Below are 57,671 nucleotides of genomic sequence, written 5' to 3' on the forward strand. Positions count from 1 at the left end.
GGCGGCCGGTACTGCGGCTGCGCGCCCTGCGGCACCAGGTGCAGCAGCGGGCCGGTGATGGCGTCCCCCAGCCGCACCTGCACCGGCCGGTCGATGGTCAGCGGCTGACCGATCCGCCGCGCGTCCACGAAAACACCATTGGTACTGCCGTTGTCGGCGAGCACCCACCCGTTCCCCCGCCAGGACAGTGTGGCGTGCACTCGCGACACGAGCGGGCTGTCCACGAATAGCGTGACCTCGGGCGCCCGCCCCATGGTGATCTGCTGACTTGCGTCGAAGACCCGATCGGTTCCTTCATGACGCACGGTGATCTGCTGCGCCCCCGGTGAAGACATGGCCCGGATACTACCGGCTACCTCGCCGGGAGCCAGATGAGTCTCGAGGCGGTCAAGGGCGCATCACGGATTGCCCGCCGAGCGGCCGCGCCGGCGGCGAATCACCGCCGGTCCGATGACCGATCGGACAGCTGACCCGGGCCGCGGGCCACGAGCCGGATAATATGCGTGGGGCCGGCCGGTGGGGCGGAACAGGGTCGGACCGTGAGGGAGTGGACGTGGGGAAGCGTCGGGCGACGGTGATGCTGCTCCTGCTCACCTGTATCGCGGTGGTCGTCTGCGGATGCACCCGCAATGTGCCGGGTCGCGCCGTCTCGATCTACGACGATCCGTTCAAGGTCGCGGGCCTGCCCACCACGAGCGGCCCCAGCGGCCCGCGCGGCGGGGTGCCCGACAGCCCGTTACGCGCGGAGAACACCGACAACGGCGATATCGACCGGCTCGTCATGAACGCGATCGAAGACATCGAGGCGTACTGGGGCGGTGAGTTCAGCAAGGACTTCGAGGGCGATTTCGTGCGGGTCACCAAGCTGGTGTCCTGGAGCGCGAAAGCCCCACGCTCGCAACAGGTGCAGTTCTGCGAGGAGAGCACCTACCGGCTGGTCAACGCCGCGTACTGCAGTCTCGACCACACCATCGGCTGGGATCGCACCGTGCTGTTGCCCGCGGTGCAGGAGAGCTTCGGGAAGATGTCGGTGGTCACCGTCATCGCCCACGAATACGGGCACGCCATCCAGAGCATCGCCAAGATCGTGAGCCGCAAGACCCCGACCATCGTGAAGGAACAGCAGGCCGACTGCTTCGCCGGCGCGTTCATTCGCCATGTGGCCGAGGGCAAGTCGAAGCACTTCACGATCAACACCTCGGATGGGCTGAACGCGGTGCTGGCCGCGACTGTCGCCATCCGCGACGACAATCCCGAGGATCCCGAGAGCGTGCACGGCTCGGCCTTCGAGCGCGTGACCGCGGTGCAGATCGGCTTCACCGACGGCGCCAAGGGCTGCAAGGCCATCGACACCGACGAGATCGAGCGCCGCCGCGGCAACCTGCCGCAGACCTTCGGCAACGACACCACCATGGGCGAATCCGAGGTGGCGCGAAGCAACCTCGACGAGATGGCCAAGGCCATGGCCGCGATCATGCCGATCGACGAGGCCCCCGAGTACACCTACGACGGCGCGACCCTGAAGTGCCGCAACGGCAAGGACACCGCACCGGTGACCTACTGCCCCGCCACCAATACCATCGGCACCGATCTGCCCGCGCTCCGTGATCGCGGCGAGGCCAACACCGATGAACAGGACGGTCTTCCGGTCAAGGTGACCGGCGATTTCACCGCGTACGTGGTGTTCATCTCGCGGTACGCGCTGGCGGTGCAGCAGAGCGAGGGGCAGAAACTCAAGGGCGCCAAGACCGCGTTGCGCGCGGCCTGTCTGGCCGGGGTGATCACCGGAAAACTGGCCGATCCCAACAGATCCAAGGCCGACGGGGATATCAGCCTGTCGCCGGGCGATCTGGACGAGGCGGTCTCGGGCCTGCTCACCGACGGGCTGGCGGCCAGTGACACCGACGGCAACACGGTGCCCAGCGGGTTCTCGCGGGTGGACGCCTTCCGCGCCGGTGTCCTGGGCAACCAGAACACCTGCACGTCGCGGTATTCGTAATACTTTTCCCGAGAGCGCGATACCGCACCCCGCGGCCCGGATATCGCTTTTCACAGCGGGATACCACGCGTTCGCAGCGGGATACCAGGCGTTCGCAGCGGGATACCAGGCGCCGCGCGGGAATACCGCGTACCGCCGGGCAATCCCGCGCTCAGCCGAAGGGCGGGGGCGCGACCGGTTCCAGGCGCAGCATGCGGTTGCCCAGCATGATCTCCGCGCCGGGAATCAGCGTCATGGGCTGCCCGGGCTGGAGCCGCACCCAATCCCGGTATCCCGGCAGGCGCACCCGCGTGCCGTTGGTGGACCCCCGATCCAGCACCGTGACATCCCAATTCACCAGCCGGATCTCCGCGTGCGCACGGGACATGCCGCCGGAATTGTCGTCGATCTTCAGGGGCACCAGCCCGCCGCGGGCGGCGTCGGAGAACTCCGGATCGCGGCCGGCCACCGCGTCGGCGGCCAGCATGTAGGTCATGCCGTCGTCGAGCACCAGCATGCCCAGGGGCGGCCGGATCACCTCGCTCACCTGCTGCGTCTGATCCACCGGCATGCCGCATACCGAACAGAACGCGGCGCGCGGATCGCTGGGATGCGCACGCGCGCACTTGAACCCGAGCACCTTGGTGGTCAGCGCGGCGGCCTTGGCCGTGGCCTCCAGGCGGCGCTGGAGTCCCGGGTCCGGTTTCGGCGCGGGGTTGGTGCCGCCGGTCTCGGTGGGCGCGTGATGCGGATCGAATCCGCCGGGCACGCTGGGTGATTCGGCGGCCGGGTCGAAACCCGCCGTGGCGGGCAGTGCATCGGTGCGCGGATCGAATTCGGCGGTGGCGGGCGGTGCACCCAGCTCGGTATCGGATTCGGTCGGAATGCGATTGGAGGTCCGGGTGGGCGTGAGATTCGGGTCCGCTTCCGAATACGGTTCCCGCGCGGCCGTTTCCGGCTCCGGGTCATAGGAGGCGGTGGGCGGCAACGGCCGGCTCGGCCGGGCGGCGTTCGGGGCCGCGGCACTCCGCGCGCCGTCGCCGCGCACGGGCAGCCACGGGGTGACCGGGTCGCCCTCGAACCAGACGACCGCGCCCGCCGCGACCGCCACGCCCTCGATGAGCGAACCGATTCCGCGTTCGGGCAGCTCGGGCGCCCGGCGCTTGCCCGCGTCGATCAGCAGCGCCGCGGCGCGCGCGGGATGCGCGGCCACCCGGTCCACGGTGAACGCGGCGTCGCTGCCGCGGTAGTACTCGAGCTGCGCACCGGCCAGCACCGCGGTCACCGAACCGTGCAGGAAGATCGCCACCCCGCCCGTCTCGGCGGCGGACAGGATCCCGAATTCGATCGGTTCGCCCGGGGAGATGCGCTCGGCGTCCTTCATCAGCCAGCGGGTGGCCTGGCGCGCGACCTGCCTGCCCGGTCCGTCCGGGGCCAGGCGGGTGGCCTCGGCCACCAGTTCGGAGAGCGCGGTCGCGGCGACGGCCGCCCGCGAGCGCGCGGTCGGCGCACCCGGTTCGCGGTGTGCGACCAGGATGACCGCACCGGCCACCCGGGCGACGATGTGATTGCCCGCGACTACCTCGACCTGCCGATCCATCAATGGAACCGGCCCCCGGTGTTCGCGCGGCACGGGATGTTCAGCACACGCACCAGATTACGTGGCCCGGATCCGTTACGTCCGGGCCGCCATCGGACGATGAGGGGTAGGGAGCGCGACGATGCGCGACGGCCCACCGGCCGCCGGGTTCGTCCGCTACTTTGAATGCACCGTACGGGAGGATCGAGGACCTGACATGGTTCGCACAGCGCGCAAACCACTCTTCGCCGCATGTCTGTCGCTGGCCGCGCTGTTGCTGACCGCCTGCGGCAGCATCGACGGCACGCCGGTCGCCGGGGAACTCGACGTCCGCACCCTGGCGGTCGGCTCCTACCCGGTCGACAAGTTCTCGTACCCGCAGGACGCCAACGGTCAGGGCGCCCTGCTCGAAGGCTTCCGGATGGCCGACGCCGTGGTGCCCACGGTCGGCATCGACCCCTCGCTCACCTACGGCCGCGGCGGCCGCGCCACGGTCGGCACCGAGGACGCCACCAAGGTCGCGCTCGCCGCGCCCTCGCGCGCGGTCCTGGATCGCAACAAGCTGATCACGGCCTTCGCCGCCAGCGGCTCGGACAAGGTCGACGAGCCCGGCAAGCCGGATCCGGCGGGCGCGACCACGATCACCAACATGGTGCTGCGCTTCGGGAACGAGCGCACCGCCAAGACCGCCGCGAGCGAACTCGAGGACGCCGACTTCGGTGTCGCTCCCGACCTGAACAAGAAGCTCACCCTGAGCCAGTACCCGGACTCGTTCATCCACTGGCGCCCGGGCGTGCCCACCATCGGCGCGTTCCTGCCCTACAAAGAGTTCGTGATCTCGCTGTTCATCCAGCGCCCCGCCGCCGATGAGAAGGACCTGCTGGAGTGGGTCCGCAAGACCTTCGACGCCCAGGTTCCGGTGCTGGCCAAGTTCGCGCCCACCCCCGAGTCCAATCTTCCCGAGCTCGAGGTGGATCCGGACAATCTGCTTGCCCGGGCCGTGGTCACCGAACGGGGCGACGGCACGCCGGAACCGCGCACCTTCGCCGCCTACGGCGGGACCAAGATCGTGCACAGCGCCAACAACCAGGGCAAGATCCAGCAGGCGGTGAACGAGACGGGCGCGGACGGTATCGCCACGGTCGACACCGCCTCGGTCATCCGCACCCGCGACGACGCCGGCGCGACCACGCTGCTGGACGCCCTCGTCGCCGACGAGAGCGATCACTACGACAGCATCGGCGCGCCCAACGACGTCCCCGGCGCGAAGTGCGTGCAGCTGAACAGCAAGGGCGACACCGAAACCGAGTACAAGAACCGCTGCTACGTCACCTACAAGCGCTACATCGGCGTGGTCAGCAGCGATGACGAACCCGAGGTGCGGCAGAAGATCGCGGCGCAGTACGCGCTGCTCGCGAACAGCCTGTAATCGGTAGGCTCGCGGGCGCGCCGCCGACCGCGCGACGGCACCGCCCGCGAGATGATTCAGGAGCCCGAGTAGATGACGCTTCGTGCCGGCGCCCTGCTCGGCGGATATCGGATCGTCCGAGTGCTCGGCTCCGGCGGGATGGGCACCGTCTACCTCGGCAAGCATCCGAGCCTGCCGCGCATGGACGCGCTCAAGGTGCTCTCCGCCGAGCTCTCACACGACCGGGAGTTCCGGGGCCGCTTCCAGCGCGAAGCGGACGTCGTTGCGGCACTGGATCATCCGAGCATCGTCGCGGTGCACAATCGCGGCGAGGAGGACGGCCACCTCTGGATCGCCATGCAGTACGTGCGGGGCAGCGACGCCGCCGCCGAACTCCGCCGCGACCCGGCCGCCATGACACCCCTTCGCGCACTGACCATTACGGCCCAGGTCGGCCGGGGCCTGGACCACGCGCATCGCGCGGGTCTGCTGCACCGGGACATCAAACCGGCGAATTTCCTGCTCACCCAGCACGACGGGGAAGAGGAGCGGGCGCTGCTCGGCGATTTCGGCGTCGCGAAAAGCGTCACCGACACCACCGAACTCACCCAGACCGGCAGTTTCGTGGCCACGATCGACTACGCCCCGCCCGAGCAGCTCGCGGGCCTGCCCCTGGACCCACGCTCGGACATCTACAGCCTCGGCTGCTCGTTCTACAAACTGCTCACCGGCCAGAACCCCTATCCCGCGGCGCAACCGTCCCTGGTCATGCTCGGCCACCTGCACCAGCCCCCGCCCCGGGTCACGGCGGTGCGCCCCGACCTGCCGCCCGCCATCGACGCGATCTTCGCCCGGGTGCTGGCCAAGAATCCGGCCGCGCGCTACTCCACCTGCCGGGAGTTCACCGAGGCGGCCGCCGAAGTCCTGCTCCCCGGATACCACGCGTCCCACATCACCTCGCCGAATGTGCCCTGGTACACGGCGCCTCCCACACGGACGAACGAGTCCGGCACGACGGCAACCACTTTCGGCGGCGATCCGGGCGGAGCGCACACGGCCGAGACCGCCGCGCACACCGTCGCGGGAACAACCGGACCGCAGGCTGTGGGACACAACGGTTCCGAACCCACCGAGGTGGTTTCCACCCGGCCCACCCGCCCGGGAACCGAACCCCCGCCCCGCGCGGACACTCCGCGCGAACGCCCGGTCAAACTGCTGCTCGGCCTGGGAGCCGCCGCCGTCGCGGCCGTCACGGCCGCGGGGATAGGCGTGTACGCGGGCGGCGGTGCGGGCGAGTCCGGCCCGGACACCGCGGCGACCACCGCGTCCCGAACGGCGCCGGCGCAGGCCCGCTCGCAGAACCCCGCCTTCCAGGGCAAGACGATCACCGTCATCGACTTCTCGCAATACCCCCACGAGGACAACCGCTATCGGGTCTACCTCACCGGCTCCCCGCAGGCACGGTTCCTGGAAGAGCTCGGTTTCGTCTACAACCCCGCGTACGCACCCCGCGACGCGGAGATCTCCCCGCGGACCGAGAGCCCGGATGCCCTGCAAGCCCCGGCCGATTCCTACATCCTCGCGCTGCACGGCAACGAGAAGGCGAACAACGGGGTGACCCCGGCGACGCCCTCGGCGATCATCGGCGCGCGCGGCCGGGTCATCGATCTGGAGGACCCCAACGCCGTCGTCTCCTTGCAGCAGTGGGGACCGCGCAGCGAGGAACTGCTGCTCGCCCGATTGGTTCCGGTGCTGCGCAGCCGAATCGAGTAGGGTGACCCCCGATTACCGGGGAGGGAATTGTGAGTAGATTCGTGCGGTCCGTCGTGGCCGCGGCCATGGCGTTGACGCTCGGGGGAGCCGCCGCGTGCGGGTCGGACGGTGGTTCCGGGGGCGCCGAACCCGACATCGATCTGACCACCCTCGACGTCGGCAGCCTGCCGACCGAGCCGGTGACCTACGACAGGGTCACCAGCATCGAGCAGGCCAAGGCGGTGGAGGGCATGCGACTCGCGAACGTCGTCCCGCTGCCGTCCGAGATCATTCCCGAGGTCAGCGTTCCGGCGCAGATCGCCAGCGTCGCGGTGCGCACGTTCATCGACTTCTCCTCACGCGCGATCAAGATCCGGACCACCGCCGCACCCTCGGAATTGAACGCCGCCGCACCGGGATTCGTCGTCGGCTTCGTCAGCAGCGGCAAGTCGAACGACGAATACCCCGCGCTCTCCTACGAATACGAGAACATCGTCCTGCTCTTCGAGGACGACGCCGCCGCCACGTCCGCCGCACAGGCGCTGGGCCGCCTGGACTTCGAGTCCGTCGCGGGCAGTGAACCGGTGGAGCTGGCGAAATACCCGGGCGCGATCGTGCACGCCGAGGGCGGCGACACCAAGGGCCTCATCAAATCCTGGTACGCCACCGGAAAATTCGTCGTGTTCACCTACGTGTGGGACAACCTGATGGCCGAGGCGAAAACGCGGGACCTGGGCAAGCTCACCGCGCGCGTGGAGCGCGCCCTGGACGTGATCCCCCCGGCGCTGGCGTCCTTCCGAGCCACGCCGAAGGATCAGCTCATGAATCTGCCGGTGGATCCCGACAACATCCTGGGCCGCACGCTGTCCACGACGAAACTCGATTCGGCACAGGTCGGCTCCCCCGGGGTTTTCGACGCACACGGCGGACTGCACATCGTGCAGGGGACCGATTCCGCGGCGCTGCTGGAACGCACCGGAGTGGACCGCGTGGCCTGGAACGGCGGCTATCTCTACCGCGCCCGCGATGCCGACGCCGCCGCGGAGATCGTCACCGAGTACAGCTCGACCACCCGGCTCTTCAAACGCGCGGACAGCCCGGAGAACCTGCCGAACGCGCAGTGCCGCAAGTACTCCGGTCCCGGCGCCGCGGATATCCCGTACTACTGCTACGTCTCGCACGGCCGCTACGCCGCGCAGGTGTCCGCGCTGCAGCTGAAGGACGCGCAACAGCGCATCGCCGCGCAGTACGCCATTCTGGTCAACGCTCACTGACGAAGTGCCCGGGGGATTTCTCATGTTTTCACGACGTATTCGCCATGCCGCGGCGGTGACGCTGACCGGGCTGGCGCTGGCGGGCTGCACCGTCGCCGGATCGGCCACACCGGGCGAAACAGATGTGCGCGGTTTCGATGTGGGCAAGTACGCGACGGGACCGCTCGAGGAGCGGTACGCCTATAACCCCGATCTGGCCAAGGGCCTGAATCTGGCGCTCATGCGACTGGCCAACCGGGTGGTGACCGGACCCGAGATCGACGCGAGATTCAAGTACGGCACCGGGATGATCCCGTTCCTCACCCCGGACAAGGCCACCAAGGTCCTGGCCGACGTCACCGCGCCCGTCCTGGCCCGCAACAATCTGAAATTCGGTGTGGCGGTGGGCCACAGCGAACAGGAGCCGATCAAGGGTGCGGCCCCCGCGGGCAGCCCCTTCACCACCGTCACCGTCATGCAGTTCCCGGACGACGCGAGCGCCGCCCGGGCCGCGACCGAGCTGGACGAGGCGGATTTCGGGATCGCGGCCGAGGCCAATCAGCACGTGACGCTGCCCAAATACCCTGCTGCCCTGGCCCATTGGCGCCCCGGGGTCGCGAGCATGGGCGCGACCATCGCTCGCGGAAGCTACGTGGTCGCCCTGTTCGTCGGCACGCGGGATCCGGAGCAGGATCAGCTGACCGCACTCGTCGAGCAGGTGCTGGACGTCCAACTCCCGCTGCTCGACGCGCTGCGGCCGCTCGATACCGAGGCGGTGCTCCGCCAGCCGTACGACCCGGACGGGATGCTGCGCCAGACCCTCAACATCCAGGGCATCGGGCAACCGGACGTCGGGCAGCAGGCGGTCTTCGAACAGCGCGCGTATCTGCATCGCGTCGCGGATCAGGCGCACTGGCGGCAGGTGCTGCAGGACAACGGCGTCGACCGATTCGCCGTCTCGGGCGCGTCCTTCGAGGGCACCACGATCCTGTTCCGCACCCGGGACGCGGACGCCGCGATCAGGTTCGGCGCGGCCGTCCTGTCGGCCAATCACGCCGGGCCCGCCGAAGCCCCCGCCGGCGTTCCCGACACCACGTGCGGCGAGGCCCCGAAGGACGCCGCGAGCGGCCTGAAAAGGTACCGCTGCGTGGTTGCCTACCGGCAGTACGTGGCCGCGGTCCAGAGTGATCAGATCACCGACGTCCATCAGCGGGCCGCCGCCCAATACGCCCTCATGGCGAATAGCTCCTGGTAATCGCCGTGTAAGCAGCCTCTCGCATCGACATTCTCACGCCGAGCCATCGACTCTGATCAGCGACGCCTCTCCTCGGTTGGGGTGCCGGCGAATTGCTGAACAGGGGTGGAACCGTCGGGCAGTGACCCACGTCTAATCAAGATGTAGAGCTCGTCCGCCCGCACGTGATCGAGAGGAGGCACCGTGGCCGGTGCATTCGAAGCCAGTAATGAGCTCATTCAGGCCAAGGCCCAGGAGTTCAAGCAGACCCACGAGACGCTCATGCATCTCATCGCCGACCTCAAGCGCGACGAGGACGCCATGACCGTGGGTTCGAACTGGCAGGGCGGTGCGCGGAACGCCTTCAACGCGTTCATGGAGCGCTACTACTTCCAGGCCGACAAGCTCAACGACAAGCTGATGACGACGACCGAGAACCTCATCAGGGTCGGGTCGAACTACGAAGAGCACGACCGCGATTACGAGGCCCGAGTCAAGGCGCAGACCTCCAGCCTCGATCTACCGCCGGTCTGATCCGCCGCTCCCACCCGACCCGTCAGCAAAGGAACCACCATGGCAGCCGCATCCAACGGTCAGATCATTTCCGCCCAGTTCGAGGGCGTCGCCGACGGCGCGACCTCGGTCATCCGCCGCGCGGAGAACATTCGCGACCAGCTCGAGGCCTTCCACCGCGCCGTCGAAGAGTTCGTCACCAACAACTGGAAGGGCGACGCCAACGAGGCGTTCGCCGACATGCAGCGCGTGTGGAACACCCACGTGGGCCAGCTCAACGCCACCCTCAGCGGCGCGGGCACCCTGGTCCGCACTGGCAACGCCGAACTCCAGGCGAAGGACACGGCCCTCGCCGGCCTGTTCTGATCCCCGCCGCGGCCTGTTCGAGCGACGCCGTATATCTGAACAACGCTGCGTGACAAGCGCCCTCGCACCCGGGTGCCGGGGCGCTTCGTCACGGGCAGCCGGCTCTCGCTCCCGGACCGCTGGAGCCTCCGGCCCGGATCGACGGGACCTCCGGCCCGAACAGCCGGACCCTGGCCGGCCGACCGGAGCTCGAGCGGCCGCGAGCCGTCGGACCGCGGGCCCGTGTCTCACGACTCCGGCAGCCGGCCGAGCTGGATCAGATCCTCGCCCGCGCGGGTCACGTAGGTCCCGCGACCCGGCGGCATCAGCGAGGGCCGCGTGTTGCCGAACAGCACGCCCTCGTCGCGACCGCAGCTCATGATCAGTGCCGCGGAGTTCAGTTCCTTGAGCCGGTTGAGGGTGGCCTCGTACATGGCCCGGCCGGCGCCGCCCGAGCGCCGCGCGATGATCAGGTGGAAACCCAGGTCGCGGGCGTGCGCGAGATGGTCGAGCAGCGCGTGCAGGGGATTACCGGTCGCGGTCGCGACGAGGTCGTAGTCGTCGACCACCACGTACAGCTCGGGCCCGTTCCACCACGAGCGGTCCCGCAGCTGCTGCGCGGTGACATCGGGTCCGGGCATGCGCTGGGTGACGTACGCGGCCAGATCGGACATCTGCCGACTGAACTGCGGCGCTGTCGACCCGTAGCCCGCGAGGTACCCGTCGGGCACCGTGCCGAGCATGGAGCGCCGATAGTCGCCCATGATGATGCGAGCCTGATCCGGGGTGTTCGCGGCGCAGATCGACCGCACGATCGAGCGCAGCAGCGCGGTCTTGCCGCTCTCGGAATCACCCACGGCCACGAAGTGCGGACTCGCGGCGAAATCCAGGTACACCGGGGCCAATTCGGCCTCGTCGATGCCGATCGGAATCCGCGTGCACGGGTGCGCCGGGTCCTCTCCCCCGGGCCGATCCCCCGCCAGCCGCAGCAGATCCGAGTACGGCAGCCGCTCGGGCAGCATGCGCACCCGCGGCGCGGACCGGCCGGGCGTGCGCTGCGCGATCTCCGAAACAGCCCGCGCCACACCGACTCCCAGCGTGGCCGGATCGGAATCCCCGTCGACGCGGGGCAGCGCGGTGAGCATGTGCAGCAGATCCGCGGTCATACCGCGCCCGGGTCGCCCCATCGGCACCAGCGCCGCGAACTTGCGCCCGAGGTCCGAGTCCATCGGATCGCCGAGGCGCAATTCGACGCGCGTGCCGATCTGATCCTTGAGCGCGGGCCGCGCCTCCGGCCAGCGCGCGAGCGAGATCACCACGTGCACACCGTACGAAAGTCCCTGCACGGCAAGGTTCATGACGGTCTGTTCGAGCGCGTCGAACTCCTGGCGGAAAGAGCCGTACCCGTCGATCACCAGGAAGGCGTCGCCGAAGGGATCCTCCTGCGCGCCCGCCGCCGCCCGCCCGGCGGCCGGGTCGGTCGCGGCGTTCACCTCCACGGCGCGCAGCCGCCGGAACTCGGCCATGGATTCGATGCCCAACTGCCGGAAACGCGCCTCGCGCCGGCGCACCAGGGCGACCAGCTCCGCGACGGTCCGCCGGACCTTGTCCCCCTCCATCCGCGAGGCGACCGCGCCCACGTGCGGCAGCCCCTCGAGCGCGACCAGGGTGCCGCCGCCGAAATCGAGGCAGTAGAACTGCGCCTGTTCGGCGGTGTGGGTGAGAGACATGGCCATGACCAGCGAGCGCAGCGCGGTCGACTTGCCCGACTGCGGCCCGCCCACCACCGCGACATTGCCGCGTGATCCCGACAGGTCCACCAGCAGCGGGTCGCGCCGCTGATCGTAGGGCCGGTCGACCAGGCCGATGGGCGCGCGCAGGGTGGCGGTGCGATTCCAGTCGCCGGTGAGCACCGATCGCGGGAGCAGTTCGTCCAGCGTCGGCGCCTGATCCAGTGGCGGCAGCCAGATCTCGTGCGCCGGACGCCCGTGCCCGCGCACTCGCGAGACCAGCATGCGCAGATCGGAGACCTCCTCGGCCGGGGGCCGGGGCTCGTCGGGCTCGTTCGGTCCGATCGGCGGAATGCGATCGGCGGCCCGGAATTCCACGTGTGTCGCGGTGAAAGGCCGAGCGGTCACATCGATTTCCCCGGACCGCGTGGCCGCGCCGAGATCGCGTGGGGCGCCGGCGCCGGTGTACGGACCCGAGACGTAGGCGGATTGGAACCGCACGATCTCCCCCGAATCCGATTTCAGATAGCCGCCGCCCGGATTGCCCGGCAGGTTGTACGCGTCGGGCACCCCGAGTACCTGACGGGATTCGTTGGCGGAGAATGTCTTCAATCCGATCCGATAGGACAGATGACTCTCCAGTCCCTTGAGCCTGCCCTCCTCCAGCCGTTGCGAGGCCAGCAACAGATGCATGTGCAGCGAGCGGCCGAGTCGCCCGATACCGGTGAACAGTTCGGCGAAATCCGGATGCTGGGAGAGCAATTCGGAGAATTCGTCGAGCACCACGAACAATGCGGGCATGGGGTCCAGATCCGCGCCCGCGGCCCGCGCCTTCTCGTACTCGGAGACATTGGCGAAATTGCCCGCCGCCCGCAGCACTTCCTGCCTGCGGTTCATTTCGCCGTCCAGCGCGTCGCGCATGCGGTCGACGAGATCGGCCTCCTCCTCGAGATTGGTGATGATGGCCGCCACGTGCGCCACGCCCTCGAGCCCGAGAAAGGTTGCACCGCCCTTGAAATCCACCAGCACGAAGTTCAACTGGTCCGGTGAATGCGTGGCGATGAGCGAAAGCACAAGGGTGCGAAGGAATTCCGACTTTCCCGAACCGGTCGCGCCGATACACAGCCCGTGCGGCCCCATGCCGCCCTCCGCGGCCTCCTTGATGTCGAGTACGACCGGCAGCCCGTCCGCGCCGACGCCGAACGGCACCCGCAGGCGTTCCCGCCCGTAGCGCGGCTGCCAGGCGGTCTCGGGCGTGAACGCGCCGATGTCGCCCAGCCCCAGCAGTTGCGACCAGCTCGAAATGATTTCGCCCGCATCACCCGCCGCCGCACCGGTCTGCTGCACCGCGGCCCGATAGGGCGCGAGCCGGCGCGCGGCCTGTTCGGCCTCGCGCACGCCGATGCGGTCGATGCTCGCGAACCGCTCCATCGCCCCGCTCGCGCCCCGGCCCGAGCAGTCGCCGTTCTCGACCAGCATCGGAATACCGCGCGAGGCGGCCAGTCGCGGCGCGTACCCGCACAGGTCGATCACGGTGACGCCCTCGAAACCGCTGTCGCGCAGGGGATCTTCCTCCGCCTCCAGCAGGCCGCCGTCCACCACCAGCACGATCTGCACCAGGTTCGGGTCCGGCGGCTGATTTCGCGAGTACCGAACCCTGTTGTGCAGCAGCGGATGCAGTCCGGCGTGCGCCTCGCGAATGGACCCGTACACCATGCGCTCGGTGCCGACGCCGTCCAGCGAGTCCGGGTGCTGGGTGTGCGGCAGCCATTTGGCCCATTCCCACTCGCGGGCGGTGTCGGGGCCGCAGACCACGGCGATCAGCACCTGATCCGGGCCCTGGAACATGGCCAGCTGCAGCAGCATCGCCCGGGTCAGCTCCCGGGCCTGAACCCGGTCACCGGTGAGCGCGATGCTGGCGAAGCCCTTCACCGCGATCGCGGTCGGCAGGTCCGGGACCGTCGCATGGGTCCGCACGAAACGTCTCAGCGACACCGCAGCTATCGGTTCGAGTTCCTCGACCGGGCCGGTTTCCGGCGCCACCAGCCGGGTCGCGAGCCGCTGACTGCCCAGCCCGATGCGGGCGTGACAGAAGTCCTTGTCCCCCGGCCGGCGTTCCCACATGCGGGTGGTGCCCGCGAGCATCCAGACCAGACCGGGTTCGGGGTGACTCCACTCGATGGCGGCCCGCTGCTGCGCCGCGGTCTCGGCCACGTCGCGCCGGACCTGATCGAGGTAGCGCAGGTAGTCCTTGCGGTCCTCGTCGGCCTCGGACGCCTTCTGCCCCCGGCCACCCTGCCCCGCGTACATGCCCACCATGGAGAACACCATCATCATGGGAAACATCAAGCTCATGGGGTTGGAAGCGAACCCGCTCCCCGAGGTGAACATGAGCGCGACCATGCCCAGCATGCCCACCACCATCACCAGCGGCATGAGCTTGGTGAACAGATTCGCCGGGATACTGCGCGGAATCTCCGGCGGCGCCTGCAGCGTCACCTCGCCGCCCGGTGACCGCGGGACCTCCCGCCGCGGCCGCCGCTGAAACCGTACGGTGCTCAGTGTCTTCTGCCCTCCGCCTCGCTCCGGGCGCGGTCCGCGGCCCGGAGGTCTCGTTCTTCCCTCCCTCCGCTCCTCCGCTTCGCTCCCCCGCTCCACTCAGTCCAGAACGAGACGGCCGCGGACCACAGGGTGTTGCTACCGGAGAATTGGGCGGGTCGCCCGCGTCAGCGGGTGGCATCAGCGGGGAGTCGACATCGGGCGGAGCTCGAGTTGGCTTGCCCCCCTGCTTCCGGCGGGTAGTTTACGGACACTCATAGCCATCACGTACAGTGCGGGCAACATTTCGGCACATACCGGCGCGGCGGCGGTGATTCGCGCGCCCGGAGCGGTCCGGCGGGTCGAATCCGAGTGGGGGGGCAGCGTGACGCTTGCGCGAAACGACCATATCGACGACGGCCGCGGCACGGTCCGAGCGCCCGACCTCGCGCGGGTGACGATTCTGGCCAAGCACACCCAGGTGGATATGGCCATCCCGATCGACGTACCGGTCGCGCTGCTCATTCCGAGCGTGGTGGACATGGTGGCCCAGCACAATCGGGCCAACGAGTTCGGCAGCGACGGGGAGGCCTTCGAACCCCGCGAATGGGTGCTCGCCCGCATCGGCCAACCGCCACTGTCCAATTCGCTGAGTCTGGCCGAACAGGGCGTGCGCGACGGCGAACTGCTCATGCTCGAAAGCGCCGAGCACACCGCGCCGACCCCGCTGTTCGACGACATCATGTACAACGTCGCCATCGCCGACGCCGACCGTTTCCGCGGCTGGAATCCGCGCACGGCCAGGCTGACCGGTTCGATCCTCGCGGTGCTCACCATGCTGGTCGGCTGCCTCGGCCTGCTGGCCGCGCCCACGGCCGTACCCGGCTGGGTGAGCGGTTCCATCGCCCTGTTCGTCACCGTCCTGCTGGTGGTCGCGAGTGCGGTGCTGTCCCGCGTGTACGACGACGACGCGACGGCGCTCGTCCTGGGCGGCTGTGCGCTCCCGGCGGCGTTCACCGCGGGCATGCTCTTCGTCCCCGACGCCTACGGCTGGGCGAATCTGCTGCTCGGCGCGGTGCTCACCGGCGCGGTCGCCGTGCTGACCCGGCGCGTGAGCGACGTGGGCCCGGGCCTGTTCACCGGGACCGCGACCCTGGCGGTGTACGCGGTTCCGGTCGCGCTGATCGGACTGCTCACCGAGGCGCCGCGCAAATCCATCGGCGCGGGCGCCGCCGCCCTCGGCCTCATCGGATTGGCGCTCGCGCCAAGGCTTTCCATTGCGCTGGCCGGGCTTCCGCTGCCGCCGGTGCCCGCCCCCGGCACCCCCATCGACCCCACCGAGGACGATCCCGACGATCATCGCGCGCTGCCGAGCCTGGGCGCGCTGCGCGCGAAATCCGAACGCGCGCGCGAGTATCTGGCAGGCCTGGTCGCCGCCACCATCCTGGTCGTGGCCGCCGGCGCGCTGGCCGCGTGCGATCCGGGTTCCGAGCAGCGCTACTGGCCCGGCCTCGCGCTCGCGCTGGTGTGCGCGGCGGTGCTGATGTTCCGCAGCCGGACCTACGCCGGGGCCGACCAGGCGGTGGTCCTGGTCGCGGGCGGCGCGGGCATCGTGCTCGCGATGCTGATCGGCACGGCCCTGCTCTTCGAGGTCCCGCTGCTGGTTTTCGGTGCGGCCCTGCTGATTCTGATCGCCGCGCTGGTGCTGGGCATCGCGCTCCCGCGCAGGCAGGCCACCCCGCCCATGCGCCAGGCGGTGGAACTGCTGGAATACACCTGCGTGGCGGCCGTTGTGCCGCTCGTGTTCTGGGTGACCGGCCTGTTCGCGCTCGTGCGCGGGCTCTGATCGACGCGATGCCGACTCCCGCGATGCATCGCGCCCTGCGCGCCGGCGCCGCCGTCGCGGTCCTGGCGGTAGGTCTGTCCTTCGGGCTCGGCGCCGAACTCGCGGCGGCCCACGCCGATCGGCCGCCCGCCGTGGATCCACGACTGCTGCCGCCGGGCGGTCCCGCCGCCCCGCCCGGCAAGACCGAACATCCGGCCAACTCCCCGTGCCTGAGCACCCAGGCCGGCGGCGACGGCCCGACGATCCCGCCCACCCAGCGCGCGCTGGACCTCGAACACGCCTGGCGGTTCTCCCGGGGCGCGGGCCAGCTGGTGGCGGTCATCGACACCGGCGTCGCGCCGCATCCCCGCCTGCCCGGGCTCATCCCCGGCGGCGACTACGTCGCCAATTCCGGTGACGGGACCGAGGATTGCGACGCGCACGGCACCCTCGTGGCCGGGCTGATCGCCGCCACCCGCGTACCCGGAGAGGGTTTCGCCGGCGTCGCGCCCGAAGCCCGCATCATGACCATCCGCCAGACCAGCGCCATGTACCAGGCCGCGGGCGCGAGCCGGGACAAGGGCCCCGACGACATGCCCGACGGCTACGGCAAGATCTCCGCGCTGGCCTCGGCCGTGCGCCGCGCCGCCGACGCCGGTGCGCGCGTCATCAACATCTCCCTGGTCGCCTGCCCCGCCAGCCGCCCGGCAAGCACCGAGATGGGCATGCTCGGCGCGGCCGTGCGCTACGCCGCGGTCGAGAAGGACGTCGTCGTGGTCACTTCGGCGGGCAACACCGACACCTGCAGGGCGAGCAACCCCGGCCCGGACCCGCTGCACCCGGACGCCGACCTCTGGAAGCGCATCTCCTCCTACGTGGCCCCGGCCTGGTGGGACGAGTACGTGCTCTCGGTCGGCTCCATCGACGCCTTCGGCCGCCCGTCGAAGTTCACGGTGCCCGGCCCCTGGGTCGGGGTGGCCGCGCCGGGCGAGGACATCATCTCCCTCGATCCCCGAAGCACCGGGCTGACCACCGCCAAGGTGTCCAATCAGGGTCAGGTATCGCGCTACAGCGGAACGAGTTTCGCCGCACCCTACGTCTCCGGCGTGGCCGCCCTGGTGCGCTCCCGCTTCCCGAATCTGAACGCCCGCGCGGTGATCGACCGCATCCAGGCCACCGCGCATGCCCCCGGCGAAGGCTGGAATCCCTACGTCGGCTACGGCGCGATCGACCCGGTGGCCGCCCTGACCGCCGAGGTCCCCCGCGACCTACCGCCCAAGCGTCCCAACACCCCTCGCGATCGACAGCTCCCGCTGCCGGCCTCGGCGCCATCCCCGGACAACACCGCCCGCGACGTCGCCCTCATCGGCACCGGCGTGGTCGGCCTCCTGGTCGTCCTGGCCTTTCTGGCCTCGTTCCCCCTGCGCCGCAAGTTCGGTAGGCGTGAGGACAGTCGAGCGACGTTGTCTCGCAACACGGACCGGCGATGAGACGGGACCGAATCCCGCTGTTCCATCAGGTCGTGGTCCGACTGCTGACCGCCGGGCGGCATCCCGCCGCCGCACAGCGACGGTCATTCCACCCGAGTCTCTTTTCACGCGTCCCTGGCTGATCGATGGCGCGGCCCGCACGTTCTGCCGCCGGAGCCGAACTTCGCCATCCCGCCCTTCCCCTGGTTCCCACCGGGAACGCCGGTCCACCGTGCCGCGACGGCATCCGCCCTTTCACCCGAGGCAAGCTCAGTTCTGAGGTTTCACAGGCTGTTTCGCCGGATTCGGGTCCGGGGCGACGCCGTCGTGGGCGACCATCGCGGCCTCCCGGCTCAGGGTCGGGCCGGGCGCGAGCAGGCCGACGATCTGCCACGGCGCGGGTTCGGGGCGCACCGACTCCGGGTCCATGCCCAGTGCCTTCGCCGCGTCCAGATCCCTTATGCCGTAGCGAACCCCGTAGTCGGACAGGAAGAACAGGCTGTCGCGCCGCTGGCTGTCTGGTTCGATCCCGGTGGTCTGGACGTACGCGCCCGCACCGGGTTTCAGGTAGAACGCGTCGAGTTCGGGCCCGTTGCCGTCGGCCTGCGCGAGCGGCACCAGCCGCGCCCGGTCCGGAATGGGCGGCGCGTGCCCGGTCAGCAGGGTGAGCTCGGCGTGCCTGCTGCCGTCCGAGGTGTCGGCGGACTCGATGGGCCGCCACGAGAGACATTCCACGGGTTGATCTTTGCCGTCCACCAGGGCCGGAGCCGCCGCCGGGTAGGCGCCGACCGCCAGCGCGCCCGAGACCGGCGCGCCGGTGCGATCGGCCTGCGCGATGAAGTCGTCGGCGGCGGTGGAGCGGTAGGCGTTGCGAATGATGTCCGCTGTCAACGGCGACACCGGCTGCAAGCCGTCCGCGAGCACCACGTACTGCCGGTTGTCCGTGCGCACCCGCACCACGTCGCCGATGCGGTGATCGCCGATCGAATAGCGCGGGGCCGCACCGGCTTCCGCGATGGGCGGGGCGGTCAGCGGCAGCACCTCGGGAATGGCGTTCAGCAGTCCCGCGCTGACGGGCCGGGGCGTACGCCCGCGAATGTCGAGGGCGTCCACCACCGCCCGGTCGTTCATGTCCAGCCGCGCGCGCTGATTGTCGTAGACGAGGTAGGTGTGGTCGCGGCTCTGCACCAGCAGCGCCCGGCCCGCGGCCAGTGGCGCGGCCTTGTCCCCCAGATCCGGCGCGCCCGCGATGACCGAGGTGGTCAGGGTCCGGCTGCCGTCGTTCGCGAGCGCGTCGCACACGGTCCAGGCGCGGCCCGACCCGCCGGTCTCGACGTTCAGCGAGGCGGGTGCGCCCGGAATGCCGATCAACTGCCCGCGCGGCTTCTTGGCGAGTTCGGATTCCTTCACCGTACCGGGTTTGGCGGCCTCGCCCGCGGCCAGCCGCGCCGAGGCCAGATTCAGCGCGGGATGCACGACGTTGTCGATGACCACGTACACCGCGCCGGTGTTCTTGCCGAGCAGGATCTTGTTCGAGCCGATCTTGTCCTGCGGTCGCAGTAGCGCTAATAATCCGCAACCGGCCAGTGCGACACACGCGAGGATCACCCCGGCGGTGAAGGCGCGGGACTGGGCGCGCATGGGGTCGTGCAGCATCCGCACGTCCCTGCGCACCAGGGCGTGTTCCATGCGCCGAACCAGGAAGCGATAGCCGCCGACCTGCCATCGCGTCGTGGGTTTTGAAGGCATGCGAATCCCCCGACCAGTCATTACGTCCGCAGAGCACAGTACAGTTCCCCCGAATCCGAATGGGCACTCGGCCACCGCAAGTGGGCCGGGAATCGGCGATCGGGGAGCGATATGACGGGCCGCGCACGGTTGACCAACCTGCTGGTGGCCCAGTCGACCGCGGTGGTCGTCCTGCTCACCGCCGTACTCGCCGGCATACCGCCGTGGCCCGCCCTCGGCGTTGCCCTCGTACTCGGGCTGCTGCTGCTCGTACCACTGGGCAAACGTTCAGTTGCCCAGTGGATCGGCACCCGCTCCCGCTATCGCGCACGCCGACCGCGCGCCCTGGCAGATGCCATCGACTTCACCGCCGCCGACGGCCGCTCGCTCGGGCTGTACCTGGACCGCTCGCGCGTTGTCGCCGTCGTGGAGGTGCTGCCGCCCAGGGGCGGGCTGACCCGCCTGGGCCGCACCACCGTGCAATCCACCCACCTGCTGCCCCTGACAGCGCTGGCCGAGCGACTGACACAGCACGACATCCGCTTGGCGGGCATCGACATCGTCTCGCACGGCCATCGCAGCCGATCCGGCACGCCGGCCGGGGCCATCTACGAATCACTGCTCGGCCCGCTGCCCGCCACCGCGCACCGCACGGTCCGGCTGGCCATCGCCTTCGATCCGCTGCTGTGCCCGGACGCCGCGGACCGGCGCGGCGGCGGCCTGCCCGGAGCCTGCCGCGCGGTCACCATCGCCACCCGGCGCATCGTGCGCACCCTGGAGGACGCCGACTGCGCCGCACGCGTTCTCACCGCACCCGAGATCACCCAGGCGGCCCTGCAGATCACCGGCGGGGTGGACCCGCGCGATCTCACCCAGCACTGGCGCTACGCCGAACTCGGCAACAGCGTGAACATCGGCGCGGCCCTGGATCCCGGCCGGCTCGGGTCCGAAGCCCTGGATCAGCTGTGGGTGCCGCCCTCGCGCGGTACCACGGTGGCGGTGCGGCTGCGGCCCGGCGACGCACCCGGCACGGTGCGGATCGGCGCGGCCTGGCGACTCACCGCACGCGAACTGCCCGCGGAACCGGTGCACAGGCACATGATCTCCATGAACGGCCGTCAGCGCGAAGGGCTGCTCGCGCACCTGCCGCTCGCGGTGCCGGGACTGGACGACTGCGTCCCCGCCATCGAACGGCCCATGAGCGATGTCGAGCGGGTCCGGCTCGCCTCGGCGGGCTGCGGCCAGCTGCTCGGCTCCGACGACGCGGGCAACGGGGTCGCGGTTCGTCTTGTCGGCCAGGGTATTTCGACCGTGTACATCTCGGGCGAGCTCTACCTCGCGCAACAGCTGGTCTTTCGCGCGCTGGCCGTCGGGGAACGGGTGCTCATCCGCACCGATCGCCCGCAGTCCTGGGAGCACCTGCTCACCACCATCGGCAATCCCGAACGCCTGACGCTGGCCGCCGAAACCCACCAGTCCGACGCGGGATTCACCGCCGTGCTGGTGGACGGGGTCCTGGCCCCCGGTCCGCACGCGGGCGTCACCACGCTGTATCTGACCGGCAATCCGCTGGGCTGGCCCGGTGCGCCCCCGGACCTGTCGATCCGGCAGCCCGGCGCCGCGGGCAACCGAATCACCCTGCGCACCGGCACAACCGAGGTCGAGTTGACCCTGGTCTCCATCCCCCGCGAGGGCGCCTATATCGGGCACCCTCGCGCCGCTCGCGCGTTCGCCGCGCAACCGTAGATCGCACGCCGCGCAGGGCGCACGATCCCGGCGCGGCGGGGAATCACCCCGGATACGGGTCTGTCGCCCGAGCGGCCCGCAAAGTCCTTCCCCACCAAGCCAGTTGAGTGAGCATCCTGCCCGCGGCATCGATGGCCGCCCCGTCCGCGGTATCCCCCGCGTCATCGAACTTCCGCTTGGCCTCGTGGAAACTGACCGTCTCCCGAATCGACACCATATGGATCTCGGCCACCACCTGCCGCAACTGCTCGACGGCCCGCAGCCCGCCGGAGAGTCCGCCGTAGCTCACGAAACCGATCGGCTTGGCCCGCCATTCCCGCTTGGCCGTGTCGAGCGCGGTCTTGATCGAGGCCGGATAGCCATGGTTGTACTCCGAGGTCACCACCACGAAAGCATCGGCGGCAGAGATTCTTTCGCAGTAGGCCCGCGATTCCGGGGTGACGCTCAGGTCCACCGGAAGCGGCGTGTCGAGCAGGTCGATGACCCGCGTGTCGAATCGTTCGTCGGCCAGCGCCGCGCGCAGGAACCAGTCCGCCACCACCGGCGCGAATCGTTCCGGGCGCACACTGGCCACGAGCACTTCGAGCCGAAGCGGATTCTCCATGCGCCGAGCCTAGTGCGACCCGGCCGTCCCGATCGCGTAGGACACCAGCCCCTCGGCCGGAGCGGTGCGCGCGGTGAAATCCAGCGCCTGCCGCGCCCGTTCGGCGTCGGCCACCAGGTGCCTGACATCGGTGATCCGGTACTGCCCGGTCACGACCGGCGCGGGTCCGTTCAGCGCCTTGGCCATGGTCGAGGCCACCTCCCACAGCGTGAGCGGTTGCCCCGAGCCCACATTCAGCGGCAGGAAGCCGGGCAGCCCGCGCTCGACGGCGGCGACCGTCGCGGACGCCACGTCTCGCACCTGCACGAAGTCCCGGACCTGCCCGCCGTCCTCGAACACGTGCGGCGCCCGCCCGGCGCGCAGCTCGGCCCGGAACCGCGCCACCACACCGGTTTCCGCCGTCCGCACCGGCCGCGCCCCCGCCACCGGCGCGCCATAGACGTGGTTGTACCGCAGCACCGTCGCCGCCGACCCGGTGCCGACCGCCCACGCCAGCGCGTAATGCTCCTGCGCGACTTTGCTTGCCGCGTAAGCGCTGCGCGGCCGCAACGGCGCGTCCTCACCCACCGCCTCCCAGGTCAGCAATTCCCCCGTCCGCGGCGCCCGATGATCGAACAACCCCCGGTCGAGATCCCCCCGCCGCCGCAACCCGGGAAAGAACGGCCCGCTCCGCACGGCCCGGTACCGCCCCTCCCCGTACACCGCCACCGTCGAGGCGAGCACCAGCCGCCGCACCCCCACTCGCTCCATGGCGGCCAGCAGAATCGCGGTCCCCGCGTCGTTGTGCGTGGCGTAGGCGGCCGCCGCCGCCATCTGCAACGGCCCCCGCCGCGCGGGCGCGGCCCCACGCACGCCATCCCTCACCGCACCACGCCCCCCGTCCGTCCCTCGGCCCCTATCGGGACCCCGAACACCCGCCCCATGCCCCACATCCTCGCTCGACCCGCCGCCCGCGCCCCGGCTCCCTGCCTCGCCGCCACCCCGAATCCCCCCAAAGCCCCCGGGTGGCTGCTGCCGATAAGTCGGAACAGTGCTGCGCCCCAGCCCCTTCCCTGACTCCCCCGCACGACCGGAACCGACCACACTCGCCGCCTCCCGACCCACTACGCCGTCCCCCGGACGTGCGCCGCCTCCGTCACTCCCAGCCGGCCCGCCCACTTCCGCGTCAACGCCACCGGCCGGCCCGAATGACCCGCCGTCCGCTCCGACTGGACCACCGCCTCGCCCGGCCGGCGCGCCCGTACCTGCGCCGGTGTCACCACCCGGCCCGGCAGCCACGCCATCTGCTCCGCCTGGTCCGGCAGGACCACCGTCGTGCCCAGCAGGACCACCAACACCGGAAGCATCACCGCTGTGTCCGGGAGACCCGCCGTCTGCTCCGACGGGGTCGCCGCCTCGCCCGGCGGAGTCGACACGGCCGATCAATTTCTCCGGCCGCTCGCCCGGTTCACCCTGTCTCCCAGCAGAATCGCCAGGTCTCGCGCCGGCGCCGCTATCCGGCCCGAGAGGACCGACCGGTCGGCCGACGGCGGGATGCTCGGCACTCGCCTCCGCGGATCTCTTCGCCGCGGCGGGACGGTTCACCGCCGGACCTGAACCCGATAGAGCCTGATCGCCAATGGTTTCGGCGCGCGCCGCGGCCCGCGGCGGAGCCGAGCGGGCGGGCTCGGGCGGCGGCGGGGGCAGGTCCGGCAGCGGGACCGCGGCGGCCAGGTGGCACACCACGTCGACGCCGCGCAGAAGTGGTTCCAGCGCTTCGGGATTGCGGATGTCGACCAGCGAAACCTGTTCGGGCATCGTCGATCCCGGTCCGTGCACCGCGCCGAGCATGGCGTCGATGGCGACGACCTCGTGGCCCGCCTCCAGCAGCGCGCGATGCACGTGGGAACCGATGTAGCCGGCCGCCCCGGTCAACAGCACTCGCAACCGGCCGGACACAGGTCTACCCGAGCTCATTCCTCCAGCGTAGGCGACCGCGCCGGAGCGCGGACCGGACGAGCGCAGCGGGCAGCGCGATTCACACGCGTCGAGCAGCGCGATCCCGGTTCAGCGCGCGGCGAGATCTCGGCGCACAGCGCAGCGAGATCTCGGCATACAGCACAGCGAAAGGCCCGGCTCCGAACAGGAACCGGGCCGGAAACGGGTGGCGGACTAGGGCAGCTCGAACGGCAACTGCACGCCGGTGCCCGAATGCACGCGGCAGGCGTCGCAGGTGTCGTCGCCCTCGACGGCGGCGACCGCGCGGCGCACCAATCCCTTGAAGGGCACCAGGTTTCGCTCGAACTCGGCGAAGACGTCCACGGCGCTCACGCCGTGCCCGGACTCCACCCCGGCGTCCAGGTCGGTGACCAGAGCGATTGCGGAGTAGCACATTTCGAGTTCACGGGCGAGCACGGCCTCGGGGTGACCGGTCATATTGACCAGCTCCCAGCCCAGCCCGGCGAACCACTGGCTCTCGGCGCGGGTGGAGAACCGCGGGCCCTGCACCACGACCATGGTGCCGTGATCCTTCAGCGGCAGTTCGTCGCCCTTGGCGGCGATGGCCGCGGTGCGCAGTTCCGCGCAGTACGGGTCGGCGAAGGAGACGTGCACGCCGCCCGCGTCGAAGAAGGTCTGATCGCGCCCGGAGGTGCGGTCCACCAGCTGATCGGGCACGGCCACGGTGCCCGGCCCCCAATCCGCGCGCAGACTGCCGACCGCGCAGGGGCCGAAGATCCGCCGCACGCCCAGCGAGCGCAGCGCCCACATATTGGCCCGGTAGGGCACGGTGTGCGGGGAGAACTCGTGCTTGCGGCCGTGCCGGGGCAGGAACGCCACCGACCGGCCCTCGACGGTGCCGATGGTGATGGGCGCACTGGGCGCGCCGTAGGGAGTCTCGACCTCCACCGCGGTCGCGTCGTCACCGAAGAAGTCGTAGAAACCGCTACCACCGATAATGGCCAACGTGGCCCGAGAATCCGAACTCATGCCGCCAATTCTTGCGCATCCGGGCGCAACTGGTGGGGTCAGGGCGAACCCTGTACCCTAGGGGGGTATTGACGCCGGGAGTGAGGAAACCGTCGGTGACCAAGGATCAGATCAGCACGGCCGAAGCGGTGACGGACACCGCCGACGTGGCGAAGGCCGCGACGGCGGCGGATCAGGCCGACAAGCCCTGCCACGATCACAGCTCGCACGGCTACATCACCGCCAAGGACGACTACCTCAAGCGCCTGCGCCGCATCGAGGGGCAGAGCCGCGGCCTGCAGCGGATGGTCGAGGAAGAGAAATACTGCATCGACATCCTCACCCAGGTCTCGGCCATGACCAAGGCCCTGCAGGCGGTCGCGATGGGCCTGCTCGAGGATCACATCAGCCACTGCGTCGTGGACGCCGCCATCGCGGGCGGCCCGGAAGCCGAGGCCAAGATCAAGGAAGCCACCGACGCCATCGCGCGCCTGGTCCGCTCCTGATCCGCCGCCGGCGAGCGTCTGTTCCGCCCGCCGGCAGCTGCCGCGCTCTGCCCTGCCCGCTAGCAGGCCGCCATGCCGCTCGCCGTCGACCCGATGGTGAGCGGCATCGCCCAGCGATCCGAACTCGGAATCCGCCCGACCCCCGCCCGCGCGGTGCGCGCGGCGCTCTGCCCGCGTCGCTCCCGCGGACGCCGGGCTATCCCCACATCGACCCCGCCGCGCAACTCCAGTTCCGCGTAGAGCAACCCCTGCGCGCCCTCGGCCAGCGGCGCGATGACCTCGATCCCGTCCGGGCCGTAGATGCGCGCGCGCCCGGTGGGCCGCTGCCCGCCGCCACCTTCCCAGGCGCCGTCCCCGACCACCACGCACGGCGCGATCACGTAGGCGCCGGCCTCGAGGGCGTACATCCGGCTCACGGTGGTGCTCGAATCCGGTCCGGGCGTATCGCCCTCCATCCCGCCGGGCCAGGCGGCGACATGAATCTGCTCACCGTCCGCGCGCAACGCGCGGGTCAGCAGCGGACGCTGGTTCTCCTGCCCGGTCAGCGCGCCCAGCGCCCCGAACGGCGTGCGATGCACGGCCGGGAGATTCGGTGCGCCCGAGGCGAACACCTTGCGCTCCACACCGTTGAGCCCGGCCTTGCGCCGCACCGAGAGCAACACCCCGGAATCGTCGATCACCGCCTGCGACATATAGATTCGGCGATCCTGCCGCTCCCCGAATCCGAGCACCACGTGGATGCCATAGCGACGGGCGGCGGCGGTGACGGCCCGCATTTCGGCGCCGTCGCGTGACATCGAATTCTCGCGGCAACGAGTCGAGTATTCGACGTTCCATTGATTGGTTTCGACCCAGCGCCACCAGGGAAACCCGGGGAGAAACGTCTCCGGGAATGCGACCAGCTCGGCGCCCGACACGGCCGCGGCCCCGATGAGTTCCACGACCTGCTCGACGCCTTCTCGCAGCCGAAGCCATTTCGGCTCGGCCTGGACTGCCGCGACGCGCACCGTTTTTCTCATTGGACAACCCTCATGAGAGGTGATGTTCGCGAATGCCTTCCGAGCGCACCATGCCGAAAAGTGCCGTTTTCCGGACTCTTCATGCCACCGCGATGTTCATTCCAATGAACAGTTCAAAGTAATGTACGGAATGTACCCGGTGTAGTGCCAGTCTCGGTACGGAAGGAACGGTAGAAACTTCGCTCGGTAAGGAAACCCGAAGCACTGGCGACCGCGGACAGCGGAAGCTGTGGAGCGCTGCGCAACAACTCGCAGGCCCGTTCGATTCGCATGCGCCGCAACACCGCTCCCGGTCCGCCCTCGAACTCACCGAACACTCGATAGAGCGTACGCCGCGACATTCGGCAACCGGCCGCGATTCGATCAACACCGAGTTCTGGATCGGTGCAGTTGTCCCGCATGAACACCAGCACGCGTTGACGATTCAGCGCATCGGCCGAACGTTCCCGGGCCACCCCGCCGGTGGCCGCCACCACCGCCGCCGCCAGCAGATCCAATCCGGGCTCGGCCAGCAGCGCCGCACCGCCGGGATCGACGCCCTGCAATTTCGCGATGCCGCGGAAGAATTGCGCCACGACAGCGGGGGCGGAATCCCCCGAAAAAGCCGTCGCCGTAGGAACTTCCGTGCCGAGCAGGCCGTGACGCTCACGCAGCCGGTTCAACGGGACCTGCAGTACCACCTGCTCCCACTCCTGCCCGAATTCCCAGCGGTACGGCCGCGAGGTGTCGTAGAAGACGATGCCGCCCGGTCCCACCTCGGCGATCCGCTCGTCCTGATACAGGCGCGCGGTACCGGAAAGCGGAATGCTCACCAACAGGAACTCGTCCTCGGTCCGCGAGATCAACCGGGGCGTGCGCCGGATCTCCTGCGGCGTCGATCCGACGATCGTGAGCTCGAGATCCCCGTACCTGCCGTGCTCGATATGACCGTGAAAACTCCCGAAACTCCCACTCGCATCCGGCGAAACCGCAAGCGGCACATACGCCGCGCTCACCTGCGCTTCCCAGCGCTCGAATGCCTCCACCGCCGGCGATTCCGACCCGGTCCGCACTTCGAACCGATTGATCGCTTCTGACCCTTCCACTCCCCATCCCTCGACAACCCTCGACGGCCGCCACCCGGCCGAATACCGGGCAGTGTGTCAGATTCGACTGCGGTCAGCCAGCGACGGCGAACGCCTACGCGGCCGATTCACAGCTCGTGTCGAGTTCGAGATCGGCGTACAGGATGCCCTCCTCGTGCCCGCCCAGCGGAGCCGCCAACTCCTCCCCGCCCGGGGCGAAGATTCGCGAGTGACCGCCCGGGCCGCGCACCAGCTGTTTGGCGGGTTCCATTCCGCCGTGGCGACTTTCGCTGCCCGCGACATCCATAATCGAACACGCCGCGACCACATTGAGCTGACCGACCACCGCGTACCAGAGCGTCGCGGCGTTGTTCACCCGCACACCCCACTCCACATCCCGGGCGATGATGAAGCCCGGCCACGACACCACGTGCACCTGAGCACCGGTGCGCTCCAACTCCCGGCGCGCGGGCAGATGCAACTGCTCCGACCCGCCCTGCACCCCGATCCGGCCGATATCGGTGCGGAACACGTACGGCGCGGTCACCTCACCGCAACGAAAGATCTTGTGCTCCAATGGCGTCAGCTCGGGCTTGCGCCGCACACCGGCCAGGACGCCGCAGTCGTCGATCAGGCACTGCGACATGTACAGCGAGGTGCCGCAGCGCTCGCTGAAGCCGAGCAGCACGTGCACCCGATTGCGCCGCGCGGCATCGGCGATCCGGCGGAATTCGGTGCGGCCCACCGTCATGGAGTTCGTGCGGTAGCGCGCGAAGAAGCCCTGTCCCCAGCTCACCGAATCCAGCCACAGCCACCACGGGTAGCCCGGCAGGAAGGTCTCGGGGAAGGCCACCAGCTGCGCGCCGCCCGCGGCCGCGGTCTCGATGAGTTCGATCGCCTGCTGGACGCCCGCCCGCAGGTCCAGCCATCGTGGTTCGGCCTGGACAGCCGCCACCCGCACCTTGGTTCGCACCTCGGCCCCCTTCGACACGCTCGGGATGATCTGTGCAATCACCCTTCGCCGAACGGAGGCGAGGTGCAGCGACATACCGTGCCGAGCTACCGACCGGACGTGCCTGAGTCCATTCGCGCAGGTATCCGCGCTGGTGAGCGCCCCGAATGCCGGGCGTACAGCACGCAACCCGGTCGTCGGCGGCTCGACGACGACCGGGTCGCGTCTCCTCATCGCATGACCCGGCCGGTCGGCAACGTCGACGACTGCGCCTGCGTGCAAGCGGCGCTTCGCCCCAGACACGATCGGGACGCGAAGACCGGCGGTGCACGGGGTCAACGAGTTGGTGCGGAGAAGATCAGCGGCGTGAACCGGATGCCTTCACAAGTATTCACATCGGGCACGATGTTGTGACTGTCCGGCCGTGCCAGATCACTGACTATTCACGTCATGGCGGTTTGACCGCGCGGCGTACGCGGAATCCCGTACGACTCAGGCGTACTCGGTCCGGAATTCCCCCGGCGTCATTCCCATTTCGCGCCGGAAGGCCCGATAGAACTGTCGTTCGGAGACGAATCCCGAGGCCCGCGCGATCGAAAGCAACGGCCTCGTCTGATCGGTCCGGATGAGGGCCAGCGCCCGTTCGATCCGCAACCGGCGCAGCACCGCGGCGACGCCGTCGTCACCCTCCTCGAATAGGCGATAGAGCGTGCGGCGCGAGACCGAGCACGCCGCCGCGACATCGTCCACGGTCAGTCCGGGATCGGCGAAATGCCGTTGTATGTAGGTCAGCGCGTGCTGCCTGGCCAGCGCCTGCCCGGCTTCCTCGTGCGGGGTCTCCCCGGCCGCCAATTGGACCACCGACGCCAGCAGTCCGGTGCCGTGCCGGGCCAGCACCGCGGCCTGATCGGGGGCGGTCTGCTGCAATTGCGCCAGCCCGCAGAAGAATCGGCCGACGATGCCCGCCGCGCCCTCGGGCGGGAACCGCACCGCGGTCGGTATGCGATCGGAGGGGACCCCCGAGGCCCGGACCACCCGCGACAGCGGCACCTGCACGGCCACCACCCCCCAGTTCTGCTCGAAATGCGCGGTGAAGGGCCGTGAGCTCACGTAGAGCATGAGCCCGCGGTTCGCCATCTCCCCGACCCGGCCGTCCTGCTCCAGCCAGCCGCTGCCCTGCGTGGTGATGCTGGCGAACAGGTACGGCTCATCGGGCTCGTGGATCAGGCGGGGCAGGCGCGAGATGTGCTGGCCGGTCGCCGTAACCGTCGAAATGTCCATATCATCGAACCGCGACTGCACGATGCGGGCCCGGAACTCGCCCGGGCGAACCGGGGTGACGACCAGCGGCACATACGCCTGCGCGACGGCAGCCTCCCACTGCTCGAATGCCTGCTGTTCGGAAACCTCGGGGGTAGATCTAACATCGACCACCGCGGGATCGGAGCCGCCGCTCATTGGCCGATTGTCGCACCATTGGTGTTCCAGAATGCCGAAATCCCTTCACATCTTCCAACTTTCGGAAGACGCGCCCGAAATAGGTAAGTTGCCCGAAGAAACCAGAACCGCCAAGACCCAGCACTCCGGATCGCACCGCAACCCGCGGCACGAATCCTCACCCCCCAGTTGAGCTTTCACTTCGCGACGACGCGAGCTGACCGTGACACCGTGTTACTGATATCGGGCCGGAAACACCCGCAAAGCAAAGCCGAATACGACTCGGCGATAAGGCAATTCACGCCACCGCGAAATCCGCGCCGGCGGCCGGCAATTCCGGGCGGGACGACGCGGGAACACCATCGCCCCGACGAGCCGCGGGGCCGTCAGTCGCCGCAGCAGCCCTGTGCCGCGGCGGAGCCCGACGGCCCCGGCACCGACCGCACCTCGCGGGTCTGGGCGTTCCGCGCCGCCAACTCCGCGTCCGCCGGATAGTCCACCGCGATCAGGCTCAACCCGTGCGCGGGCGCGACGGTCACCGCGCTGGCCCGCTCGCGTTCGTTCAGCAAACCGCCGATCCACTCCGGCGTGCGCCGGCCCTCCCCGACCGCGAGCACACCGCCCACCAGGCTGCGGACCATCGACCAGCAGAAGGCGTCGGCGCTGACGTAGGCGGTCAGCAACTCACCGTCGCGCTCCCACTCGAAGCGCTGGAGCTCGCGAATGGTGGTCGCGCCCTCGCGCCGCCGGCAGAAGGCCGCGAAATCGTGCAGGCCCAAGAGCTTTCGAGAGGCCGCGCGCATGGCCTCGAGATCCACGCCGGGACGGCACGGCACGATATGGCGGGCCTGCAGGGGTTCCGCGCCGAACGGCGCGGTGGTCAGGCGATAGGCGTAGTGCCTGCGGATCGCCGAGAAGCGGGCGTCGAACTCCGGCGGCACGAGCCGAACATCCTTGACGCGCACGTCTTTCGGCAGGAACCGCGCCAGCCGGTGCACCAGGCGCGCGCCGTCCACCGCGGTGCGGGTGTCGAAATGCGCCACCTGCCCCTGCGCGTGCACCCCGGCGTCGGTGCGCCCGGCCACGGTGAGCTGGATCGGCTCGCGCTGCACCTTGCTCAGCGATTCCTCCAGCACGCCCTGCACGGTGCGCAGACCGGGCTGGCGGGCCCAGCCGGTGAAGTCGGTGCCGTCATAGCTGATGTCGAGCCGCACCCGAACCGGCGTCTGCTCGGGCTCCGGCGACTCGGCCGCCTGATCGTCCACGGTCACAGCGATCTCCTGGTTAACATGAAAGAAGCCCGCCGACCCGGAGGGGACGGCGGGCTTCCTCATGGAATGAGCGGGAAGACTAGGCGTCTTCCTTCTTCTCCAGGTCAGCGGCCTCGGCGGGAGCCTCGGCAGCAACCTCGGTGGTCTCCTCGGCCTTCGCCTCGTCGGCGACGGCCTCGGGGGCCTTCGAAGCCGCGACGCGACGGGCACGATCGGCCTCGTTGGTCACGGTCTTCTCGCGGACCAGCTCGATGATCGCCATCGGGGCGTTGTCGCCCTTGCGCGGGATCGTCTTGATGATCCGGGTGTAGCCACCCTCGCGACCCTCGAACGACGGTCCGATGTTCGCGAAAAGCTCGTGCACGACGTCCTTGGAGCGGATCACCTTCATCACCTCGCGACGGTCGGCAAGGGTGCCGGCCTTCGCCTTGGTGACAAGCTTCTCGGCGTACGGGCGCAGGGCCTTGGCCTTGGACTCGGTGGTCGTGATGCGACCGTGCTCGAAGAGCGCCGTGGCCAGGTTGGCGAAGATCGCCTTCTGGTGCGACGCCGACCCGCCGAAGCGGGCACCCTTCTTGGGCTTGGGCATTGGAATCTCCTGTGTCTAAGACCGTCGGGGCGCCCGCCCCATTACGGCCTAAAGCTGTTCGGTCTCGGCGTAGTCCTGCTCGCCGCTGTCGGTGTCGCTGAACGAACCGCTGTCGCTCCAGGTGCCGCTCGCCGCGTCGTAACCGACGACGGAGGACGGATCGAAGGAGGCCGGGGAGTCCTTGAGGGACAGACCAAGCGAATGCAGCTTGACCTTGACCTCGTCGATGGACTTCTGGCCGAAGTTGCGGATATCCAGCAGATCGGACTCGGTGCGGGCAACCAGCTCGCCGACGGTGTGCACACCCTCGCGCTTGAGGCAGTTGTAGGACCGCACGGTCAGGTCCAGGTCCTCGATCGGCAGACCGAACGAAGCGATGTGATCCGCCTCGGCCGGGCTGGGGCCGATCTCGATGCCCTCGGCCTCGACGTTCAGCTCGCGAGCGAGACCGAACAGTTCGACCAGAGTCTTACCCGCCGACGCCAGCGCATCCCGAGCGGAGATCGAGTTCTTGGTCTCGACATCCAGGATGAGCCGGTCGAAGTCGGTGCGCTGCTCGACACGAGTCGCCTCGACCTTGTAGGTCACCTTCAGAACCGGCGAGTAGATCGAATCCACCGGAATCCGGCCGATTTCCGCACCCGACGCCTTGTTCTGCACGGCAGGAACGTAGCCGCGACCGCGCTCGACGACGAGCTCGATCTCCAGCTTGCCCTTGTCGTTCAGGGTCGCGATGTGCATGTCCGGGTTGTGCACGGTGACACCGGCCGGCGGAACGATGTCCCCACCGGTGACGGCCCCCGGGCCCTGCTTACGGACGTACATGGTGACCGGCTCGTCCTCTTCGGACGACACAACCAGGCCCTTGAGGTTCAGGATGATGTCGGTGACATCTTCCTTCACGCCCGGAACCGTGGTGAACTCGTGCAGCACGCCGTCGATGCGGATGCTCGTGACAGCGGCACCCGGGATGCTCGACAGCAGCGTGCGGCGCAGCGAGTTGCCGAGGGTGTAACCGAAGCCCGGCTCGAGCGGTTCGATGGTGAACCGCGACCGGTTCTCGGACACAACCTCTTCGGTCAGTGTCGGTCGCTGTGAAATCAGCATGGATTTCTCCTCCTTCGAGCGTCCGCTATTTGACGCTCACGACTGGAATTGTGAACTCCCACATCCCTTTACGCTGGGCCGGAGCCCTACGTTGGATGTCAAGTCTCAAGCCCTGACGAATGTCAAGCATTGGGCCTTGATCTGGGGTGTGGGGGCGAAGCCCCCACAAGTGGTCATCCACCAGCGGCGCGTTAGCGCCCCTATTACTTCGAGTAGAACTCGACGATCAGCTGTTCCTGCAGCGGAACATCGATCTGCGCACGCTCGGGGAGCTGGTGCACCAGAATGCGAAGACGGCCGGGAACGACCTGGAGCCAACCCGGAACCGGGCGGTCACCAACGGTTTCGCGCGCAACCTGGAAAGGCAGGGTGCCCAGCGACTTCTCCCGGACATCGATGATGTCGTACTGGGAGACCTGGAAGCTGGGGACGTCGACCTTCACGCCGTTGACCAGCAGGTGGCCGTGCGAGACGAGCTGACGGGCCTGGCGACGGGTACGGGCCAGACCGGCGCGGTACACGACGTTGTCCAGACGGGTCTCGAGCAGGCGAAGCAGGTTGTCGCCGGTCTTGCCGGTCTGACGGTTGGCCTCCGCGTAGTACTTGCGGAACTGCTTCTCCATGACGCCGTACGAGAAGCGAGCCTTCTGCTTCTCCTGCAGCTGCATGAGGTACTCGGATTCCTTGATCCGCGCGCGGCCGTGCTGGCCCGGCGGGTAAGGACGACGCTCGAACGCCTGGTCGCCTCCAACGAGGTCAACACGGAGACGACGCGACTTGCGGGTGATGGGGCCTGTATAGCGAGCCATGATTCTTTACCTTTTCCTTCCCGCTTTAGACGCGACGCCGCTTGGGCGGACGGCAGCCGTTGTGCGGCTGCGGAGTGACATCGGAGATCGTGCCGACCTCGAGGCCGGCGGCCTGGAGGGAACGGATCGCGGTCTCGCGGCCCGAGCCCGGGCCCTTCACGAACACGTCGACCTTCTTGACGCCGTGCTCCTGCGCCTTGCGGGCAGCGTTCTCGGCGGCGAGCTGCGCGGCGAACGGGGTCGACTTACGCGAGCCCTTGAAACCGACGTGGCCCGAGGACGCCCATGCGATGACGTTGCCGGTCGGGTCGGTGATCGACACGATGGTGTTGTTGAACGTGCTCTTGATGTGAGCGTGGCCGTGCGGGATGTTCTTCTTATCCCGGCGACGCGCTTTCTGAGTCTTCTTCGGACCGGAGGTCCGGCTCTTCGGAGGCATGCGCTATCCCTACTTCTTCTTGCCGGCGACGGTCTTCTTCGGACCCTTGCGCGTGCGGGCGTTGGTCTTGGTCCGCTGGCCACGCACGGGCAGCCCACGACGGTGGCGAAGACCCTGGTAGCAGCCGATCTCGATCTTGCGACGGATGTCGGCCTGAACCTCGCGGCGCAGGTCGCCTTCCACCTTCAGAGCGGAGCGCTCGATGAAGTCACGAAGAGTCGTGAGCTGCTCATCGGTGAGGTCCTTGGAACGCAGGTCCGGGCTGACGCCCGTGCCCGCGAGGATCTCCTTGGACCGGGTACGGCCAATGCCGAAGATGTAGGTCAGCGCGATCTCCATGCGCTTTTCGCGCGGGAGATCGACGCCCATCAGACGTGCCATGTGGCATTTCCTTAATGGTTGCGGAGGTCTGCTCCCTGTCCGTCCCCGCGTAATGGGGCCCCGGCCTCCGTACCGGGGGAAGGCCGCCGTCCGCCCTCTGCAGGGCTCGACAACGGCGACTGGCGCTGGGAGTTACTTCTTTGTTCTCTGCCAATCCGAATCGCGTTCGGTGCTTGGCTGGTGAGCGACCGGAGAATTACCTCCGGTGACCCCGACCGTGGGCCGAGATCAGCCCTGACGCTGCTTGTGGCGCAGGTTCTCGCAGATCACCATGACCCGGCCGTGACGGCGGATCACCTTGCACTTCTCGCAGATCGGCTTGACGCTGGGGTTGACCTTCACGTCAGATCCAATCTGGTTCCGTGTGCTCACTGGCCGTGAACACAGTTTTTCCCCGGCCGGAATGGCCGGGGAAGACCGGGGTTCAGGACCCCGGAAACTTGGTTGTCCCCCTGCGGGAACTCACTTGTAGCGGTAGACGATGCGACCGCGGGTCAAGTCGTACGGCGAAAGCTCCACGACGACGCGATCCTCGGGCAGAATACGGATGTAGTGCTGCCGCATCTTGCCGCTGATGTGCGCGAGAACCTTGTGACCGTTCTCCAGCTCAATCCGGAACATCGCATTGGGCAGCGGCTCGATAACCCGGCCCTCGACCTCGATGGCCCCTTCTTTTTTCGCCATATCCTCCGCGATCCCGGTTGGGCTGAACCTGGTTGGTTGCAGCTCATTACGGCTTACCCCGGCGCCCAGCAGCGACATCGCTGTCGTGCGTGGAAGCCGAGACGGTGCGATACTTCGCGGGAAGTGAGTATGCGGACATGCCACAACCAGCGTGAAGATGCACCGCCGACTAACTTTACCCGGTCGCGTAGATCCGGCCAAACCAGGGCCGTCCCGAGTGTGCGGGAACACCCGCGGCGCCCACCCAACCGGTGCGAGGTACCAGCGGGGGAGCACGCTGGCCGGGGCAATCGCTAAACTACGGGCTGTCCTTGCAAGATCGTCCAGCACATCGGGGGTTGATGTGAGCCGCAACAACGACGGTCTCCCCATGCTTCCGCCATGGCTCTCCGAGAGCGACGTCTCCGAATCCGGCTACGAAGCCCCCGTCGAGAACCTCCCCCACGACGACCTCATCCCCGAGGAAAAAGCGTCCCGCCGCCTGTTCGGCCGCCGCAAACCCCGCAAGGACACCGACTCCGCGCCCCAGCCGGATCAGCCCCCGGCTCCCCCGCGCCGCTCCCAGCCCCCCGCCGCGGCAACCCCGCCCCCGGGCCCCGGTGTGAGCAGTCCCCTGGAGTTCACCCCCGACCCGCCCCGGCCCACACCCCCGGACGCGGCACGCGGCACAGCGCCGCAGCCCACCGACGGCCGGTCACCCGACCCCCGCGGCACAGCCGGCCGGTCCGCTCCCATGGGCCGGTCCCCCGAGTTCCAGCAGCCGACGGACACGAACGGTCTCCCCGTCAGCGACATCCCCGGCGCCCCGGGTCCGGCCACCAACGGCCGCCCGCAACACCCGGTGGACCCGCGCCCCCAGGCCAACGGCCACCGACCTCCCGCGAGCCCCGATCACCGGGGTGACGCTCAACAGTCCCCGGCCCAGTCGGGCGATGCGCGCACACAACAGCCTCCGCTGCCGCGCCCCGCGGCCCCCGAACAGCCCGCGACGAGCGAAGCGTTCGGCGCTCAACCGTCGATGGGCGAGACGTTCGGCGCTCCGACGTCCGCGAACAATGGGTTCGGCGCTCCGACATCCGCGGGCGATGGGTTCGGCACACCCCGATCCACGGGCGACGGTTTCGGCGCCCCGACACCGACGGGCGATGGGTTCGGCTCGCCTCGATCCACGAGTAGCGCCGGCGGCGCGCAGCAGTCGACGAACACCTCATCCGGCACCCAGCGCCCGAGCGATCCGCAGCCCCAGGGCCCGAGCGCCAGAAATCGCGGACCCGGGACGGCCGGATCTCCCACGACCGGCCAATTCCCCTCCACCCCAACGCAATCCGCGAACCCGCGCACCCCTCACCCCGACCTGCCCCCGCCGCCGCCCCAGGTCGGCGCGCCCGCGACCACTCCCCGACCGGATTCCGCACCCCCCGCGAAATCCCAGGTCAGCCCACCCCGCCTGCCACCCCTGGACGCCCGCACCCCGGGCCCCCTCGACTTCCCCGCTCCCCCCGCGCCCCGCCCCTCGCCCTCCACGGGCCCCGCCCCCGGCCCCTTCGACGTCCCCCCGCCCGTCCGCTCGGACGGCCCGTCGACCCCCGCCCCGACCCCACCCGCCGCGGCACGCCCCCCGCTCCCCGACGCCCCGGCCCCCGCCGCTCCGCCGAGTGCACCCCCGGCCGTGCCGCCGCGCGATCCCGCACGCCCACCCCTCCCCGACGCCCCCACCCCGCACAACCAGGCCATAGGCACGGGCCGCTTCACCACACCGCCCGCAGCGAACACACCCCCGCAGCCCGGCCTCCCGCCGCTGCCCCCCGCCCCGGGCGAGGCACCCGCCGCTCGCGACGCCCTACCCCCGGCCCCCGATGCCGCGCGCCCCATGCCGCCGCACCTCCCCCCGCTCCCCGACGCCCCGCCCGGAGCCCCCTCCGCCACGGCCGCGAACCCCCTTGCGCCGAACAACGATTCGCGCCGCACCCCACCCCTCCCGCCGGCCCCCGATGCTCGGCAGGCCCTCCCCACGTCCCCCTCCGCCCCAAGCGCTCCCTCCACATCCCCGGGCCTCCCCCCGGCACCGTCCACCGGTCCCGCCGATTCGAGCGCACCCCCCACCGCCCCCGCACCGCACCCCCCGGGCCTCCCCCCTCTGCCCCCGGCACCCGACCAACCGACGAGCGCCCCGAACGCCGCCACCCCCAACCGCCCTCCCCTGCCCCCGGCTCCCGCCCAGCAGGGCGCGACGACACCCCCCACGCCGACGACGAATCCCCCCGCACCCGAACCGAATTCCGTTCCCCCGCTACCCCCCGCCCCGCCCGGCCAGGACGCGATGGAGGCGGCGGTCCGCGACACCCCGAAACCTGAGGCAGCGCAGCTAGATTCCGCCGCGCCCGACGCCGAAACGCGACATGTCCGCCAGTCGGTGCCGAATACAGCGGACGCGAACGGACCAGACGAGCGCCCAGCCGACCCCTTGCTCGACCCGAGCGACGCGGAGGCCACAACGCAGCACAAGGCGACAGCCGAGGTTCCCGGCGCGGCTGCACCGCTACCCGATATCGGAGATTCGGTCGGAAGCGGCGTGCCCGGTATCGACGGCCCCGGTGCCTCCGCGGCCGAACGCTCCGACCATGCGCTGCCGGCGACCCAGCCCGATCTCGGCGGGTCGAGCGATGCTGCGGCGGTTGACGGTTCCCCGCACGCTGCTCCGGCGACCGACCGTCCCGGCGAAACGACAGCCGACCCGGATCCGGCCGCGGCGGCACGTCGCGACCTGCCGGGCGATCCCGCCGACGAGTCGCGAACCACAGGCCCGGCGGCCGGTCCCGTGGGTTCGCCCGAAGCCGGGCGGGCCGCCGCGGAGAACTGGGCCACCGGCGGGAACGCATCGACCAGTACGGGCCGGCATCGGGCCGTGGACGGGTTGGGTGGTTCGGAGTCTTCGCATCGGGCCCCGCAGCGTGATGATTCTTGGCCGCCGCCCGGAAATGAGACGCCGGGCGGAGACACCAACGGGCCGCGGGTGAACCCTGCGGCGGGCGGCCAGGGGCAGGCGGCGCAACCGTTCGCGCCTGCCGCGCAGCAGCAACCGCCGTTCGCGCCGGGGCAGCGGCCACCGGCGGGTGGAGCCCAAGGCTTCCCCGGTGCTCCGCAGCAACCTCATTACGCGGATCCGACGACCGTCTACGGGCAAGCTCCGCAGGGCGGGCAGGGCGCCGGTTTCGGTACCCCACAACAGGGTCCGTGGCAGCAACCCCATGGTGGGCCGCAGCAGGCCGGTGCACCCGGACCGAACAGCGGTCCGGCGACCGGTGAATGGCAGCCGCCCGGATTCGAGCAGGGCGGGCCGCACGCCGGCGCGACGCAGCAGGCGGGCTGGGCGCAGCAGCCGGGCGGACAGGATTCCGCGGGCGGCGCGCAGTGGCAGCAGCCGGGAATCAACCCGGGACAGGCTAATTGGGCCAATCCCGGCAACCCGGCTGGACAGAATCTTTCTGGCGAGCCGCTGGGTCAGGGACCGTCGGCCGAGCCGGTCGGCGGGCAGGTAGCCGACTCCGGGCAGCAGCCGCATCTCGGTGGTGCGGCGCAGGCCGGGCACGGCGCGCCGCACGGGCAGCCGTCCTACGGGCCGGGTGCGCCCGGGCAGCCGAACGGGCCACAGCAGTTCGCGCCGGGGCAGTACGGGCCGGATGCCAGCGGGCCGCAGGGCAATTCGCCGCAGTACGGCCAGGCCGCACCCGGCGGGCCCGCGAGTTACGGCCCGGGACCTTCCGGCGCGTACGGCCCCGGCCAGGGGCAGCAATACCCCGCCCCCGGCGCACCCCTGCAGTACGGCAGCGCACAGCCACCACCCTCGCTGGACAACGTGCCGCTGCGGCGCGCCAAGAAGGCCCCCGGTTCAGGCTGGCGTAAAGCCGTGCACCATGTTTCGGGCGGAGCCATCAACCCGGGGCTGTCCGCCGAAGAGCGTCGTCTACAGGAACTCGTGGCCCGAATCCGCCAGCCCGTGCGCGGCGACTACCGCATCGCGGTGCTCTCCCTCAAGGGCGGCGTCGGCAAGACCACCACGACCATGGGCCTGGGCGCGATCTTCTCCTCGATCCGCGGCGACCGGGTGATCGCGGTCGACGCGAACCCGGACTTCGGCACGCTCTCCCAGCGGGTGGCGCTGCAAACCCGTTCCACGGTCCGGGACCTGCTCCTGGATCCCTCGATCACGCGCTACTCCGACGTCCGCCGCCACACCTCCCAAGCGTCCAGTCGCCTGGAAGTGCTTGCCAGCGAACGTGATCCGGCCGCCTCGGAGGCGTTCAGCGAAGACGAGTACCGGTCGGTCGCCCGAATCCTGCAGCGCTTCTACAACATCATCCTCACCGATTGCGGCACGGGGCTGATGCATTCGGCCATGGCCGGCGTCCTGGACCTGGCCCACTCCCTGGTCCTGATCTCGTCCTCGGCCATCGACGGCGCCCGCAGCGCCGCCGCCACCCTGGACTGGCTGTCCCTCCACGGCCACGACCACCTGGTCCGAAATGCCGTGGTGGTCATCAACCTTCCGCGCCCCGGCGCGAAGACCGTGGGCATCAACCAGCTCCGCGACTACTTCCTGTCCCGCTGCCGCGCGGTCCACATCATCCCGTACGACGGCCACCTCGGCGAAGGCGCGGAGATCGACCTGGCCCGCCTGACGAAGGACACCAAACGCGCCTACGTGGAACTCGCCGCCACCGTCGCCGACGATTTCGCCACCGACCACCGCCGCCACGGCTGACCGCACTCACACGACCGATCGCGCCGGGGCCACAGCCCCGGCGCGATTTGCGTCCGTATCGAAATCACCAGCAGCACAACGACAAATGCGACAGCCGTCGCGATTCACCCGCGACCCACCGCACCCGGGCACGCACCGATCGACTCCCGGACACAGCCCGGAAGCCGGACAAACCCGCGATGGACCGTCCCGCCGGACCCCACCCTCGAGGTTCCGGCGGGACCGCCAGGGGCCTTTACCAGGCGGGCAACCGCCGACGCCCGGCGAGCACGTCGCGCACCAAATCGTCGTAGGCGTCAGACAATTCGGCCAAATGGTGCCACGCGCCGTGCAGCATCTCGTCGTTGGCGTCGAGGGTCATCAGCGCGTGATGCGCGCGGATCGACGCCTCGGCCAGCCGATCGATGACCGAACCGACCGTTTCCGTGTGCAGGGTGGCGCCCAGCCGATGCTGGGGCACCGAGCGCACGATCCAGTCGTCGATGGCCATGACCAATTCGACACGCCGACGCTTGTTTTCGACTATCGCGGCCGGATCCATCTCCGGCCCGAAGCCGCCGCGACCGACGATGCGCCGCTCGTGCAGCACCGCGAGATCATGGGCGAACCACAGCAGGGGTCCGCCGATGACGCGGTGACCGCGGCAGGCGCGCAAAAGTAGGTCGGAGGTCGGCAATAGCCCGGAGGTCAAGCCCTGCGTATCGACGACGTCCGCATACTGCTCGGACACGTCGGGCAGCGCCACAACGACCGTATTTGATGTCTCCGAACCTGCCACGTTGCCTCGCGTTCATGAACGTACAACACGCATTCAGGACGTTCATTACAATAAACCTCGGAACGTCCCTGTCAAGCCTTACACGGCGATTCGGCACCCGGAGTAGACTTCGGGTCCTTGAAGCAACAACCGAGGAGCGAGATGGCGGACGGTCCGAGATACCAACGGATCGCAGACCTCCTCCGCGAGGAGATCCGCGCTGGCAAGTGGAAGCCGGGCGATCGACTTCCCAGCCACAACGAGCTGGCCGACCAGATGCAGGTTTCGATCACCACCGCTCGCAACGCGATTCAACTCCTGGTCGCCGAGAACTTGGTTTACACAGCAACTTCCAGAGGCACTATCGTCCGCAGCCAAGAGGTTCTCGAATCGGTTGTCACCAACCATATTCGACCCGACCGGCCGCGGGCAGCACACGATATCTTCGTAGAGATCGCCCGGGCGGCCGGGCGCGAGCCGTCCAAACAGTTCACTGCCAGAATGGAACCGGCCAGTCCGGAGGTTGCCCACTGGCTCGGCGTGGAAAGGGATGCCTGGGTCGTGTCACGAACCGTCATGCAGTACCTGGACAATGAGCCGTGGTCCTGGGAGGTCAGCTTCTATCCGCGCGACCTCGCCGAGGCCACCGGCATCGACGTACCGCACGACATCCCCGAGGGCACCACGCGACGGCTGTCCGAGCGCGGTTACGCCGAGACCGCGCACCGCGATACGGTCGTGGCGCGCCCGGCGACCGCGGAGGAGGCGGCCGTGCTCGGGGTCGGTCCCGGCACGATCCTGCTGGACCACCTGCGCATCGGCGCGAACCACGAGCGCATCACCCGCGTCACCCGCCATCGCTCCACGGCGGCCCGCAATCGCCTCGCCTACGAACTGGGCGACGACGACGGCACCGACGTCATTCGCAAGACCCTCGGCGCCCCACCACCTCCCGCCAATTCCCACTCCTTCGAGAGTTCGCTGCTACCCGGCTCCTCATGACCCCCCTAATCCGGCCGGCCCGCCTCGCCGACATCGGGACCATCACCCGGTTCCGCCTGCAACGTACGTCCTGGCTGGCCGCTCGCGGCAGTGACCAGTGGACGCGCGCGGGCCGCGGCCTGCCCATAGAGACCTTCGTCCGGTCGGTCGCGCGCGCGGTCGGCAACGGCGAGACCTGGATGGCCGAGATCGACGGCGAGGTGGCCGGCACGATCACGGTCAACGACCGTGCCGACGAAGGCCTGTGGTCGCCAGGCGAACTCGCCGACGCCGTGATCGTCCACTACATGATCGTCGACCTCCGCTTCGCGGGCCATCGCATAGGCCACGCGCTGCTGGAACACGCCGCGATGCTCGCCGCCCGCACCCACCGCGACTGGGTCCGCCTGGACGCGTGGACGACGAACACGGCCCTGCACGACTATTACGTCCGCGCGGGCTTCCGCCAGGCTCGCGTAGCCGGCCCCGAAGCCACCGGCCCCTCCTGCGCCCTGTTCGAACGGGCGACCGCCAGCTGGGTTTCCACCCGTAGACTCCCACCGCTGCCCGTGTCCGCCACGGTGCAGCAGCAGCTCCACGCAGGCTGAACGAGCGGATCAGCGATCAACGGCCGGGTACACCCGGTCGGCCAACTCCTGCACGCCCGAGCACAGTTCGGCTTCGGGCGTCTTCGCCGAGCCGCCCTGCATCAGGATGCGGATGTAGCCGAACGCCGGCCGCCATTCGATGGAACAGGAGGGAGGCGTAGAGGAGTTCGTCGCCGCGGTGAAGACGCGAACGCCGTCGACGGCGTTCGCGACCGTGACGTTGGGCCGCAGCTGTTCCGGGACAGCGGAGCCCGCCGGACCGAGGACGATGCTGACCGTTGTCGACGTCGATCTGGCACGCCACGAGCACTTGCGTTCGGTCGCGGTGTTGAGGGCGGTCGCGTTGATCGACAGTTCGAACCGCTGCCGCAGCTCGGGCGTGACGAGTGCGCACGGATTCTGGAACGCCATCGAGGGCAGGGCCGTCGTCGAGGTGGGTTCACCGGAGACGGTGGTCCCGGCCGTCGGGTCGTCTGTCCCCCGAGAATTCCGGCTACCGATGGCGACCACCAGCACGAGGATGAGTATCGGTATCGCGATTCCGACCGACAAGCGCACCGCACGTGACCGAAACACCCGTGCACGTGTTGCCCCGAGGCCGGAATCCACCACCGCACCGCGTGGACCACTCCCGGCCCTGACGGTCGGCTGATCAACCTCACCCCGACCTGAATTGATTACTGTCCGTTCGACATCCGAGCTGGTGGACCGGGTATCGGGCGGGATCCACGCATCACTCGCGCTGGCGAGCCGCGCGAAGGGCCGCACCTCGGATTCGACCGGCGCGGCGAATTGCTGCGCGACGGTCTCGGCGGCACGGTCCACGGACGGCGCGGCCGATTGTTGCGCGACAGTCTCCGCGTCCCGACCCACGGACGGCGCGGCGGATTGTTGCGCGACGGTCTCCGCGGCACGGTCCGCGGACGCCGCGGGAGCAGACGCCCGCCGATCGGATTCACCGCCCGCCCCGGAAATCGAAGGCGGCGCACCCCTTCCCGCCAGCGCGTCGGCCGCCGCATCGGTGAATTCGAGGCAGGTGGCGAACCGATCGCCCGGATCCTTGGCCAGGACCCGGGCGAGCACATCGTCCAGCGCCGCCGGAAGATCGGGTCGCGCCGCGGTGATCCGGGGCGGCGGCTTGTGGAGGTGACCGGTCATCACGGTCATGGCCTGGGTGCCGGGGAAGGGCGGCTGCCCGGTGACCAGCCGGTAGAACGACGCGCCGAGGCTGTACACGTCGGTGCGCGAATCCAGCGGCCCGCCGGACAGCTGTTCCGGCGAGGCATACGCGACGGTGGCCAGGAAGGTGCCCGTGCGGGTCAGCTCGGTGGCGTCGCCGGACGGTTTCGCGATGCCGAAGTCCGCCAGCAGAACTCGCTCGTCCCCGTGCTGTTGCGGCGCGAGCAGGAAGTTGGCGGGCTTGATGTCCCGGTGCAGCAGCCCGGCGCGGTGCGCGTGGTCCAGCCCCTGGCCGATCTCGGCGACGATGCGCAGCGCTCGCTCCGGGGCCAGCCCGCCGGGCGATGCTTCCAGCGCGCTCGCGGCGTCGGTGCCGTTGACGTATTGCAGGGCGATCCACAGGCAGCCCTGATCCTCGCCCCGGTTCTGCACCGACACGATGTTCGGATGATCCAGGGCGGCGGCCAGATTGGCTTCCCGCTCGAACCGCGCCCGGTACTCCGGATCACCGACCAGATGCGGCCACAGCACCTTGAGCGCGTCGAACCTGGGCAGGGTGGGATGGCGGGCCAGATAGACCGTGCCCATCCCCCCGCTGCCCAGGACCCGTTCGAGGTAGTACCCGCCCAGGGTGGCACCGGGACCGATGGTCAACGCCTACAACCCCGGCAGTTCGGCGATCTGGACCATCTCCTGCCCGCGCGAGCGGGACACCAGGATCCCGCGGCCCGGGGGGAGCTTCGACGGGCGGACGTCGCCGATCAGTTTGCCCTCGTCGCGGGGGCCGCTCATCAGCAGCGCGTCGACGGACATGTTCTTCATCGCGCCGAGAACGCCGTCGTAGAGGGCGCGGGACACGCCGCCCATCCGGCGCGTGATGATCACGTGCATACCGATGTCGCGGGCCTGGGGCAGGTATTCGACAAGGGGTGCAAGGGGATTGGTCAGACCGCCGGTCGCCACCATGTCGTAGTCGTCGATCACGATGTAGATCTCCGGCCCGGTCCACCAACTGCGCTCGCGCAGCTGCTGGGGGGTGATGTCGGAGCCGGGGATCCGCTTGGAGAGGTAGTTCACCACCTCCTGGATCATCGGCCCGGAGGTCTGCGACGACGTCGAGTACCCGGCCAGCTGATCGCCTTCCAGCGCACCGAGCAGCGTGCGGCGGTAGTCGATGAGGATGACCCGGGCCTGGGTGGCGTCCGAGCTCTCGGCGATGCCGTGAATGATGTTGCGCAGCAGGGTGGTCTTGCCCGACTCCACGTCGGCGAAGGCCATTAGGTGCGGATCGGTGCCGAAATCCAGGACCAGCGGGGCCAATTCGGCCTCGCCGAGCCCGACCACGATCTTGGTCGGCCCCTGCTGCACGCGATGTGCCCGCGCGATCTCGAGTACCTGCTCGCGGTGGATGTTCTGCGGCAGCATGCGCACCTCGGGCGCCCGCCGCTCGCCGTACATGGCCTGCATCTGCGCCTTGGCCGCGGCCACGCCCTCGCCGAGGTTCTGGGCGCCGGTGTCGGAGTCCAAGCGCGGCAGCGCGATCAGCATGTGCAGCTGCTCGGCGGTCAGACCGCGGCCCGGCCGGTTCAGCGGCACGTTCACCGCGATGCGCCGGCCCATCTCCGAGTCGGACGGATCACCCAGGCGCAGTTCGATACGGGTACCGATCTGATCCTTGATGGCCGGCCGGATCTCGGCCCAGCGCGAGGTGCCGAGAATGACGTGGATGCCGTACGACAGACCCTGCGCACCGAGCTGGGTCACCGCGGACTCGAGGGTGTCGAACTCCTCGCGCAGCACCGCCCAGCCGTCGACGACCAGGAACACGTCGCCGTACTTGTCCGTCAGCAGCGGATCGTCGTGCGCCCCTTGAGCCAGCGCCGCGTGCTTGCGCCGCCGATACTCGGCCATGGACTCGATGCCGAGCTGCGCGAAACGCTCCTCGCGCTGATGCAGCAGCGTGGTGAGCTCGGCGATCGTACGCCGCACCCGATCCACGTCCAGCTTGTTGGCGACGGACCCGACGTGCGGCATCCCCGACAGACCGGCCATGCTGCCGCCACCGAAGTCGAGGCAGTAGAACTGCACCTGTTCGGGCGTATGCGTCGCCGCGGCCGCCATGATGATGGTGCGCAGCGTGGTGGACTTACCCGCCTGCGGACCACCGACGACGGCGATATTGCCCTGTGCGCCCGCGAGATTGATCTGCAGCACGTCGCGCCGCTGCTCGTACGGCTTGTCGATGATGCCGATGGGCATCCACAGCTGTCCGTGCCGGTTGACGGGCGAGCGCCAATCCGGGTCGGGCAGCAGCATGTCCACGGTCGGCGATTCCTCGAGCGGCGGCAACCACACCTCGTGGGCGGGCCGCCCGTGCCCGGTCAGTCGCTTGACGACCACCTGCAGCAGGCTGTCCGGGATGCCTTCGTCGGCGGCGGGCGGCGGGGGCAGCAGGTCCAGCGGATCCAGGCTCGGATCGGGCGCGGGCAGCGCCAGCTGTTCCACCGGCCCGGCGATGAATTCGCGCGGCGGCGCTTCGGCCACCGCGGTGCCGTCGGCCTGACGCGCGGCGCGCGGCGCGACGTACGGTCCGGACACGTAGGTCGCGTTGAACCGCAACGGATCCGAGGCATCGCTCTTGAGATAGCCCGCACCCGGTACACCGGGCAGGTGGTAGGCGTCGGTGATACCCAGCACGGCACGGGATTCGTTGGCGGAGAACGTCCGCAGACCGATCCGGTACGACAGATGCGCGTCGAGTCCGCGCATCTTGTTCTCCTCCAGCCGCTGCGAGGCGAGCAGCAGGTGCACGTGCAGCGACCGCCCGAGGCGGCCGATCATGACGAAAAGATCCGCGAAATCCGGTTTCTGCGAGAGCAATTCGGAGAACTCGTCGATGACGACGAACAGCGCGGGCAGCGGATCCAGCGGCACGCCCGCCGCACGCGCCTTTTCGTAGTCGGTGACGTTGGCGAAATTGCCCGCGGTGCGCAGCAATTCCTGCCGCCGGTTCATCTCACCGGCCAGCGCGTCCCGCATACGGTCGACGAGATCGAGCTCTTCCTCGAGGTTGGTGATGACCGCCGCGACGTGCGGCAGCGGATCCAGTCCGAGGAACGTCGCGCCGCCCTTGAAGTCGACCAGCACGAGGTTAAGCTGATCGGGCGAGTGCGTCGCGACCATGGAAAGCACCAGGGTGCGCAGGAATTCGGACTTGCCCGAACCGGTCGCGCCAATGCACAGCCCGTGCGGGCCCATGCCGTTCTCGGCCGATTCCTTGATGTCGATCTCGACGGGCGTGCCGTCGGGCGTGGTGCCGATCGGCACCCGCAACCGCTCGCGCCCCGCGCGCGGCCGCCAGACCTTGGACGCGTCGATCTGCGCCGCGTCCGGAATCTTCAGCAGCGCCATGAGTCCCGGGTCGGCCGCGCCGGTGCTGTCCCCCAGGCTCACGATCTGCGCGGCGGTGGCGATGCGGAAGCGCGCCAGACTGCGCGAGAACGATTCGGTCTGCGCCCGCGTCACGATGTCGGCGGTGGCGAATTTCTCGGTGCCGGAAGCGCTCTTGGCGAACACGTCACCGTCGGCGGCAACCAATTGCAGCCCGCGCCGCGCCGCCAGGCTGTTGTCGGTGGAGCTGAGGTCGATAACCGTCACCGCGTCCAGCCCGGATTCGCTGATGAGCCTTTCGGTCCCGTTCACGTACCCGTCGTCGATCACCACGACCAGGTGCAGCCGGCCCGCGGTGGGCTGCGGATTGCGCATGAACCGCCCGCGTTCGAGCAGATCCTCCGCGAGCGCGGTCTCCAGCTCGCCGAGCGAACGGTAGATCATGCGGGCCGCGCCCATGCCGTCTCGATGAGCCGAATGCTGAATGTGCGGAAGCCATTTCGCCCAGGACCAGGCCGGGTCGTCGGGCTCGGCGCAGACGATGGCGACCGCGACGTGGTCGGGCCCGTGGAACGCGGTCAGCTCCATGATCATCGACGCCACCAGCGCCCGCGAATCCTCCACCGGCCCTTCGACGTTGATGGCCGGGAAGGCGCGCAGCGACACCGCTGTGGGCAGATGGTGCACCACCGAATGCGTGCGCACGAACCGGCGCAGCGCCACCGTGGAGACGGGTTCGAGATCCTCGAGCGGCCCGGTCTCGGGCCGGGCGAGTTTGGCCGCGAGCCGGTGGGTTCCGATGCCGACGCGCACGTGCCCGAAGTCCGGATCGTTGGGCCTGCGCTCCCACATGCGCCTGGTCCCGACCACCGAGGGCAGATCCGCCGGTTCCGGATGACTCCACACCAGCGTCTCGAGCTGCTTCTGCGCGGTGCGCCGCACCTCGCGCCGGGTCTGGTCCAGGTAGCGGAAGTAGTCCTTGCGATCCTCGTTGAGCTCGGCCGAACCCTTGTTGTTGCCGCGCTGTCCCATGAACATGCCGGCCATGGACATGACCATCATGAGCGGGAACATCATCATGAACGGGTTGGTCAGGATGGACCGGCCCATCATCGCCATCATGGCGATCATGCCGACCATCGCGATGATCATGATCACCGGCATGAGCTTCTGGATCAGCGGTGCGGGCACCGCGCGCGGAATCTCCGGCGGCGCGGTGAGCGCGAGTTCACCGCCGGGTGCGCGGGGCGGGGCGATACGTGGCCTGCGTACGAATCCTTCGGTAGCCATGGATGTTTCTCCGGTCCTTGCTAATCGAGGTCGGGCAGCTCGTCGTCGCGGTGCGCGCGGCGGAACGGAATCGAGATGGCGAGACCGATTCCCAGCGCGGCGAGGCAGACGATGGACCCGATGACGGCCACGAGACGGGGGAACCGCGCGGGTCCCTCCGGCGCCTGCGGCTCCGGGAAGATGAAGGCCTGATCGGCGCCCGTACTCACGTGCTGTGCGGGCAGTTTCGCGGTCAGCGCGGCGAGCGGATCGATGAGCCCGTAGCCCATGCGATCGTCCCGGCCGGTGCCGGGACCGTGCGCGGTGCGGGTGATGCGGTCCATGACCTGCTGCGCGGTGTATTCGGGATGCTGCTCGCGAATGAGCGCGGCGAGCCCGGCCACGTAGGGCGCGGCGAAGCTGGTGCCGTTGATCGGCACGAATCCGCCCTTGTCCCCGGGCAGTCCGTTGATCAGCCCGGTGCCGCCCGGCTTGTTGTCGAGCGAGACGATATTGGTGCCGACGGCGGCGACCCCGACCCACGGCCCGTAGAGGCTGAAGCTGGAGGGCCCGCCGGTGTCCTGCACCGATCCGACGCTGAGCACGTACGGGGTGAACCACGCGGGGGTGGCCACGGTGCTCACCTGCCCCCAGCCGCCGTTGCCCGGATTCTGTGTGCCGCAACCCTTGTTGGACGTATTGCCCGCCGCCACGACCACGACCACGTTGCGTTCGTAGGCGTAGCGCACCGCGGCGCCGAGCGATCCGTCGGCGCTGTCGCCGGACGCGCCGGAACAGGCGACCTCGGAGATGTTGATGACCGTCGCGCCCATGTCGACCGCGCGCACCACGGCCGCGGCCATGGTCAGCGTGCTGCCGTACCCGCTGTCGGTGATGCTGCCGGGGGCAGCGTCGCCCTTCTTGTCCTTCTCCCGATAGGCGATGCTGTACTGCCGAATCGAGAGGATCTCGGCGTCCGGCGCGACGCCGACGAAGGCGTCGTCACCACTGGGCCGGGCGGCGATGATCCCGGCCACCAGCGTTCCGTGCCCGTCGCAATCCCAGGTGCCGTCGGAGTCGGCGGACACGTAGTCCCCGCCCGCCTGCAGCGCGGGCAACCGCGGATGCCGGTTCACCCCGGAGTCGATGACCGCGACCTTCTGTCCCTTGCCGGTGGCGAACTTCCACGCCGCCGGCAGGTTGAGCACCTTCTGCGAGACCGGCTCGTCGCGCGGAACGATGCCGTCCGGCTTGACCTTTCGGCCGTCGCCGGTGTCCACCGCGGTGCCGACCGTGCCCTCGATGCAGATGCCGTGCTTCTCGGTGGTCACCAGCGGAGCGGGCTTGCCGCTCAAACCCTGTGCCTCACCGAGCAACCCGAGATCGGCGACCGGCGGCGACACCGTCGCCATCGGCCGTGCGCCGGCCCCGGCCGCCGGTCCCATCAGGGCGGCGCCGAGAACGGCTGTGGCGCAGACCACTCGGGCCCAGTTCGTGAATCGCCCGCTCATATGTTCCGCGCCATCGAGTAGACGCCCGTGAGCCAGAGCACCAGCGGGATGATCGATACGATCAGGCCGTATTCGAAGATCTCGTTGAAGCGCCGCTGCACCGGGGTCACCTCGATGTGCGGGCCGATGACCCCGAACCCGATGGCGCACACCGCGAAGATGAGCAGCAATCCGGCCGAGAGCAACAGCTTGTGATTGTCACTGAGCGCCAGCAGCACCAGCAGGCCCGCGAAGGTGCTCATGCCCCCGACGATGAGCACGCAGGCCTGGGTGAGGTCCGCGAAGGACCGACCCCGCAGGCACAGGATGATGGCGACCACGACGGCGAGCGTGATGCCCTGCCAGCGCGGCGATCCCAGCGGATCCGCGGCCAGCAGCGCGCCGACGACCGCACCCAGGGTGCTGCCGACCACCATGCCGGTCTGGAACTGGTTGGCGGTGCGCGCGCGAATGCCGAGCCCGTGGGCCGAGGGCAGCACGGTCGCGCCGATGGCGCCGATGCCCTCGATCGTGGGCCGTGGTTCGTGGTCGGCCGGGTCGATGGCCGCGCCCGCGGTGGGCACCGGCGGCACGGGCAGCCGGGCCAGGGTGGCGGCCAGTCGCGGCACGGAGGAGAGCACGATGAGCGCGACGACCAGTGCGCCGCCGCCGAGTTGGGCCAGGCCCACATCCCAGGCGATACGGACCGCGGCCGCGCCGCCGATCAGTATCGAGAGCGTCACCCCCGCCGCGACGACGGCCGCGCCCACGCGGATCAGCCGGTATCCGACGATCGCCATGAGCAGCGTGGCCGTGGCCCCCAGCAGCGCGTTCGGACTGCCCAGGTCGCCGGGCACCATGAGCGCGCCGCCGCCGAAGGTCAGCAGCAGCATGAGCAGGGTGAGCACGGTGGCGGTGAGCTCGTCCTGATACTTGCGCTCGGTGATGACCGCGGCCACCAGTGCCGCGATCGCCCCGCCCATGAACATGGCCGCGGCCACGAACGCGTCGCCCGCACCGCGCGCGAACGCGCCGAGCACCAGCGCGAACAGTGTGGCGAAGATCGCCGCGGCCAGTCCGGTCCAGCGGGCCGAGCCCGCCGACCAGCCCCGGAATTCCTCTGCGGTGAGCCGGGATACGGCGTCGATCACGTCGTCGAAGAGCGCGGGCGCTTCCTTCGCGGCGACCGCGCGCAGTACGAGCAGCTCGCCGTCGAAGATCTCGGCGTCGTTGAGCGTCTGGCTCGGCGCGATCATGTCGCGCCCGAGTTTGGCCAGCGTCCAGTGCTGCGGCTGAAGCGGTGTCCCCCCGTCTTCGCTACCCAGTGGCTCCGGGTTGCGGGATTCGATCAATTTCACGAGATCGTCGATGAATGCTGCGATTGGCGTGTTTGCCGGCAGCCCGACGTCGAGCTGGGTATTCCCCCCGATGACGGACACTCGGCACAATTCGGGTTCGGCGGCTCCCAGGCCGCCGATCGAAGGTGCTGTTGTCACTTGCTGAACTGCCCCTAACGTCTCAACAGTTGCCCGCCCAGGGCGGTTAACCATAATGTATCCGACTGTCCGCAACTGTGCGAAGAGCACGTGTGGCTGGGGAATGTGAACGAAAGCCCAACCAGGTTCAACGAATTCGGGGTTCGACTAGCATGATCGACACTCGCCAGGCCCAGCGCGCCTTCGATGCCGGGGTGCTGTCACTGGGGTTGAGCATCGACGGACAGGAATCGAATCGGGACCTCGAGTACGCGAAGCTGGCGTTCCAGCGCGCGACCGAGTGGGATCCCACCATGTGCGACGCCTGGCTCGGCCGGGCCGTCGCCGGTGAGGTGACCAAGGACGTTCTGTACAACCTGTACAAGACCAGCTCCGAGACCCTGTCCCGGGAACAGCGCCGTCTCGGCCTCCCGTCAAGGGTGCTGGCCGGACGATTCCTGCCCGGGCTCTACATCGACTATCCCCTCGCCAGCTACACCGAAATCCACCTGGCGTACGCCGCACAGTTGATCACCGACAAGCAGTTCGACGAGGCCGAGCGCGTGCTCGACGAGCTCGAGGCCTACCGCCGCGGGCGCAACTCGGATCCGGACTACGCGGTAGACGGGCGAATCACCAGCTACATTCGCGGCATTCTGCACTACAACACCCAGCGCTGGCCCGACGTCATGACCATTCTGGCCGGTTCGGCCGAATGGGAGGATCCGTACCTCGCGGCCGGCGCGCATGTGATGGTCGGCACAGCCTGTGCGCAGCTGGGCCTGTTCGCCGAGGCGATCCGCCGCATGGAAAAGGCCGAAGCGGGCCCGATTCCGGCCGCGCGCACCGCCGCCATGTTCTGCCGCGGCCTGAGCCTGCGCGAGAGCGGCAATGCCGACGAGGCGCAGTCGCTGTTCGAGAAGGTCTACTCCCAGGCCCCGGATTTCGAGGCCAACGCCGCGGCGATGCGCGACCGCACCTACCGCATCACCATCACCTCCCAGGAGGTGATCGACGCCCGCACCGACAAGTGGGATCCGGCATCGGCGCCGTCGCTGGCGGAGAAGCAGCAGGCCGAACACGAGGACCGCGCCAAGCGCGTGCTCGCCGAGGCGCGCGCCGAACTCGACAAGCAGATCGGTCTCACCGCGGTGAAAACCCAGGTGGCCAAGCTGCAGTCGAGCGCGCAGCTGGCGAAGATCCGCGCCGAGAAGGGCCTGTCGAGCTCCGCGCGCGGCCAGCACCTGGCCTTCACCGGCCCGCCCGGAACCGGTAAGACCACCATCGCCCGCGTGGTCGCCAAGATCTACTGCGGACTGGGAATCCTCAAGACCGACAAGGTGATCGAGTCCAAGCGCTCGGACTTCGTCGGCCAGCACCTGGGTTCGACCGCCATCAAGACCGAGAAGCTGATCGACTCGGCCATGGACGGCGTGCTGTTCATCGACGAGGCGTACACCCTGATCCAGCAGGGTCTTTCCGGCGGCGACGCGTTCGGCCGCGAGGCGGTGGACACGCTACTGGCACGCATGGAGAACGACCGCGACCGCCTGGTGGTGATCATCGCCGGATACGACGGCGAGATCGACCGCTTCCTGGCGGCGAACGACGGTCTGTCCTCGCGCTTCGCCAAGCGCCTGCAGTTCCCGTCCTACTCCGCCGAGGAGCTGGGCGACATCGGCCGGGTCATCTCGAACAAGCGCGATTCCGAGCTCACGGACGAGGCGCTGGGCCAGCTGGTGCAGACCTGCCGCCGGCTCTACGACCTCGAGAGCACCGATCAGAGCGGGCAGCCGCGCCGGGGCGTCGACGTGGCCGGCAACGGCCGCTTCATTCGAAATCTCATCGAGGCGGCCGAGGAAGAGCGCGAATTCCGACTGGCCAACGACGAATCCATCGATCTGAGCGCGGTCGACGAGGCGGTGCTCATGCGAATCGAAGCCCCGGATATGAAGGCGGCCTTGGCCACCATGCTCACCTCGCTAGGCTTGGCGTCGGCAGTGAGTTAGAGCTAGGGGGAACACTTGTGAACGACGTCCCGAACCGGGGATCCGGGGTCGCTACAGAAGAACGTCCGGCGCCGCAGGCGCCAGCGGAACCGCCGCCCGCGCCGCAGCGCCCGCCCGCCGAACTGCGGTCGGACGAGATGTGGCTGTTCCGCATGCTGCCGCTGCGGCTGGTGATTCCGGTCGCGCTGTTCGGCGTGCTCACCTCGCTCATCGCCGTCATGCTCGACGCCCCCTGGTGGGCAGCGGCCCTGGCCGGGGGGATCCCCGCCCTGATCTTCCTGTCCCCCTTCCGCGGCGTCCCGATCGGCCTGCGCCTGGGCCGCTGGGCGGGCTTCCGCTGGCGGCAGGCCACGCGCCGCGACGTCGAGGAGGGCACCCAGTTCGACGTGCCGCTGCCCGAGGGCGGCAGCTACGGATTGCGCTGGGACGGAACGCTGCTCACCACGATGCTGCGCATCGACAATCCGCCGGACACCCTGACGCTGCTGCGGCGCGGCTCGCTCAGCACCGACCAGGTGCTTCCGCTCGCCGAAATCGCCTCCTGCCTGCGGCAATACGATGTCGAGCTGGATTCGGTCGACGTGATCAGCAACGGCACCCGCACCGCGAGCACCGAGGCGGTGCTGTCCGGCTACGCGTCGAGCATCGCGCCGCTGGGCCACCTGTACGACGAGATCCTCGGCCCGCTACCGGCCATCGCGCACCGTACGGTGTGGCTGGTGCTGCGCCTGAACCCGCTCACCAACAACAAGGCGGTGCAGAATCGCGGCGGCGGCCCCGAGGGCGCGCTGCGCTCGGCGATCATCGGCACCCGCCGGGTCGCCAATCGCCTTGCCGCCCGCGGCATCACGGCCTCGGTGCTCACCACCGCCGAGATGACCCTGGCCAGTCGTGAACTCACCCGCGGCATTCCGCTGGAGGAGTTCATCGAGCACCCGGATTCGCTCGAGTACAACGGCATTCACCTGACCAGCTTCCAGATCGATCCCCAGCTGTTCAATCTAGACGGCCTGGCCAAGATCTGGGCGGTGCGCAGCCTGGCCACCACGGTGACCGTGCGCCTGCGCCCGACGGCCGACGCCGACGCGCGGTTCGAGGCCATCGAGGTGGACGCCCGCGTCCGCTACGACACCCAGCAGCCGGTCGAGGAGCCGCCGGTCCCGGGCCTGCTCGAACTCCCCCGCCGCCAGCTGTGGGCCCTGGCCGACATTCTTTCCTATGGCGCGCAGGAGATTCGGCCCAGCGGCTACCAGGGCCCGATCGAGGCGCTGTCCGAGATCGCGGTCCCGACCGCGGGCTGCGGCCAGCTCATCGGCGCGGACGCCACCGGCAGCGGCGTGGCCGTACCCCTGATCGGCAACGGCTCGCGCCGCATCGACATCATCTCCGACCTGCACTTGGCCCAGCAGGTCATCCTGCGCGCCATCGCCCTGGGCGCGGGCGCGGTGGTGCACACCGCCCGCCCCGGCGCGTGGCAGCACATGATCGCGAATGTCGGTGCGTCCCACGCGCTCTCGCTGGCGTCCTCGGTCACCCACAGCTCACGCCACAGCACGATGACCGCCCGCACCCCGAACCCGGCAGCGACCGTGATCGTCTTCGACGGCGTACCCGCCACCGCTCCCCCGGGCTCGGCGACCGTGGTGACTCTGCACCAGGGCGTGCCCCCGGGCTACCAGCCCGACGCGGACGTGACGATCATGCAGCACCGCAACGCACCCCACACGGTGACGGTGCACACCCCGGCGACCAAGACGACGGCGCAGTTGGTGACGACGCCGGCGGAGCAGCGCTATATCGGGGCGGCGCAACCGGCTCGCTACTGATCGCGGACGCCACGGCGGGCCGCCCGAAGATGGCTGTCCGGAGCTGATTCGGGGTTCACCGCCATCCCGAGTGCGCGGCCCGGCCGGACCGCCGGACCGAGGTTCGTCGGCCGAGGCAGAGCAACCTCACGCACCGGGTCGAGCTCCCGGTGCGGCCCGCCCGGACCGCGGAGCTATCGGACGCCGCGCCGCAGGGCCGGCACGAGTTTATCGAGCAGGATCTGTTCGGAGGCGTCGGTCCAGTGGCGGAAGGCCTCGACGGCGGCCGGGTCGTCCAGGACCACGACGGCCGCCTCGCGCAAGGTGATGCTCAGGGGCAGATTCGTTTGGCTGCCACCGCCTTTCGCGGCGGCATCGCTGCGAACGGCGAGGATGTATCCGGACCGGATGTCCGAGAGCTCGGCCGGGTTCTGGCTGTCGCGGGTCACCGGGCGCGGGGTGGGCTCGTCGCCGGTGCGCCGGCAGTTCAGGTTGTAGGTGAAGCCGAGGGCCTCGAGGAAGGCGGCCTGGGGGCTCGGTTCCAGGTGCAGATCCACATCGCCTTCCCGGCCGCCCTCTCCGATGATGTCCACCGCGGCGATGACCTTGCCCGCGAACGCCGGATTCTGCTGCCGCGCTTCGGCGGTGGTGTGCGGCGGGGCGGCCGCGGTCGTCGTGGATCCGGGCGGGACCGCGACGGGGTCGTCGCCGCGAATCGCCCACGCACCCGTTCCAGCCGCCGCGGCGAGGATTACCGCTCCCGCACCCGCTGCGATCCAACGGTTTCGGCGGCGATCCGGTTTGGCACCCTCGGATCGCGATGTCGCAGTGGCATTCCGCGGCGGCACACCGGAAGCCGACGGCACGGTGGCCGGATCCGGCTTTCCTGTCCGCGTGGTGCCCGCCGGGATCGTGTGGAAACCCCTGTCGGTCGAAGTCACGAGCGGCGAAACCCCCTGCACCATGGCAGCTTCCAAAGCCCGAGTGAATTCGTGGCAGCTGTGGAATCGTCCTTCGGGATGCTTCGCCATGGCGACCGCGAGCACCTCGTCCACCGCCGCCGGCAGTTCCGGCCGCAGCTCGGTGACCCGGGGCGGCGGCTCGAACAGGTGCGCCATCATGACCGGCCCGGGCTGGGTGCCCGGGAAGGGATTGCGTCCCGTCGCCAGCTTGAAGAACGCACACGCCAGGCCGTAGACGTCCGCGTGGTGGTCGAGCCGGTGCCCCTCGAGCTGTTCGGGTGAGGCGTAGGCGATGGTGGCGACGAACTTTCCGGTCCGGGTGATCTCGACCGCGTCCGCCGTGGACTTGGCGACTCCGAAATCGGTGAGCAGCACCCGCTCCGCGTCACCGTCGGTACTGGAGAGCAGGAAGTTCGCGGGTTTGACGTCCCGGTGCAGCAGCCCGCGCCGGTGCGCGTGATCCAGGCCCCGTCCGGCCTCGGTCACGATGCGCAGCGCCCGCGCGGGCGTCATCGACACCGGATCGTGTTCGAGCGCGGCGGCGGCGTCGGTGCCCTCGACGTACTGCATGGCGATCCACAGCTGCCCGTCGGTCTCACCGCGGGTGTGCACGGCCACCACGTTCGGATGATCCAGGGCAGCGGCGAGATCGGCTTCCCTCGTGAAACGGGAGCGATACTCCGGGTCGGCGGAGTACTCCGCGCCCAGCACCTTGATCGCGTCCCACCGCGGCAGGCTCGGATGGCGGGCAAGATACACCGTCCCCATGCCGCCCGCGCCGAGCACGCGATCGAGGCGGTATCCGCCCAGCACCGCTCCGGGTTGAATTGTCATGTCCGGCACCTACATCCACGCGCTCTTGGCGAGCAGCGCGTATTGGGCGGCTGCCTTCTGCTGCGCGTCCGGGAGCTGGGTGGCCTGGACGATGCCGACGTAGCGGTCGTATCGCACGTAGCAGTGGAACTCGTCCAGCGAGCGGATCGTGGGGTACCGCACGTAGCGATGGCAGAAGGTGTCGGGAACGCCGGTCGGGGCGTCGGCCGAGTCGGTGCGATTGCTCTTGAAGTCGTTCAGCAGCGCAGCGGCGGCGTCGCTGTCACGTGCCCGGATCAAAGTGGTGTCCTGCAACGAATTCAGTTCGGCCACCGCGTCTACCCCGGCGCTCTCCAGCACCCGGCGCGTCTGCTCCTGATCGTCGGTGGTGTGCAGGTAGGCGCGCGGGGTGTAGACGCCCTCCCGCCCGAAGTACGGCGTCACGTACTTGTCGGGGTGCAGAATTCGCCGCATCATGCCCTGCGGGTCGTAGTCCAAACGCAGGACGTCGCGCGAGGAGAGCGGGGGCAGCTGATCCAGCAGGGGGATCTGTGCGTCCAGCGTCTTCTGCGCCAGTGCGGTCAGGTCGCCGAGTTCGGCGGTGGGGCGCTTCACGAAGACGTTGATCAGGTAGTTCCCGTGGGCCGCCAGCGCGCCCAAGGTCGGAACACCGGGCCGCCAGTGCGATTTCGCGTCCGGATACCGGTCCAGGGTCACCGGAACGTTCTCCGCCGCGACGGCGAAGTCGGCGGCTTCCATCTCCACGACCGCGCGGGCCGCGGCGTTCCCGTCCGGAAACTGCAGCACGGTCAGATGCACGGAGATCGAATTCGGTTCCAGTGCCGCCGAATCGAGCGCGTTGACCTCGATCTGCTCGGCCGCGTCCCCGTTCTGCCGCGGCGTGGACGCCGCGGACATGGTGAACCCGAACAGCATTCCGTTGCGCTCGATGATCGGGACATCGGCTTTCAGCAGGAACTGCGCTCCCGCGTACACGTTGGTGATCGGACTCCCGTTGCGCCGGAACCGCAACTCCGGATCGATCTCGGTTCCGGTGGGGACGTATCCGGCCAGCCGGATGGCGGCCAGGTCCGCGGTCTTGTTGGGATAGTGCTCCCACACCATGCGGTAGTCGAGCGGGTCGGTGGGATAGGAACCGGCATCGATGGTGCGGACGTCGATCTCACCGGCCACCGGCGTGCCGGGCACCCCGGCACAGGCGGTCAGCAGCAGCGCTGACAGGAGCCCCGGAATCAGTCTCGACA

The 57,671-nt window shown here is 69.4% G+C and carries 43 protein-coding genes and 1 pseudogene (1 of these 44 running past the window's edge); 16 read left to right on the forward strand and 28 right to left on the reverse strand.

The window, feature by feature from the left end:
- Positions 1-335: FHA domain-containing protein (locus ABZ319_RS10305; RefSeq protein ID WP_354986051.1), on the reverse strand; the 335-nt coding region annotated here is incomplete at its 3' end.
- Between the two features lie 242 nt (positions 336-577).
- Here ABZ319_RS10305 and ABZ319_RS10310 point away from each other — a divergent pair.
- Complete coding sequence (locus tag ABZ319_RS10310; protein ID WP_354986131.1) at positions 578-1,999, forward strand: neutral zinc metallopeptidase; 1,422 nt, start codon at positions 578-580, stop codon at positions 1,997-1,999.
- 151 nt (positions 2,000-2,150) lie between these two features.
- Here ABZ319_RS10310 and ABZ319_RS10315 read toward each other — a convergent pair whose 3' ends face one another.
- On the reverse strand, positions 2,151-3,578 hold the full coding sequence (locus tag ABZ319_RS10315; RefSeq protein WP_354986052.1) for an FHA domain-containing protein: 1,428 nt from the start codon (positions 3,576-3,578) through the stop codon (positions 2,151-2,153).
- 196 nt (positions 3,579-3,774) lie between these two features.
- Between ABZ319_RS10315 and ABZ319_RS10320 the strand changes: the two genes are divergently transcribed.
- The 6 genes from ABZ319_RS10320 (at position 3,775) to ABZ319_RS10345 (ending at position 10,083) form a co-directional block, all read left to right on the forward strand.
- Positions 3,775-4,986 (forward strand): hypothetical protein, encoded by a 1,212-nt coding sequence (locus ABZ319_RS10320; protein WP_354986053.1) that lies wholly within the window; start codon positions 3,775-3,777, stop codon positions 4,984-4,986.
- Positions 4,987-5,058: 72 nt separating this feature from the next.
- Entirely contained in the window at positions 5,059-6,738 is a 1,680-nt protein-coding gene (locus ABZ319_RS10325) for a serine/threonine-protein kinase (RefSeq protein WP_354986054.1), read from the forward strand.
- A 29-nt stretch (positions 6,739-6,767) separates the two neighbouring features.
- Positions 6,768-7,991, forward strand: coding sequence for a hypothetical protein (locus tag ABZ319_RS10330; RefSeq protein WP_354986055.1), 1,224 nt, complete (start codon positions 6,768-6,770; stop codon positions 7,989-7,991).
- A 22-nt stretch (positions 7,992-8,013) separates the two neighbouring features.
- Positions 8,014-9,225: a hypothetical protein gene (locus ABZ319_RS10335; RefSeq protein WP_354986056.1), complete on the forward strand. Its 1,212-nt coding sequence runs from the start codon at positions 8,014-8,016 to the stop codon at positions 9,223-9,225.
- A 183-nt stretch (positions 9,226-9,408) separates the two neighbouring features.
- Positions 9,409-9,738 (forward strand): WXG100 family type VII secretion target, encoded by a 330-nt coding sequence (locus ABZ319_RS10340; RefSeq protein WP_354986057.1) that lies wholly within the window; start codon positions 9,409-9,411, stop codon positions 9,736-9,738.
- 39 nt (positions 9,739-9,777) lie between these two features.
- Positions 9,778-10,083 carry a WXG100 family type VII secretion target gene (locus ABZ319_RS10345; protein WP_354986058.1) on the forward strand — a complete coding sequence of 102 codons (306 nt, stop codon included), beginning with the start codon at positions 9,778-9,780 and terminating at the stop codon, positions 10,081-10,083.
- Between the two features lie 227 nt (positions 10,084-10,310).
- Here ABZ319_RS10345 and eccCa (ABZ319_RS10350) read toward each other — a convergent pair whose 3' ends face one another.
- On the reverse strand, positions 10,311-14,354 hold the full coding sequence (gene eccCa, locus ABZ319_RS10350; protein ID WP_354986132.1) for a type VII secretion protein EccCa: 4,044 nt from the start codon (positions 14,352-14,354) through the stop codon (positions 10,311-10,313).
- 361 nt (positions 14,355-14,715) lie between these two features.
- Between eccCa (ABZ319_RS10350) and eccD (ABZ319_RS10355) the strand changes: the two genes are divergently transcribed.
- Positions 14,716-16,176 carry a type VII secretion integral membrane protein EccD gene (eccD, locus tag ABZ319_RS10355; protein WP_354986059.1) on the forward strand — a complete coding sequence of 487 codons (1,461 nt, stop codon included), beginning with the start codon at positions 14,716-14,718 and terminating at the stop codon, positions 16,174-16,176.
- Positions 16,177-16,184: 8 nt separating this feature from the next.
- Complete coding sequence (gene mycP, locus ABZ319_RS10360) at positions 16,185-17,645, forward strand: type VII secretion-associated serine protease mycosin (protein WP_354986060.1); 1,461 nt, start codon at positions 16,185-16,187, stop codon at positions 17,643-17,645.
- Between the two features lie 249 nt (positions 17,646-17,894).
- Here mycP (ABZ319_RS10360) and eccB read toward each other — a convergent pair whose 3' ends face one another.
- Positions 17,895-19,373: a type VII secretion protein EccB gene (gene eccB, locus ABZ319_RS10365; protein ID WP_354986061.1), complete on the reverse strand. Its 1,479-nt coding sequence runs from the start codon at positions 19,371-19,373 to the stop codon at positions 17,895-17,897.
- Between the two features lie 111 nt (positions 19,374-19,484).
- Here eccB and eccE (ABZ319_RS10370) point away from each other — a divergent pair, with 111 nt between their 5' ends.
- Positions 19,485-21,098, forward strand: coding sequence for a type VII secretion protein EccE (gene eccE, locus ABZ319_RS10370; protein ID WP_354986062.1), 1,614 nt, complete (start codon positions 19,485-19,487; stop codon positions 21,096-21,098).
- Positions 21,099-21,141: 43 nt separating this feature from the next.
- Here eccE (ABZ319_RS10370) and ABZ319_RS10375 read toward each other — a convergent pair whose 3' ends face one another.
- The 5 genes and pseudogenes from ABZ319_RS10375 to ABZ319_RS10395 all read right to left on the reverse strand — a co-directional run bounded on the left by ABZ319_RS10375 (position 21,142) and on the right by ABZ319_RS10395 (position 24,669).
- Positions 21,142-21,702 (reverse strand): NAD(P)H-dependent oxidoreductase, encoded by a 561-nt coding sequence (locus ABZ319_RS10375; RefSeq protein WP_354986063.1) that lies wholly within the window; start codon positions 21,700-21,702, stop codon positions 21,142-21,144.
- Between the two features lie 9 nt (positions 21,703-21,711).
- Positions 21,712-22,554, reverse strand: a complete 843-nt coding sequence (locus ABZ319_RS10380) for an NAD-dependent epimerase/dehydratase family protein (protein WP_354986133.1) — start codon at positions 22,552-22,554, stop codon at positions 21,712-21,714.
- 251 nt (positions 22,555-22,805) lie between these two features.
- Positions 22,806-23,048: a hypothetical protein gene (locus ABZ319_RS10385; RefSeq protein ID WP_354986138.1), complete on the reverse strand. Its 243-nt coding sequence runs from the start codon at positions 23,046-23,048 to the stop codon at positions 22,806-22,808.
- 352 nt (positions 23,049-23,400) lie between these two features.
- Positions 23,401-23,628, reverse strand: a pseudogene (locus ABZ319_RS10390) (NAD-dependent epimerase/dehydratase family protein); the annotation flags it as partial.
- Between the two features lie 225 nt (positions 23,629-23,853).
- The gene (locus ABZ319_RS10395; protein WP_354986064.1) at positions 23,854-24,669 is read right to left on the reverse strand and encodes an S-methyl-5'-thioadenosine phosphorylase; all 816 of its coding nucleotides are present in this window, start codon (positions 24,667-24,669) and stop codon (positions 23,854-23,856) included.
- A 146-nt stretch (positions 24,670-24,815) separates the two neighbouring features.
- Here ABZ319_RS10395 and ABZ319_RS10400 point away from each other — a divergent pair, with 146 nt between their 5' ends.
- Positions 24,816-25,154, forward strand: coding sequence for a metal-sensitive transcriptional regulator (locus tag ABZ319_RS10400; RefSeq protein ID WP_354986134.1), 339 nt, complete (start codon positions 24,816-24,818; stop codon positions 25,152-25,154).
- 59 nt (positions 25,155-25,213) lie between these two features.
- On the opposite strand, the gene ABZ319_RS10405 is transcribed toward ABZ319_RS10400, so the two are convergent.
- From ABZ319_RS10405 to infA, 12 genes are all read right to left on the reverse strand, one after another.
- Positions 25,214-26,173, reverse strand: coding sequence for a nitrilase-related carbon-nitrogen hydrolase (locus ABZ319_RS10405; protein ID WP_354986065.1), 960 nt, complete (start codon positions 26,171-26,173; stop codon positions 25,214-25,216).
- Between the two features lie 113 nt (positions 26,174-26,286).
- Positions 26,287-27,198 (reverse strand): helix-turn-helix domain-containing protein, encoded by a 912-nt coding sequence (locus tag ABZ319_RS10410; protein WP_354986066.1) that lies wholly within the window; start codon positions 27,196-27,198, stop codon positions 26,287-26,289.
- A gap of 154 nt (positions 27,199-27,352) precedes the next feature.
- Positions 27,353-28,228, reverse strand: coding sequence for a nitrilase-related carbon-nitrogen hydrolase (locus tag ABZ319_RS10415; protein WP_354986067.1), 876 nt, complete (start codon positions 28,226-28,228; stop codon positions 27,353-27,355).
- 453 nt (positions 28,229-28,681) lie between these two features.
- Positions 28,682-29,647 carry a helix-turn-helix domain-containing protein gene (locus ABZ319_RS10420; RefSeq protein WP_354986068.1) on the reverse strand — a complete coding sequence of 322 codons (966 nt, stop codon included), beginning with the start codon at positions 29,645-29,647 and terminating at the stop codon, positions 28,682-28,684.
- Between the two features lie 365 nt (positions 29,648-30,012).
- Positions 30,013-30,840 carry a tRNA pseudouridine(38-40) synthase TruA gene (gene truA, locus ABZ319_RS10425; protein ID WP_354986135.1) on the reverse strand — a complete coding sequence of 276 codons (828 nt, stop codon included), beginning with the start codon at positions 30,838-30,840 and terminating at the stop codon, positions 30,013-30,015.
- 136 nt (positions 30,841-30,976) lie between these two features.
- Positions 30,977-31,486 carry a 50S ribosomal protein L17 gene (gene rplQ / locus ABZ319_RS10430; RefSeq protein WP_354986069.1) on the reverse strand — a complete coding sequence of 170 codons (510 nt, stop codon included), beginning with the start codon at positions 31,484-31,486 and terminating at the stop codon, positions 30,977-30,979.
- A gap of 48 nt (positions 31,487-31,534) precedes the next feature.
- Entirely contained in the window at positions 31,535-32,593 is a 1,059-nt protein-coding gene (locus ABZ319_RS10435) for a DNA-directed RNA polymerase subunit alpha (protein ID WP_354986070.1), read from the reverse strand.
- A 203-nt stretch (positions 32,594-32,796) separates the two neighbouring features.
- Positions 32,797-33,402 carry a 30S ribosomal protein S4 gene (gene rpsD / locus ABZ319_RS10440; RefSeq protein WP_354986071.1) on the reverse strand — a complete coding sequence of 202 codons (606 nt, stop codon included), beginning with the start codon at positions 33,400-33,402 and terminating at the stop codon, positions 32,797-32,799.
- A 25-nt stretch (positions 33,403-33,427) separates the two neighbouring features.
- The gene (rpsK, locus tag ABZ319_RS10445; protein ID WP_354986072.1) at positions 33,428-33,841 is read right to left on the reverse strand and encodes a 30S ribosomal protein S11; all 414 of its coding nucleotides are present in this window, start codon (positions 33,839-33,841) and stop codon (positions 33,428-33,430) included.
- Positions 33,842-33,850: 9 nt separating this feature from the next.
- The gene (gene rpsM, locus ABZ319_RS10450) at positions 33,851-34,222 is read right to left on the reverse strand and encodes a 30S ribosomal protein S13 (RefSeq protein WP_354986073.1); all 372 of its coding nucleotides are present in this window, start codon (positions 34,220-34,222) and stop codon (positions 33,851-33,853) included.
- Between the two features lie 228 nt (positions 34,223-34,450).
- A complete protein-coding gene (rpmJ, locus tag ABZ319_RS10455) occupies positions 34,451-34,564 on the reverse strand; it encodes a 50S ribosomal protein L36 (protein ID WP_067561702.1) in 114 nt (37 codons plus the stop codon).
- Positions 34,565-34,684: 120 nt separating this feature from the next.
- Positions 34,685-34,906 carry a translation initiation factor IF-1 gene (gene infA / locus ABZ319_RS10460; protein ID WP_040804562.1) on the reverse strand — a complete coding sequence of 74 codons (222 nt, stop codon included), beginning with the start codon at positions 34,904-34,906 and terminating at the stop codon, positions 34,685-34,687.
- Between the two features lie 2,905 nt (positions 34,907-37,811).
- On the opposite strand from infA, the gene ABZ319_RS10465 reads away from it, so the two are divergent.
- On the forward strand, positions 37,812-39,668 hold the full coding sequence (locus ABZ319_RS10465; protein WP_354986136.1) for an AAA family ATPase: 1,857 nt from the start codon (positions 37,812-37,814) through the stop codon (positions 39,666-39,668).
- Positions 39,669-39,903: 235 nt separating this feature from the next.
- Here ABZ319_RS10465 and ABZ319_RS10470 read toward each other — a convergent pair whose 3' ends face one another.
- Positions 39,904-40,413, reverse strand: coding sequence for a DUF4254 domain-containing protein (locus tag ABZ319_RS10470; RefSeq protein ID WP_354986074.1), 510 nt, complete (start codon positions 40,411-40,413; stop codon positions 39,904-39,906).
- Between the two features lie 174 nt (positions 40,414-40,587).
- Here ABZ319_RS10470 and ABZ319_RS10475 point away from each other — a divergent pair, with 174 nt between their 5' ends.
- On the forward strand, positions 40,588-41,427 hold the full coding sequence (locus ABZ319_RS10475; protein ID WP_354986075.1) for a GntR family transcriptional regulator: 840 nt from the start codon (positions 40,588-40,590) through the stop codon (positions 41,425-41,427).
- Positions 41,424-42,014, forward strand: a complete 591-nt coding sequence (locus ABZ319_RS10480) for a GNAT family N-acetyltransferase (protein ID WP_354986076.1) — start codon at positions 41,424-41,426, stop codon at positions 42,012-42,014. The genes ABZ319_RS10475 and ABZ319_RS10480 overlap by 4 nt, the downstream gene beginning before the upstream one ends.
- 9 nt (positions 42,015-42,023) lie before the next feature.
- On the opposite strand, the gene ABZ319_RS10485 is transcribed toward ABZ319_RS10480, so the two are convergent.
- The 4 genes from ABZ319_RS10485 to eccD (ABZ319_RS10500) are packed head-to-tail and all read right to left on the reverse strand — an operon-like array spanning position 42,024 to position 50,892.
- Positions 42,024-43,847: a protein kinase gene (locus ABZ319_RS10485; protein ID WP_354986077.1), complete on the reverse strand. Its 1,824-nt coding sequence runs from the start codon at positions 43,845-43,847 to the stop codon at positions 42,024-42,026.
- Between the two features lie 3 nt (positions 43,848-43,850).
- Positions 43,851-47,873, reverse strand: a complete 4,023-nt coding sequence (gene eccCa / locus ABZ319_RS10490; protein WP_354986078.1) for a type VII secretion protein EccCa — start codon at positions 47,871-47,873, stop codon at positions 43,851-43,853.
- A 20-nt stretch (positions 47,874-47,893) separates the two neighbouring features.
- Complete coding sequence (gene mycP, locus ABZ319_RS10495) at positions 47,894-49,363, reverse strand: type VII secretion-associated serine protease mycosin (RefSeq protein ID WP_354986079.1); 1,470 nt, start codon at positions 49,361-49,363, stop codon at positions 47,894-47,896.
- Positions 49,360-50,892 carry a type VII secretion integral membrane protein EccD gene (gene eccD / locus ABZ319_RS10500; protein WP_354986080.1) on the reverse strand — a complete coding sequence of 511 codons (1,533 nt, stop codon included), beginning with the start codon at positions 50,890-50,892 and terminating at the stop codon, positions 49,360-49,362. The genes mycP (ABZ319_RS10495) and eccD (ABZ319_RS10500) overlap by 4 nt, the downstream gene beginning before the upstream one ends.
- 98 nt (positions 50,893-50,990) lie before the next feature.
- Here eccD (ABZ319_RS10500) and eccA point away from each other — a divergent pair, with 98 nt between their 5' ends.
- Both eccA and eccE (ABZ319_RS10510) read left to right on the forward strand, forming a co-directional pair.
- A complete protein-coding gene (gene eccA, locus ABZ319_RS10505) occupies positions 50,991-52,826 on the forward strand; it encodes a type VII secretion AAA-ATPase EccA (RefSeq protein WP_354986081.1) in 1,836 nt (611 codons plus the stop codon).
- Positions 52,827-52,843: 17 nt separating this feature from the next.
- Complete coding sequence (eccE, locus tag ABZ319_RS10510) at positions 52,844-54,652, forward strand: type VII secretion protein EccE (protein ID WP_354986082.1); 1,809 nt, start codon at positions 52,844-52,846, stop codon at positions 54,650-54,652.
- A 173-nt stretch (positions 54,653-54,825) separates the two neighbouring features.
- Here the strand turns inward: eccE (ABZ319_RS10510) and ABZ319_RS10515 are convergent, their stop codons facing one another.
- Together ABZ319_RS10515 and ABZ319_RS10520 are read right to left on the reverse strand one after the other, a co-directional pair.
- A complete protein-coding gene (locus ABZ319_RS10515) occupies positions 54,826-56,427 on the reverse strand; it encodes a serine/threonine-protein kinase (protein ID WP_354986083.1) in 1,602 nt (533 codons plus the stop codon).
- A gap of 9 nt (positions 56,428-56,436) precedes the next feature.
- Positions 56,437-57,671 carry the 3' portion of a hypothetical protein gene (locus ABZ319_RS10520; RefSeq protein ID WP_354986084.1) on the reverse strand. The gene runs 19 nt beyond the window's last position, so only the last 1,235 of its 1,254 coding nucleotides appear in the window; the start codon falls outside the window, past its right edge — the gene reads right to left on this strand; its stop codon occupies positions 56,437-56,439.

The sequence above is a fragment of the Nocardia sp. NPDC005978 genome (genome assembly GCF_040614455.1).
Taxonomy (GTDB): domain Bacteria; phylum Actinomycetota; class Actinomycetes; order Mycobacteriales; family Mycobacteriaceae; genus Nocardia.

Excerpts from the sequence above, each read along its gene's own strand:
- ABZ319_RS10310 (WP_354986131.1), top strand. The coding sequence starts at position 578 with ATGCTGCTCCTGCTCACCTGTATCGCGGTGGTCGTCTGCGGATGCACC.
- ABZ319_RS10315 (WP_354986052.1), bottom strand. The coding sequence starts at position 3,578 with ATGGATCGGCAGGTCGAGGTAGTCGCGGGCAATCACATCGTCGCCCGG.
- ABZ319_RS10320 (WP_354986053.1), top strand. The coding sequence starts at position 3,775 with ATGGTTCGCACAGCGCGCAAACCACTCTTCGCCGCATGTCTGTCGCTG.
- ABZ319_RS10325 (WP_354986054.1), top strand. The coding sequence starts at position 5,059 with ATGACGCTTCGTGCCGGCGCCCTGCTCGGCGGATATCGGATCGTCCGA.
- ABZ319_RS10335 (WP_354986056.1), top strand. The coding sequence starts at position 8,014 with ATGTTTTCACGACGTATTCGCCATGCCGCGGCGGTGACGCTGACCGGG.
- ABZ319_RS10345 (WP_354986058.1), top strand. The coding sequence starts at position 9,778 with ATGGCAGCCGCATCCAACGGTCAGATCATTTCCGCCCAGTTCGAGGGC.
- mycP (WP_354986060.1), top strand. The coding sequence starts at position 16,185 with ATGCCGACTCCCGCGATGCATCGCGCCCTGCGCGCCGGCGCCGCCGTC.
- eccB (WP_354986061.1), bottom strand. The coding sequence starts at position 19,373 with ATGCCTTCAAAACCCACGACGCGATGGCAGGTCGGCGGCTATCGCTTC.
- eccE (WP_354986062.1), top strand. The coding sequence starts at position 19,485 with ATGACGGGCCGCGCACGGTTGACCAACCTGCTGGTGGCCCAGTCGACC.
- ABZ319_RS10375 (WP_354986063.1), bottom strand. The coding sequence starts at position 21,702 with ATGGAGAATCCGCTTCGGCTCGAAGTGCTCGTGGCCAGTGTGCGCCCG.
- ABZ319_RS10385 (WP_354986138.1), bottom strand. The coding sequence starts at position 23,048 with ATGCTTCCGGTGTTGGTGGTCCTGCTGGGCACGACGGTGGTCCTGCCG.
- ABZ319_RS10395 (WP_354986064.1), bottom strand. The coding sequence starts at position 24,669 with ATGAGTTCGGATTCTCGGGCCACGTTGGCCATTATCGGTGGTAGCGGT.
- ABZ319_RS10405 (WP_354986065.1), bottom strand. The coding sequence starts at position 26,173 with ATGAGAAAAACGGTGCGCGTCGCGGCAGTCCAGGCCGAGCCGAAATGG.
- ABZ319_RS10420 (WP_354986068.1), bottom strand. The coding sequence starts at position 29,647 with ATGAGCGGCGGCTCCGATCCCGCGGTGGTCGATGTTAGATCTACCCCC.
- rplQ (WP_354986069.1), bottom strand. The coding sequence starts at position 31,486 with ATGCCCAAGCCCAAGAAGGGTGCCCGCTTCGGCGGGTCGGCGTCGCAC.
- ABZ319_RS10435 (WP_354986070.1), bottom strand. The coding sequence starts at position 32,593 with ATGCTGATTTCACAGCGACCGACACTGACCGAAGAGGTTGTGTCCGAG.
- rpsD (WP_354986071.1), bottom strand. The coding sequence starts at position 33,402 with ATGGCTCGCTATACAGGCCCCATCACCCGCAAGTCGCGTCGTCTCCGT.
- rpsK (WP_354986072.1), bottom strand. The coding sequence starts at position 33,841 with ATGCCTCCGAAGAGCCGGACCTCCGGTCCGAAGAAGACTCAGAAAGCG.
- rpsM (WP_354986073.1), bottom strand. The coding sequence starts at position 34,222 with ATGGCACGTCTGATGGGCGTCGATCTCCCGCGCGAAAAGCGCATGGAG.
- infA (WP_040804562.1), bottom strand. The coding sequence starts at position 34,906 with ATGGCGAAAAAAGAAGGGGCCATCGAGGTCGAGGGCCGGGTTATCGAG.
- ABZ319_RS10475 (WP_354986075.1), top strand. The coding sequence starts at position 40,588 with ATGGCGGACGGTCCGAGATACCAACGGATCGCAGACCTCCTCCGCGAG.
- ABZ319_RS10480 (WP_354986076.1), top strand. The coding sequence starts at position 41,424 with ATGACCCCCCTAATCCGGCCGGCCCGCCTCGCCGACATCGGGACCATC.
- eccCa (WP_354986078.1), bottom strand. The coding sequence starts at position 47,873 with ATGGCTACCGAAGGATTCGTACGCAGGCCACGTATCGCCCCGCCCCGC.
- mycP (WP_354986079.1), bottom strand. The coding sequence starts at position 49,363 with ATGAGCGGGCGATTCACGAACTGGGCCCGAGTGGTCTGCGCCACAGCC.
- eccD (WP_354986080.1), bottom strand. The coding sequence starts at position 50,892 with ATGGTTAACCGCCCTGGGCGGGCAACTGTTGAGACGTTAGGGGCAGTT.
- eccA (WP_354986081.1), top strand. The coding sequence starts at position 50,991 with ATGATCGACACTCGCCAGGCCCAGCGCGCCTTCGATGCCGGGGTGCTG.
- ABZ319_RS10515 (WP_354986083.1), bottom strand. The coding sequence starts at position 56,427 with ATGACAATTCAACCCGGAGCGGTGCTGGGCGGATACCGCCTCGATCGC.